This is a genomic window from Haladaptatus sp. W1, from assembly GCF_001723155.1.
Lineage (GTDB): Archaea > Halobacteriota > Halobacteria > Halobacteriales > Haladaptataceae > Haladaptatus > Haladaptatus paucihalophilus.
On sequence record NZ_MEIH01000387.1, the window covers coordinates 1 to 44,160 of the forward strand.

A 44,160-nucleotide genomic window follows, 5' to 3' on the forward strand; every position below is an offset into this window, starting at 1 on the left:
CCGGTTTCGGTCGAATCTGCCATGCTAACCGATACCAAATAGAGCGATAAAAGCGTTTGTATATGGAGCAAAGATTTCCGACGCTCCGAATCGATAGCAGTCATCGGGTTCGAAACTGTCAGACGACCGCGACCGATTCTCGAAATCCTTGATTTCGGCTTGAACGGCCGATGTCGGTGCCACAGTAGTTCATCATATTCGAGCTTGCGTTCAAAATACGTGCAAATTGACTGTGGACATTTAGGCCGTCCACGACTTGTGTTCCCCGTTATCTGAAACGGATAATGCTACCCGGTCGAAAATACGCGTTTCACGCCTTGTGTGGTTAATACCGAATCTAGCTACTGTTCTCGATAGGTGTAAGTGGAACGCCTCGATGAGTTCGGGCAGGTAGGGATACAGCGTCGGTTCGCCGTCGAGCGAAATGGCGACGTGGCGCGGTTCCATCGATTCCTCGAAAATTTCTCGCGGCACCTCGTCGTTGCCGCCGAATCCCGACAACAGTTTGCGCTGGAGACGGATGCTCGCGTCCACGACCGCTTCGGGGTCGTCCCACTCCACGTCGCCGAGTTCGTAGGAGTGACCGCGGTGGTCGCGCCAGCAGAAGACACAGCGCTCGTTGCACTTCACGACCGGCGTCATCTGGATACAGCGGTGGGACTCGATGCCGTAGAAGATGTTCTTGTAGCATTTTCCTTCCCCGCGAAGCGCGTTCGCCGTCCAGCCGCAGGTCTGGGCGGCGGTGTGGTTCTCGCTGTGGTAGTTCGGGGAGGAGACCTGCTTCGGTCCGTCATCGGAATCCGACGCGTCCCGATTGCTCGCCGAAGTCTCCTCGACCGTATCCGATTCGCTCATTGGCGGATGAATGTCGTCCATAGGTAAAACGTTCTTTCCTCTCGGTCGGTCTGCGGGCCGACGGCATACCGTTCGAATTTCGACCCGATATAGTTCTTTCTTTGACAGTTCGTTGCCGCTCGACTCGACACAATCCCTTTAGGCATCGCCGACGGCCCTTTTGCTATGAAACTCGACCCGGACCAACTCGAAGCGCGACTGATGACGCACGGCGTCTACGTCACCGAACTCGACGTGGACGAGGGGAGAATCGACATCGAATACGAATCCATCGCCGCCGGGAAAACGAACGCGGTTCCGCACCGGGAGGTCGGCCGCGTCATCAACGTCGTCCGGGACCTCGCCGAGACGCCGCGGGACGTTCACGGGTCCGTGACCGACCTCGACGACGAAGCGGTCGGTCGGTGGCGTGCCGAGGCCGAGTGGCTTCGAGCGTTGGAGGACGAGGAGCTATCGGAGGTCGATTTCTCCCAGCGAGTCATCGAGACGATAGACGAGTCGTAGGCAAGGCCCGATTCGTCACGGGGAACGCAGTTGGGACCGAAACGCCTCCGGGGCCGCCTCGGGGTGGATGGCCGACGAGAGGTCGGCTTCGTAGACCATCGGCCACGGGAGGCCGCGGGTGACTCGCAACGTGTCGCCGTCGATTCGAACGTCGCGGATGCGCCGCCACGGGACGAGGGACCCGCCGCTTTCTTTGTTCGGTCGGATGAGCAACCCGTCGTCCAGTGCGACGAGTCCGACCTCTTGGTTACCGGTCAACAGCGACCCGATGGTCGTCCCGATGAGCGTCCCGATGAGCGTCGTGGAGAGGAATTCAACCGTAATGAACTCGCCGAGTATCAGTCTGAGCACGGCAACTCCGATTGCGCTGGAAACCAGCGTGAGCGGCAGTTCGTAGAGTCGCGATTTGGTACCGATGACGTTCGCCCGGACCGACCGGGTTTGGTACAGTATCTCCGCGTGGCGACCCGAACCGAGGGAGGTTGCGACGAGCGCGACGACTGTAAACACGGATAAGCGGAGGATGATTCCGGCCGTGGGGTCGTAGTCCGTGAACACCTCGGCGAGGAAGACGCCCGCGAAGGGGAGGACGCCCGCGACGGCGAGCGACCGATGGAGGCGGGAGCAAACCGCGCGGTCGAGTTCGTCGCGGAACTGCTCGGCGGCGGTCCACCCGAGGAGGGTGACGAGGAGACCGATTTCGATTTCGTTCGCGGGCGCATCGGGCCACAGCCACGGGAGAGCGGCCGCGACGGCGGTTCCGACGAAGAGGCCGAGCGCGACACTAAACGGGTGAAACCAGGGAGGGCGGAGCTGCATACGGAATACGTAGCTTCCGGATCATATTAATCATTCTCCATTTTCGGGAAAAGATGAACGCTGGCGGCGAGGGGAGCATCGGAAATTTCCCGGCGTAACCGGTAGTGCTGGCCTTCGCCGACATGCTCCGCTGGGCGGCACGCAACCGCTAGCGCCGAACCACGAACTCCGGCGAGCAACGTTGATAGCCGAGCGAGGCGTTACTAGGGATGCGATTGGGGGAGTTCGCGTGGGGGCACTTGGATACGACAGATTGGGAGGAGTGGCGGGTATCGCGCTTCGGAGGGTACGCTCCGAGCTACGGCTGGCGTTCGTCGTCTTCGTGGGGGGATTTCTGGCGACGTTCTACGCGCTTCGCTACTGGATATGGCCCGCGTTGGCGCGGCGGCTGCTGGAGTCGAAAGCCGTCGTCGTCGCGGTGACGCCGTTCGATGTCGTCCTGCTACAGGCGAAGCTAGGACTCATCGCTGGCCTGCTGATGGCCGCGGTCTTCCTCCTCTATCGAACGCGGCGGACGGAGCGAGGTGGGGACCTCTCGATCCCGGGAACGAGACGGACGCGACTGCTGGTCACGGGTCTGGTAGTCGTCCTGTTCGGCGGCGGCGTGGCCTACGCGTACCTCGTCTTCCTCCCGTTGCTGTTCGATTTCCTCGTCGACAACGCGATTCGGTCCGGTTTCAAACCCACCTACTCCATCGTGGAGTGGACGCAGTTCGTGCTCCTACTGACTATCGTGTTGGGGTTCACCGCCGAACTGCCGTTGCTCATGGGCGGACTGGTGTACGCCGACGTCGTTCCCTACGACCTGTTCCGTGACCGATGGCGCTACGCCGTCTTCGGCATCGTCGTTATCAGTTCGATGGTGAACGGCTCACCGGATCCGTTTTCCATGTCGCTCGTGGCGATACCGATGACGACGCTCTACTTCGTGGGACTCGGCTGTGCGCGACTCGTGGACCGCGGGAGCGGCGGGAGTCGAACCGGCATCGGGGTAGACCGTCCGGGTGAAATCGACCTTTCGTCCCTCGACGCGTCCGCGATTCGCTCCGCGCCGCCCGAAACGTTCGATTCGCTCGCGAAACACGAGGCGCTCGAACTGGCGGATACGGCGCTCGATTCGGGCGACCACGAGCGAGCGGCGGCCATCCTCGACCGCTTCGACGCCGCGAACGAAAACGGGGACGACGAAGCGGAGGAACGAACCCCCGAAAGCGAAGTCGACGACGGGAACGGCCTGACGACTGCGGTGGAGGGAACCGCGGCCCGGATGGCGTCGGTGTTCACGGAAGAGGAGAAAACCGAGGACGACATCGGCGGCTACTACTACGACCTGCGGTTCGTCCTCGGAAGCCTTCGGAGCAAATCGTTCCGCCTCGCGGGGGTGTTCATGTCCGTCGTCGCGCTGACGTTCACGTTCCTCTACGGGGGCGGCATCGGCGCGATAAAGCGGGATTTCCTGACGAAGCTTCCCGAAGGCGTGAATCCCGAGGCGTTGAACATCGTCCTCCTGCATCCGGTCGAAGCCCTCGCGTTCGAGATGAAGGTGAGCCTCATCGCGGGTGCGGTGGCGGTGATGCCGCTGGTGCTGTACTACGCGTGGCCCGCCGTCGAAACTCGACTGGACGCGCATGCCGACCGAAACGTGTTCCTCGTTTGGGGCGGCGCGCTGGCGGTGGGGCTGTTCGGCGGGAGTTTCGTCGGCTACCGCTACGTCGCGCCGGAAGTCATGTCCTATCTCGTGGCCGACGCCCGCGCCGCGGACATGATAATCGCCTACCGCACGGGGGCGTTCTTCTGGTTGGTGTTCGCGCTGACCGTCGGGGTCGGACTGCTGGCCGAAATTCCGGTGACGATGCTGTTGTTCCATTACGGCGACGTCGTTTCCTACCGGACGATGCGGCGGCGTTGGCGTGAGGTTTCCATCGGCGTGCTGGTCGTCGCGGCGGTGCTTCCGGGTGGGCTGTTGTTGATGCTGTTCGTCGGAACCGCGGTGATGGTCGCCTACTGGTTCGGGTTGGCCGTGCTCTGGGTCGATTCGCTCGGCGAGCGGTTGCGTCGCGTGGCGACGTAGGGCGTCCGGACCGCGACCGGAGTTGTTCAGAAACCCCTTTACCGACCGCCCCGGAACGGACTGGTATGTTCCTGACGTTCAGGGAAGAAGTCGAGGACGCCCTTCTCGCGGCGCTTTCCGCCCTCGACCTTCCGACCGACGACCTCGGAATCGAGACGCCCCCGGAGGGCGTGGACGCCGTACTCGCTTCCAGCGCGGCGTTCCGACTCGCCGGGGAAGTCGGCGCACCGCCACCGAAAATCGCGGCCGACATCGCGGACGAAATCGACGCCGACGGCTACGACCACATCGCGGCCGCGGTGGGACAGGGGCCGTACGTCAACTTCCTCCCCAGCGACGCCTACTACGACGAGACTGTCGAAACGGCACAGGACGAGGAGTACGGCCGTCTCGAACCCACCGGCGAGAACGTCGTGGTCGAGCACACGAGCGCGAATCCGACCGGTCCGGTGCACGTCGGGCGTGCACGGAACCCGATTACGGGGGACGCCATCGCGCGCATTCTGGACTTCGCTGGCAACGACGTGGACCGTCACTACTACGTCAACGACGCGGGTCGCCAAATCGCGGTGTTCACCTGGGCCTACGAGACGTTCGACGAGGAGGACCTACCGAAACCCGAGCGCGAACGCGCCGACTACGACCTCGTGCGCTACTACCGCAAGGGGAACGCCTACCTCGAAGAGGCCGACCCGGAGGACGCGGACGAGGCCGAGACGAAAATCGCGGCAATCCTGCAAGGCCTCGAAGAGAACGACGAGGAGACCTACGAGCGCGTCAGCGAAGTCGTCGATACCGTCCTCTCCGGCATGCGCGTCACGCTGGACCGCCTCCCTGCCGAGTTCGACGAGTTCGTCAAAGAGACGCAGTTCATGTTCGACGGCAGCACCGACGACGTGGTGTCGCGCCTCAAAGAGGACGAACACGCCGTCTACGAGGAGGACGCGTGGCAACTCGACCTCTCGGAGTTCGGCTTCGAGAAGAACCTCGTCTTCCTCCGTTCGGACGGGACGAGCCTCTATACGACCCGCGACTTGGCCCACCACGAGTGGAAACTCGACAACTACGACCGCGCCGTGACGGTCATCGGCGAGGACCACAAGCTACAGGCCGACCAACTCGCTCAAGCCCTCGAAATCCTCGGGAACGACACGGACAAACTGACCTCGTTCCACTACTCGTGGGTCAACCTCCCCGAAGGTGGCATGAGCACGCGTGAAGGGACGGGCATCGACATGGACGACCTGCTCGACGAGGCCGAGAAACGCGCCCGCGAGGAAGTCGAGAGTCGGATGGACGACCGCATCCGCGACGACGACCTCACCGAGGCGGACGTAGACCGCATCGCGCGACAGGTCGGCATCGGCGCGGTCCGCTACGACATCATCTCGAAACAGCCGACGAAGACGATCACGTTCGAGTGGGAGCGCGCGCTGGATTTCGAGGCCCAGAGCGCCCCCTACGTCCAGTACGTCCACGCGCGCTGTTGTGGCATCATCGACGAGGCGGGCGAGGTGCTCCGCACCTCGGATACAGCGAGCGGTGATGAACCGCGAGCAGGAGGCGAAATTCCGGCGGAAATTGACCCGTCCGTCCTCGATTCCAAATCCGAGCGGGACCTCATCGAGGTCATCGCTCGCTTCCCGAACGTTATCGAGGAGGCCGCGGAAGACCTCGAACCGCACGCGGTCGCCACCTACACCCGCGAGTTCGCGGAGACGTTCAACGCGTTCTACCGCGAGTGTCCGGTCCTGACCGCCGAGGACGAGGAGGTCCGCGACGCGCGGCTCGCGTTGGTCGCCGCCGCGAAGCACACCATCTCGAACGCGTTGGGCGTCATCGGCATCGAAGCGCCGGAGTCGATGTAGGCGACGACGGCTGTGGTGCTCTCACCGTGGTGAAAAGGAGGACCACACTTCGAGACTGCCCGACTCGGTGATTCGAATCTCGTAGCGAACGCGCTTTTCGCTACCCTTCGGTTTCGCCGACACCACGTTCCACGTCCCTTCCTGTACCAATTTCGTACGCAGTTCGTACACCGCTGGCTCGCTTGTCAAGTCGTCCGCGACGAGGCCGAGCGTGCCGCTCGCCGGATGACGCTCCGATTTCATCGCTGTAACGTGGACCGTCTTCCTCGCAATCGTCTTCTCGTTTCGGATGACTTCCGCCTCGATGGTATGCGCTTCATCGTCGAGGTTGCGGACGGAAACGGATTCCAGAACGACCGCCGGTTTCGGGTCGCGCAGCAGAGAACATCCCGAGAGTGCACCGCGATGCCACCGAGAGCGCCCAGTAGAAACCGCCGACGGTTCGTGGGGGAACCTCGCATATGCAATTTTCAAATATGAATCACGTCTTCAAATGAGTATCGAGTGAGGGCGAATGGAACAGGAAAAGGAGAGCGTCCGTCGGCGACCGACATCGTGGGGCGTCACGGAGTCAGGTAGCTGGTTCGAACCGCCGGAGCGGCAGCTAACAACGAATCGACGCGAATGAACCCCGCCGCCCCGGAGAGGCTTCCGCCGATGTACAGTATTCCGGCGTACGCCAATCCGAGCGCGATGAGCAGGAACAGGGCGATCCACCAGAACGGAACTGAATTACCATCCGCCATTTCGTACTAGGAACCACTGCTAGCTACTTGATTATACGGAATCAAGGAGAATACCTGACCCTTTAGGGTCAGGATGAATCCGACAATATTCTACACCATCCAGCATTCGATGGCACGGTTGGATATTCCACGCTCTAATCCAAGCTTTTACAATAGAACGCTACATAACCGGTTATGGAAGCGTTTCACGGATGCACATCCACCGCACTTACCGAGCAAAAATCCGTAACCACTCACAAGTGGGCCGGATGCTCGACCTGCATGGATGGAGTGCGTCGAAACTGTGGAACGTTGCGAACTACCACTCCCGCCAAGTGTGGGATGACACGGGCGAGATTCCCGACGATTCGGAATTGAAAAGCGAGTTGAAAGGCCATCCAAAATACAAGGAACTGCATTCTCAGTCCAGTCAGCGCGTTCTGGAGGAACTCGCTGAAGCCTTCAACTCATGGTACGGTAAACGCAAGAACGACTCTCGTGCGAACCCGCCCGGCTACCGCAAGAAAAACTACTACGACGACGATGGAAACCGCGTCCACGAAGAACATCCACGCTCTACAGTGACGTGGAAACAAAAAGGCATCCGTCACGACACCAAACACAACCGCGTCAGGCTCTCAAAAGGTGCGGATCACAAAGACCACCCGAGAGACTGGGACTACATCCTCGTTGAATACGAGACTCGTCCCGAAATCACGGTTGAAAATCTGCAACAGGTTCGAGCCGTCTACAGCAAGTCGAAACAGCGGTGGGAACTTCACCTTGTGTGCAAGCACGAAATCGAGACTCCCGACACTCCCGGCAACGAGACTGCTGGTATCGACCTCGGTATCTGTAACTTTGCGGCGGTCGCATACAGTACCGAGGAAGCCGACTTGTACCCCGGCAATCGCTTGAAACAGGATGGATACTACTTCCCGAAAGAGATTGCCAAGTGCGACGACTCAGGCGGGTCTGAGGCCACTCGTCTGCATCACAAGTGGTCGGAGCGCCGCACCCACTTCTTCCACTCTTTAGCGAAGCATATCGTAGAAAAATGTGTAGAACGCGGTGTGGGCCGTATCAACATCGGGAAACTCGCTGGTGTCCGTGAGGACGAGAACGGCGACTCAAAGAATTGGGGCCGTCACGGGAACCTTGACTTGCACGGGTGGGCATTCGACCGCTTTACCAATATCCTCGAATACAAGGCGAAATTCGAGGGTCTCGAAGTCGTAGAGGTTTCAGAACGGAACACGAGCAAGACGTGTTGCGTGTGTGGTACAGAAGACGACAGTCAGCGTTTCGAACGCGGATTGTACGTGTGCGAGTCGTGTGATGCGGCGTTCAACGCTGATGTGAATGGGGCGGAGAACATCCGCCTCGACAGCAACCAAAGTAACTCTGAGTCCGCGTCCAAGTTGGACAATGATAGGAGTACCGGCTGGTTGGCACAGCCCGGAGTCTACCTTCACGACTTGTCCCACGGATTCTCACCGAGGGAACAAGTGGTAGACTGCAAACCCTAATATCCCAACGCTGAGCAAATCGGAGATTTGCGAGGTACGCGAATCTTCGATTCGCTTGACTCGGGATTCCCACGTCTTCAGGCGCGGGAGGATGTCAATGGCCGCGTTACGAAGGAATTCGAGACGATAGGGACAGCACGCGCGGGACGAGGGGATAACCGGGATTCGAAAGGCGACTACCGGAACAGGGAACCGATTCGACCGAACAGGCCGTTCGTTTCCTCGTTGGCGTCCTCGTCCTCGTTACCCTCGTCCTCGTCGGCGTTGTCTTTCAAGTCCGGGCGAACAGGCCCGTCCTGAAACGGGACGGCCTCCACCTCGTCATCGTCGTTCGGTTCGGCTTCGACGATTTCGTCCGGTAGGTCGGGCGACGATTGCGCGGCGTCCTCGCTCGTCGTTTCGGCTCGCGTCTCATCGTGGTCGGAAAGAACGGTATCGAATTCGTTCGAACCGTCCCGGTCCGTTGCGGTGGAATCCGCCGTGGTGGAATCGTCCGTAGTAGTGTCCGCGGCAACAGGGTCCGCCGGGGTCGCGTCGTCCGCCGCGGGACCGTTCTCCCCGTTCGCGGGTTCGAGCGGTGCCGGTTCCGAGGACGGTTCGGAGTCGTCCGCGTCGTCGCCGGTTTTGATGACCCGTCGGTCGATGAGGTCGTGAACAGGGTCGGGTTCGGGAGCGGACGTTTCGGGACTCGATTCCGTGGGTTCGGGTCCGGAATCGGACGCCGTGGATTCGGAGACGGACTCGGACGCTGCGGGTTCCGGTCGAGAATCGGAACGGGAGTCAGAGTCGGCGGCGGATCCGGAATCCGAGGATGACGATTCGCGTTTGTCGGTCGAAACGTCCATCCCCAACTCGGCGGCCTTCAGGTCGGGTTCGACCGGTGGCTCGAAGTCGGTGTCGGGGTCGTCGTTCGAGACGGGAGCAACGGGAGAGGAGGATGTAGCGTGCGAAGCAGGCATCGCGTCCGAGTCGGATTCGGCAGTAGGGTCGGATTCCGCGCTCGGCGGGTCCGGTTTGGCCGGATCCGATTTCGACGAGTCCGCGTTCCACGGGGTCGCTTCGTCGGCCTCCTCCGACGACGTTTCCGGGCCGGGATTCGACGCCGCGGCCGACGACTCTTCATCGGGGGCGGTTCCGAGTTCGAATTCGGCGTCGGCGAGCGATGGGACGGCGGCCTCGGCGGTGCTGGGTTCGCCGGACAGTTCCGGGGTTTCGATCTCTCCGGTGAGGATATTCGCGAGTTCGCGGTAGGCCGTCGCGGCGGGACTGTTCGGCGAGAAGGCGGCCAGCGGCCGACCGGCGTCGATTCCCATCGGAACGGTTTCGTCGTCCGGGACGACGGTGAGGACCTCGGCGTCAAGCGTTCCCTCCACGTTGTCCGCGTTCAGGATGTCGTTTCCGCGCTGGGTGAGCACGGCGCCGCCGACCGTTCCCTCGACGCGGGCGGTTAGTTCCGCGGTTTTGGCGGTGTCGCGCACCGCGGCCACGTCGGGCGTGGTGACGAGCAGCACCTCGTCCGCGAGCGAGAGCGGGAGGATGGTGTCGTAGCTGATACCGGCACCGGTGTCGAGCAAGACGTACTCGTAGTCTTCCGTGAGGTCGGCGACGACCCGCTGCAACTGTGCCGTCTGTGATTGTGCGAACGTGTAGATGTCGGTGCTGCTCGGAAGGACGTCGATGTCACCCGGCGCGTGGTACACCGCGTCCTCGACGTCCGCGTCGCCGGAGAGAACTTCGTGGAGCGTCGCACCGTCCACCTCGAAGTCGAGGTAGCCGCCGACGTTCGCCATCCCGAGGTCCGTGTCCACGACGATCACCTCGTGGTCCGCCGCCGCAAGCATCGCCCCGAGGTTGATTGCGGTCGTCGTCTTCCCCACACCTCCCTTCCCGCTTGCAACCGCGAATACTGTCCCAGTCATGGTTGTTGTGTCAAACCGAACAACAGCACGTATATAAAGTTAGTCCGTTCAGCAGGGAAATCGCGGGTCACAACTGATAGTACGAATCGGTCCTAAGGGCGCATCATGAACGAACCGGGTATCGCCGTTCTGATGGACCAAACCACCATCAGGCGTCGCGTTGACTCCGGTGTAGTGCCGGACTGGGGCGTCGAACACTACGAGAGCTTTCGGAACGGCCTGCTCGGAGAGCGAAACGACACCCCGTTCCCGTGTTACTTCGGCATCGAAACAGAACAGCAAGGTGACTCGTTGTACACCTTCTGTCCGTCGATGACCGACAAGGACGCGCTGCTCTCGCTCGGTGAAACCATCGTGGAGTACCACGAAGTCTACGAGGACCACAGCGAACGCGCGCCGCTGACCGTGTTCTTCAAGCCGTCGGCGGAGACGGCCACAGAAGTGGAGTATCACGAGGCGATGTGGCACATTTTGCAGTTCCTCCACGTCCACGACCCAGAACCGTGGCCCGAAGGGATTCCGACCGACCCGGACGACAACGAGTGGGAGTTCTGTTTCAACGGCGAACCGATGTTTCCGACGTGTCGCGCGCCGTTTTACGAGGACAGGAAGAGCCGCTACTGTCCCGTCGGCCTCGAAATCACGTTCCAGCCGCGTGCCCTGTTCGAGGGCGTGACGGCGGACACGGAGCGCGGCCAGCGTGCCCGCGAAATCATTCAGGGGCGACTGGAGGAGTACGACGGCGCGTGCCCGCACGCACAACTCGGCGACTGGGGCGTCGAAGGCGACCGCGAGTGGCCCCAGTACCTGTTTTCCGAGGACGAGGAGCAGGCACCGAACGAGTGCCCGATTCGAACCACCCGCGAACACCCGAAGAGCACGATTCTCATCGACGCATGACGTCCGACTTCGACCTCCCGACCGACGCCGTACTGCTGGCAATCGACTTCCAGCAGGGGTTTTCCGACCCCGCGTGGGGCGAGCGCAACAACCCCGACGCCGAGGAACGGGCGGAAGAACTCCTCCACGCGTGGCGTGAGGCGGACCGCCCCGTCGTTCACGTTCGACATAATTCGACGGAGAAGAACTCGCCGCTCCGCGGCGATTCCGGCGGCTTCGCGTTCATCCCGGAGCTGGAACCGACCGACGACGAAACGGTCTTCGAAAAGCGCGTCAACAGTGGCTTCATCGGGACGGAACTGGAGGCGTGGCTCCGCGACGGCGGGTACGAAACGGTCGTCGTCGTCGGATTGACCACGGACCACTGCGTTTCGACCACGACGCGGATGGCGGAGAATCTCGGCTTCCGGCCGTACCTCGTCTCGGACGCGACGGCGACCTTCGACCGAGTAGCGCCCGACGGAACGGCAATATCAGCCGAGACGAACCACCGCGTCGCGCTCGCACACCTCGACGGCGAGTTCGCGGCGGTCGTCGAAACCGACGACCTGCTTTCGGCGATGGCGTGAAGCTTCGGGACGGCGAAATATCGCGCTAACACGCCGCAAGCGAGGTCAAAGGTTACTTACCAGTTGGAGCGGCTAGAAGGGAGTAATGAGCCAGCAGGACGGAGAACAGTCCGACAGGAAAAAGTACGAGTTCCAGAAGGTCATCGAGGACTTAAAGCAGTACGAAGGCTCGGGGACCCAACTCGTCACCATCTACATCCCGGAGGACAAGCAGATAAGCGACGTGGTTGCGCACGTCACCCAAGAGCACAGCGAAGCGAGCAACATCAAGTCGAAGCAGACGCGGACCAACGTCCAGGACGCGCTCACGTCCATCAAGGACCGACTGCGCTACTACGACACCTTCCCGCCGGAGCGGGGAATCGTCATCTTCAGCGGAGCCATCGACACCGGCGGCGGCCAGACCGACATGGTGACGAAGGTGCTCGAAAGCCCGCCGGACCCGGTGGAGTCGTTCCGCTACCACTGTGACTCCCAGTTCCTCACGGAACCGCTGGAGGAGATGCTCGGCGACAAGGGGCTGTACGGTCTCATCGTCCTCGACCGACGCGAGGCGACCGTCGGGTGGCTGAAGGGCAAGCGGATCGAGCCGGTCAAATCCGCCTCGTCGCTCGTCCCCGGCAAACAGCGCAAAGGTGGTCAGTCCGCCCAGCGTTTCCACCGACTGCGCCTCGAAGCCATCGACAACTTCTATCAGGAGGTCGCGGGGATGGCCGACGACCTGTTCGTCCCCAAACGCCACGAGATAGATGGCGTCCTCGTCGGCGGTCCGTCGCCGACGAAAGACGAGTTCCTTGACGGAGACTACCTCCACCACGAACTCGACGGGAAGGTACTCGGGAAGTTCGACATCGCTTACACCGACGAGTCCGGCCTGTACGACCTCGTGAACGCGGCGGAGGACACGCTCGCCGACGCGGAGGTCATGAAGGACAAGCGGGAGATGAACGAGTTCTTCCGCGAACTCCACGAGGGCGACCTTGCGACCTACGGGTTCGAACCCACGCGCCGGAACCTCGTCATGGGGTCCGTGGACCGCCTGCTCCTCTCCGAGGACCTCCGCAAGGACGTCGCCGTCTTCGAGTGCGGCGACAAGGAGGAGTACGAGTTCATCGACCGCCGAAAGGGCGACCCGGGACACACCTGCGAGGACGGAACCGAGGCCGAGATGGCCGAGCGCGAGGACGCCATCGAGTTCCTCATGAACATCGCCGAACAGCGCGGCACCGAGACCAAGTTCATCAGCACCGACTTCGAGAAGGGTGAACAACTGATGAACGCGTTCGGCGGCGTCGCTGGCATTCTCCGCTACTCGACCGGCGTGTAAACCGGTCGGTCCGTTTCTGCTGACTTTTGACTTAGTCGTCCCGTTTCGGCATCGTCGAGTAGTGAGGATTGAACGCTATGTCGGGTCTGTCGTCCGGCATCGTGGAGTACGAGAACGTGACCTTCATGTCCGGGCGACCTCCCGGCCCGCCGCCGGTACTGTCGTCTCCCCGCTCGCCACCGGACCCCAACTCGCTTTGGGCAATTTGGTCCTTCAATCGGTCGCGGGCGTCGTCGATTTGCTCTCGGAACTGCTCGGCGTTCTCCTCCAGTTCGGACTGGAGTTTTCCCTCCGTCGCCTTCGAGGCCATTTCGGCCGTGTCGCCGGTCATATCGCCCAGGTTCGAATCGCCCTCGTCGGAGTCGTCCGAGTCGTCGCCTGAAAGGGAACCAATCGCGTCCGACAATTCCGTTCCCTCCTTCCATAGGTCCTGCATCTCCTCGGAACTCCAGAACTCACGGAAGTTGATGGCCTTCACGAGTCCCTTCGTGTCGAGCGCGTCCCGCGGGTTCCCGCTCTCGACTGCGTCCGGGACGTTTTCGAGTTCGACCGCGTTCGGCAACTGCCCGATGTCGACGGTCTTCAGGAACGCGTCGGCGTCGAAGCCGTCGAACACGTCCGCCGCTTCGTCGAGGAGGGTCCAGAGGGAGTCGGCTTCCTCCGACACTTCCTCGAACGTGTCGGCCGATTCGAAGGCATCTTCGAGTCGCGCCAGCGCCCGCTGTATCCGCGTCATAAGTTTCGTTCGGGAGTTCTCGTCGAACTCCTCGATGGACTGTCCCAACTGATTTGAAAGGTCGTCGAAGTCGGTTGACATGGTGTCTCACCTGTTGGACGGCAAGCCGTCTCGGAAGGACGGTTGTTCCGGGAGTACGGGTTCCGACACGCACAGGAATAAACGCAGTCGCTAGTAGCGAACGGTCGGGGCGGGTAAGGTTCCATTACTTCCGTACCGATTCTCACTCTGCGGTCGCACGGCGCGACCGAAGTTCGAGATACGAGACGGCCGATTCATCCAATCTCCGGAAGTCGTCCGTATCGGCGTCGGTAAACGAGGAGATACGTGAAGGGAAGCAGAATCAGGAAGTAGACAGATGTGTAGAGGACTTGGGTGAACGGGTCGGGCGGGCCGAGTACAAACCCGAGAACCATCGCGCCGACGTAGCTGATAGTGACGATTCCCGCGAGACCCTGCCATCGCGTCGGCGGATATCGTCGCTCGTTCGCCCGTCGAACGACGAGGAGGTAGTAGAGGGCGGCAGGCCAGAATATCGGTCCCAAAACTGCCCAATAGGAAGGGGACGAACTGCCGCGGGCGGTTGCATCACATCGCATCCAGTACGAAAACGATACGATTCCAACGACGAACACCAGCAGAAAGGGGATGAAAATGAGATCGACTATCTCGAAGAGTAGCATGACCATCGGTTCACATTGGAATACAAATATTTTCTGCCGTCGTTCACGATAGCTGTCAAGTCAAGAACGACGTTCGCGGATCAATCCTCGCCGGACGGGACGTACAGGTCGGACTGCACAACCGAACCCACTTTATTGCCGGAAGGACTCACATCGCACATGAGCAGGTTCGCCGAAGTAGACGACCAGTACGAACCGCACTCGGTGGAAGACCGGGTGTTCGAATACTGGGACGACGTGAACGCCTACGAGAAGACGAAGCAGGCGCGAGAGGGCGAAGAGCGGTTCTTCTTCGTGGACGGGCCGCCGTACACCTCCGGGGCGGCGCACATGGGAACCACGTGGAACAAGTCGCTGAAGGACACCTACATCCGCTACAAACGGATGCAGGGCTACGACGTGACCGACCGGCCGGGATACGACATGCACGGCCTGCCCATCGAGACGAAAGTCGAGGAGCGACTGGGCTTCGAGAACAAGAAGGACATCGAGGAGTTCGGGATGGAGAACTTCATCGAGGAGTGCAAGGAGTTCGCCAACGACCAACTCGACGCGATGGACGAGGACTTCAAGTCCTTCGGCGTCTGGATGGACTGGGACAACCCGTACAAGACGCTCAGCCCCGAGTACATGGAGGCGGCGTGGTGGGGCTTCCAGCGCGCCCACGAACGCGGACTCGTGGAGCAGGGCATGCGCTCCATCAGCCAGTGTCCGCGCTGTGAGACGGCCATCGCCAACAACGAAGTCGAGTACGAGGACGTGGACGACCCGTCGATATACGTGAAGTTCCCGTTAAAGGACGAAGAGGGGAGCCTCGTCGCGTGGACGACGACGCCGTGGACCGTCCCGGCGAACACGTTCATCGCAGTGGACGCTGACGGGACCTACGCCGAAGTTCGAGCGACCAAAGACGGCGAGACAGAGACGCTGTACGTCGGCGCGCCGAAAGTCGAGGAAGTCCTGAAGGAAGGTCGCTACGACGACTACGAGGTCGTCGCGGAACTGACCGGCGAGGAGATGCTCGGCTGGGAGTACGAACACCCGCTCGACGACGAGGTGCCGAACCACCCGAGCGGCGACGGGACGCTACAGGTCTACGAGGCCGACTACGTGGACGTCGAGGGAGACGGTACCGGACTCGTCCACTCCGCGCCCGGACACGGTGAGGAGGACTTCAACCGGGGTCGAGAACTCGGTCTCGACATCTTCTGCCCCGTCGGCGGCGACGGCACGTACGGCCCGGAAGCGGGCAAGTACGAGGGGCAGTTCGTCAAGGACGCGGACGAGGATATCATGGCCGACCTCGAAGCGAGCGGCCACCTGCTCGCGTCCGGCACCGTCCACCACAGCTACGGCCACTGTTGGCGGTGTGACACCGGCATCCTCCAAATAGTCACCGACCAGTGGTTCATCACGGTGACGGACATCAAGGAGGAACTGCTCGACAACATCGACGACAGCGAGTGGCATCCGCAGGAGGCCCGCGACGAGCGCTTCCGCAACTTCGTGGAGAACTCGCCGGACTGGAACGTCTCGCGTCAGCGCTACTGGGGAGTTCCGATACCCATCTGGACACCCGAAAATTGGGATGGGAGCATGGACGACGTGGTCGTCGTCGGCACGCGCGAGGAACTCGCCGAGGCGGTCGATCAGGACGTTGACCCCGAAGACGTGGACCTGCACCGCCCGACGGTGGACGACCTGACCATCACGAAGGACGGGACGACGTACACCCGCGTTCCGGACGTGTTCGACGTGTGGCTCGATTCCTCCGTGGCGTCGTGGGGCACGCTCGACTACCCGAGCAACCCGGACGACTTCGAGGAACTGTGGCCCGCCGACCTCATCATGGAGGCCCACGACCAGACGCGCGGGTGGTTCTGGTCGCAACTCGGTATGGGCACTGCCGCACTGGACGAAGTGCCGTACGACGAAGTGCTGATGCACGGCTGGGCGCTCGCCGAGGATGGCCGCAAGATGTCGAAATCCATCGGGAACATCGTCTCGCCCGAAGAGGCCATCGAGCGCCACGGCGCGGACCCGATGCGCCTGTTCCTGCTCTCGCAGAACCCGCAGGGTGAGGACATGCGCTTCTCGTGGGACGAGATGCAGAACATGCAACGGAGCCTGAACATCCTCTGGAACGTGTTCCGGTTCCCGCTGCCGTACATGCGCCTCGATGGATTCGACCCGGATGAGGTGGACGTGCAGGATGCCGAGACAGAACTCGTTGACGAGTGGTTGCTGTCGCGGTTGCAGACCGTGACGGCCGAGATGACCGAGGACTGGGACGACTTCCGTCAGGACAAGGCGCTCCGCACGCTGCTCGACTTCGTGGTCGAGGACGTCTCCCGGTTCTACATCCAAGTCGTCCGCGAGCGCATGTGGGACGAGGCCGACAGCGCGAGCAAGCAGGCCGCCTACGCGACGTTTTACCACGTCCTGAAGGAACTGGTCGCCCTGCTCGCGCCGTTCGCGCCGTTCGTGAGCGAGGACATCTACCAGAACCTCACGGGCGACGAGGGCGAGGAGAGTGTCCACATGCTCGACTGGCCCGAAGCCGACGAGTTCTGGCAGGACGAGCAGTTGGAGGAGGACGTGGCCGTCCTCCGCGCCGTCGAGGAAGCGGGTGCGAACGCCCGCCAGCAGGCCGAGCGAAAGCTCCGCTGGCCCGTCTCACGAATCGTCGTGGACGCGCGCGACGATTCGGTTGTCCACGCCGTCGAACACCACGGAAACCTGCTGGCCGACCGCCTGAACGCCCGGGAGGTCGAGTTGGTCTCGCCCGACGAGGGCTGGGGCGAACTCGCCTACAGCGCCGAGGCGGACATGAGCGTCCTCGGTCCCGCATTCGGCGGCGACGCGGGGCAGGTCATGAACGCGCTCAACGAGGCGCGCGTCACGGAACAGGACCTGTCCGCGCTCGAAGACGCGGTTTCGGATGCGCTCGGCGAGGACGTGGAACTCGACGACGAGATGGTCGAGTTCGTCACGAAGACGCCCGACGACGTGTCCGGCGCGACGTTCGACGTCGAAGGGACGGACCTCGGCGTCGTCTACGTCGATACCGCCCTCACCGAGGACATCGAGAGCGAGGGCTACGCCCGCGAAGTCATCCGCCGCGTACAAGAGATGCGAAAGGAAGAGGACCTCGACATCGAGGAGACCATCGACCTCGAACTCGACGTGCGTGACGAGCGCGTCGCCGAGTTGGTCGAGCGCCACATGGACCTCGTGAAAGAGGAGGTCCGCGCGGAGAGCGTCGGCGAGGTCGAGGACGGCTACCGCAAGACGTGGGACGTGGAAGGCGTGGAGATGGAAATCGCCATCTCGCCGTTGGCGGAAGCGGAAGTCTAAGCCGCTGACCGCGAGCGGTGTGAACGGCGACGGAACGGAGCCGTGAACCCAGCGAGCGGGCGCAAGTGCGACCATCCGGGAGTACGATGCGCTTTTGGTCCAGCTTTTACCAGCGAGCGAACGACGGTGAGCGAGTGCAGTAAAAGCTGGATTGCAATCTCGCCGTTGGCGGAAGCGTAGAACACCGAACCGCGAACGGTGCGAGGCACGAACCGCCTCGAAATTCGAGCGACGAGGGGGCGGAACGGTCGGATTCGCACAGACGGCTCCTCGGTTCGATGCACCTCTCGCTCGAGATATTTCACGGTGAGAAGTGACCAAAGCTATTACCGAGAAGTGAGTAGCAACGTTCGTCAGACGGAGCTATAGAACGGAACACGGTTCTCACAATCATGATACTGGAAGCGTTTTCGGATTCGAAGGGAATCGAAATCACGGATCCGGTCGAAAAGACACGATTCCCGGTCCGTACGCCGACGCGGGTGTCACCGGCGGACGTGGCGGTCGACGACCTCGACTTCCCCGTCGAAACGGCGGTCGAAATTCGGACATCGGCCATCGAAATACCGTTGAGTCGCGGCATCTTCGTTCGGGATTTCGACGGACGGCTCCGTTTCGAGAGCGGCGAAAATAGCGACGAAGCGAGGTTGCCGAGCGACGACTACGTAGTCGAGATCAGCAACGCGCCGATGAAAGTGTACTTTTCAGTTTCCGGGCCGGTATCGTTCGAGCGAAACCATTCGGAGGCGACGTTCTCGTTCGAGCGTGAGCGTCGTATCGTTATCGGCGCTCGCTCACAGTTGCAGAAGCCACCAGGAACCATCACGGTGACCGACGATGCCGACGACATCATGCGAGCGATGTCGGTGTTCGGGTCGGCGTTGAAAACCACGAGTCCGGAACGGTCGTATCCGACGCTCCGCGGACATCCGCCGCTCATCGAACGCGGCGAGGAGTTCCACGTGTCGTCCTCGATACCGTCATCGGCGACGGAGACGACGCTCGTGCTTCCGCCGGAGCGGGAGTATCTCTATCCGGCGACCTCGCTCGCCTACTATCTCAATTCGTCGGTCGTTCCCGGAAAACAGCCGCGCCTCGTTGCCGATGGCTTCGAGTACGAGTTGGACGGTGACGATGGCTACGAGGCGACGGTCGAACGCGTCCTTCGGCAGGTGTTCTTTCTCGATTGTCTCACGCGGACGAACGGGTTCTATTCGGTTCAGCTCCACGAGCGGGAGGTGGTCGAACCGCGACTCGATATCGATTTGGATGCGCTCTTCGACGCACCGGTAGCAGAGCGCCTCCCGGCGTATCTCGGTGTGCCGTTCGAGACGCTCGAACCCGCGATTTCGCCGTGGCATCTCGCCGTCGATATGGTGCCGTCCGAGCACAACGTCGAGTATCTCCCGTTTTTGGCCAACAAGCTCGCATTCGTTCGGACGGCACGGTTGCCATCCGAAGCGACGGAGAAATCGCCGGAGCTAATGCACGAATTTTATCGGGGCGGAGTCACGGATTCACCCATCAGTACGGACATCGAATCGAAGACGCGACCGGAGATATTCGAGTTGAAGGGCGAACCGGACACGATAGAGCGTGCATGGGTCGGTCCGGGGTACCCGCTTCGGTGGAGCAAGTTGACGTACGATGGGCTGTACGCGGAAGCGACCCGAAATAAGACGGCTGAGAACGCATCTACCCCAACTATCGATGTCACTATCGTCTGCAACGACACCGCGATGCGGGACGAAAGCGATGTCGTTCGCTACTACGACCTCCGCGAACTGCCACGGTTCGACATCTCCGTTCATCACCGAACGACGAAAGCCGAGCTGGAAAAACACCTCACCGAGCAGTCCGACTTTTTCCACTACATCGGCCATATTTCGGATGACGGAATACAGTGTGAGGACGGCTATCTCGATGTGAGGGGTCTCTCCGAGGTAAACGCGACGACGTTTCTGCTCAACGCGTGCAATTCTTACAGACAGGGAACTGCACTCATCGAGCGTGGCTCGACGGCGGGTATCGCCACCCTCTCCAAGGTCAGCAACACGACCGCGACGGACATCGATCGGTCACTCGTTCAGTTGCTGAGCATCGGGTTTCAGCTCCAGACCGCACTAACGGTACTAAATCGGGTGAAACTGACAGAATAAATATATATATATATATATATAGCTCTCGGGGACAGCAGTAAAACACTGTGTCAAAGTGAGAGTATTGTAACTCCCGTTATCCGGGTCAAAGGTATCGATTCGGAGATATTTAAAATCGAAGTGGATATATATCCGACGAGAGACACCCATCGAGGTACGATTTTGGAGACCGCGGCAGAAAATGCATCCCGGTATCATCTTTTGGCCGGCAAAGTGGGAACATTCGAGTTCACTCCGGACCGATTGGAAGAATATTTCGCAATGGAGCGGTCACCGTTCGAAATCGACGGCGAACTGTACTGGAGCGACGAACTGTCGGCGGAAGAGATTACGGAGTTACTGTAGTCACATCGTCGCGGCGCGTCGGCTCCGTCGGTGGCGAAAGCTGGACCGCGATTACCGTCGGCGAAAGCGGGGAAACCGACCGCGGAAGTCGAAGGTAACCGGAAAGATAGAGGTGCCAAAAAGGTCGAACGTAGTTACGCCGACGAATCGTTCAGGAAATCCTCGACGCCGGTGCGCATGAAACTCAAATCGGCACCGAGGAGGAAGAACCGAAAGCCGCGCTCGGTTCGCTCGGATTTGATTTCCGGTGTCCGTCCCGCGATTCCCGGATACACGTCGTTGGCTTTCGCCGCCTCGAACACTCGCTCGACTGCCGTCGTCACGTCGGGATGGTCCTTCTCGCCCGGATGGCCGTACGCCGCGGACAAGTCGTTCTCGCCGATGAACGCGACGTCGATGCCATCGACTGCGAGTATCTCCTCGACTCGCTCGACGGCCGACGGCGATTCGATTTGGACGGTGAGGAGCGTTTCCTCGTTCGCCGTGGTCACGTAGTCGTCGAACTCCTCGCCGTACGTGTTGGCCCGCGTAGTGCCAGCGACGCCGCGCTCCCCGACCGGTGGGAAGTGGGTCGCTCGGACGACTGAGTCCGCGTCTTCGGGCGTCTCCACGCCGGGGACGATGACGCCTTTCGCGCCGGAGTCGAGGGCGTGTTTCGCGCCGCCCGAAACGGCCGTTTCGACGGACGGAAGCCGCACGAGGGGCGTGGCGTGTGGTTCGACCGCTCGAACGAGCGCTTCCACGCGTTCGGGCGAGTGGGGTGCGTGTTCGGTGTCGATAGCGACCCAATCGACCGACGTTCGGGAGAGTACCTCCGCCGCTCGCGTGCTCCCCGACAGAAGCCACGCACCGGCGACCGCATCGCCGCAGTCGAGTTTTCGCATCGAACGGTTCGCGATTGACATACGCGTCCCTTCGGCGGACACATAATAAAAGGGAGGACGTGATTGGAGGACGTAATTAGAGAGTGTGTTCGGAGCGAGCGGATTTACAACGCGTCGGCAACCGTCGGCCCGACGGACACCTGACTGACCGCCCGCTCGATAGTGTCGGTGCCGAACACCGCTTCGACGCCCGCCTGTGCGAGTTTCGTTCGTGCGTTCCGCGCGAGCATCGGGTGGACGCAGGTGACGAAGACGCGGCCCACGTCGCGCTCCTGGAGGAGGGAAACGGCCTCGCTCATGGTCGAACCGGTGGCGATGATGTCGTCTGTGACGATCACATCGCGGCCGGTGACGTCGGTATCGCTGGGTGTGATTTCGACCTCGGAGCCGGAGATGCGTTTCTTCTCGAAGTAGTCGATAACGCCGTCGCCGTACGTGTCACGGACCGTCTCGGCGATGTCGAGCGCGCCGTCGTCCGGGGAGAGGAAAACGGGGTCGGTCAAGTCGTCCGGGAGGGGTTCCGCGAGACGACCCGCGGCGTCGATGGATTCGGCGGGAACGTCGAAGAAGTCACAGATGGCCTCCTCGTGCGGGTTGACCGTGAGCACGCGGTCGGTTCCGGTGCTGATGGCGCGAGCGACCGCTCGGGCGGAGATGGGGTGGCCGCGGTCGAACGCCCTGTCCTGCCGTGCGTAGCCCATGTAGGGGAGGACGGTGACGACTTCTTCGGCACCCCACTCGCGGGCGGCGTCCTGCAGTTGGAGCAGTTCGAGGTGGGCGTCGCTAGAGACGGTCGAGGCGACGACGACGGCACGACCACCCTCGAATTCGGGAGCGGTTGCGAGCAGTTCGCCGTCCGGGAACGATTCGTACTCCACGAACCCGAGTGGTTCGTTCGATTCGTCGGCGAGAGTGGCCGCCAGAGATTGCGAGGCGGACCCACTGAGTATCATACGCGGACACTGGATATGCCGGGTTAAACCGGTTTTCACTCGTCGGCACGTGTGCCCAGTCAAGCCCTCACAGTCGCCCGTCAACCACGCCTATTTCGAACGTCGCTCGCCGATGATTGGGGCGCGGCGGGAAGGAAACGGAAGCGTCGGTCGGGAGTCGTCGAGAACGGTTCACGATTCTAAATATACACCCGAATACACTATATTCTAATATACTATTTTATTTATACAATAAAATAGTAGTGTCACACAATGGTTTCGGTAACCCGGTTGAGCATCGAGACATCGCTTCCGGTAGACGAAAACGAGTTGACCCCCGCGGAAAAGGGGGTCCTGAATCTTCTCGCGGAAGGTCGGTGCACGCCAGCGTACGTCGGTAGCGAACTGGCTATCGGAGCGGACACGGCGCGGTCGGTTCTCGACGGGTTCCGCGATGTCGATATCGTCGGGAAGCCGTACCGTGGTCTCTACGAGCTACAGGTGGGGGAAGAAACGGACCACGAAAAGTATCGAAATACGGAGACGGTTCTCTTCGACGTCCCGTTCGACGACGACCAGTTCAGGCCGACCGAGCGGGGAATTTTGAATCTGCTCGCCGAAGGCAGAGCGATACCCGCATACCTCGCGCAAGAACTCGACGTGACGCAAGAATGGGTGAAAAATAGGCTCCACGAACTCACCCGTCTCGGCCTCGTTCGACGGCGGTATCGGGGGCTGTACGAACTCGACGTGGACTAGCGGACGGAAAGCCCAGTCACGCCCGTCAATCCGAGATGGCGACTCCGCCAGCCGTCTCCGACGGTCGCCAGAACGGTCCCGGATTCGGTCGCGGCGTACACGCCGTCGCCGAACGCGATGTCCGCGATAGGGTCATCGACCGGAAGCGAAACGTCCGTCCACTCGTCGCCCGCTCGGGAAACCACTTGGTCGGGGGTTGCGGCGTACGCATCCCCGTCCGTCGCGCTCACGACGCGGAAATCGCCCGCCAAGACGTCCATCCAGCCGTTGCCGAGTCGATAGAGACCGTCGGCGGTCGCGGCGAGCGGGACACCCGCCGCGGAGACGTCCCGAACGTCGGTCAACCCGGCGTGCTGCACACCTTCAGACGAAACGCGGTAGACGCCCTCGGCGGTGGCGACCAGATTGCCGTCGATGGCTCGCACGGCATCGAGCGTCGCCAATTCGTGCCACTCACCGTCGTAACGCGCGAGTCGTCCGTCCTCCCCCGCCGCGAGGAGGTCGTCGCCATCGAATCCGACGGCGACGGCGGGGCCGAATTCGAGCGGCGAAAACGCCGCGTTGAGCACGTCCTCGTCGGTCGCAACGGCGAGGGGTCCGTCGGTCGCGGCGATGTCGCGGGCGGCACAGCGGTGGGCCAGCGAGAACTCGCCGATGATGTCACCGGAGACTTCGACGCGAGCGACGCCCAGTTCGGTGGCGACGAAGACCGTCGTCGTTCCCTCCCGGTCGCTGTAGACTCGCTTCTCGTCGATGGTGGTCATGCACGAGTGAAGGACGCAACTCGGGGAAAACGTTCGGATTCCCGTCTACCGAAGTCCGGTCGAAAACCGCCGTCGTTCACGAGAAGTCGCCGAGTCCCGTCTGTGTATCCTCTTCGGCGGCGACTTCCGCGACGATTTCGGGGGAATCGTTTTCCGGGCTGTTCACTTTCGTCGAAACCGGATAGGCTCGCATTTCGCTCGCGGGGAACGGGTCGAGCACGGCCCGTCGTTCGTCCGCGTCGCCCGTGAGCCACGTCGTCTCCTCGTCGGGGTCGAGGATGACGGGCATCCGGTGGTGAATCTCGCCGACGACGTCGTTGGGTTCGGTGGTGACCACGGTGAACGAGATTTTCCGCTCCCCGTTTTGCCACGGCTCCCACAGGCCAGCCATGGCGAACGGCTCGCCATCCGTTCTGGTCATCCGGTAGGGCTGTTTGCCCGTCGGGGTCTTCTTCCAGTCGTAGAAGCCGTCCGCGAGGACGAGACACCGGCGGTCGCGGTAGGCGTCCCGAAAGCTCGGCTTGTCGGCCAGCGTCTCGGCGCGGGCGTTGATGTGCCCACCGCCGAACTCGTCGGCCCAGTGGGGGACGAGTCCCCACGTCGGGAAGCGAATCTCCTCGGGCGCGTCGTTGCGAACGACCGGATGTTCCTGACCGGGCGCGACGTTGTACCGCGGACGAAGCGGACGGACCGGTTCGGCGTCGAACCGGTCGGTGAGTTCGTCCTGCGGTGCGAAGAGCGAGAGGCGGCCACACATACTCGATACTCCGCGACGAAGGGGAATAAACGCGAGGGCGAACGGGTTCGACGGGTCGAAATCGGAGGTATCGACTGGGAAGTCGGTGGTACCGACTGGGAAAATCGGAGGTACCAGCGGATCGCGACCTGTTTACGACGGCTGTTCGTGCGGGGCGAGTTCGTCTTCCGTGCGCCCGCTGCTGTTGATGATGTTGAACGCCGTCATCAGGTCGGTGCGGGAGATGATGCCCGTGACGTTCCCGTCGGCATCGATGACCGGGAGACGGCCGATGTTGTGTTGTTGAATCGTTTCGAGCGCGTCCATCGCGTCGCCGTCGGCGGGAATCGTCTTGACGTCGGTGGACATCACTTCCCGGACGGTGTAGGCGTCGCGTTCAACCTGCCTGACGCTCCGGGCGTCGTCCAGCGTTATCATGCCGACGAGTTCGCCGTCGTCGATTACGGGATAGCCGGTGTGGCGCTGTCGGAACATGGTTTCGAGGAGGTCGGCGATGGACATGTCCGACGAGACGGTGTGTAAGTCCTCGGCACCGGTCATCACGTCCCGGACGCGGACGTTTCGGAAGGTCGCCGAGAGGACCGACTGTTGGGCCTCGCTGCTCGCGCCGATGTAGATGAAGAAGGCGATACCGATGAGCAACAAGTTGCCGCCGAGGAGGCCGAACAGCCCCAGGAGGATGGCGAACACTTTACCGACCTCGGCGGCGGTCTGGGTGGCTTGCGCGAACGGGCGCGTCCGGGCGAGGAGCGCTCGGAGGACGCGCCCCCCGTCCATCGGGAAGCCGGGGAGGAGGTTGAACGCGGCGAGGACGAGGTTCATCAGGGCGAGGTAGCCGAAGACGAACCGAACGGCCTGCAGGTTCGTCGGGACGACGAAGAGCACGGCGAACGAGAGAATGCCGAGGACGATACTGACGACGGGACCCGCGACGGCGATGAGGAGTTCCTCGGACCACTCCTCCGGCTGGTCGGTGAGGCGAGCGATACCGCCGAATATCCACAGCGTGATGGAGTCGATGGGGAAGCCGAAGTGCATCGAAACGACGGAGTGACCGAGTTCGTGGAGGACGACACCGACGAACAATCCGATGGCAGCGGCGGCACCGAGATAGAGCGGCATCATCCCCGACGAGAGGGGACCGGCGTCTAACCCGAGACCCCAGAGGTCGTTCATTATCTGGACCCATTGTTCGACCTGCGTTCCGATGAGCCACGCAAACACGGGCAGAATGAACAGGAAAGTGAGGTCGAGTTTTATCGGGATGCCGAGCACGCTCCCGATTTTGAAGCTTCGCATGGTTAGCTGTAGCATCGGAGTCGCCTTAAACCCCGTCGCGGTGAGCGGCGTCCCGAAGTATTCAAGGGGGCGCTCTGGGGAGAAAATAGCGTGAGCGGTCCCGAATATTTCAGACGGACGGCGGTGACGCGCCTGGCGGTGGAGGCCGAGGACCACGAGCGGCTGCTGTCCATGGTACGCGAGTGGAAACGCGGGTGCCAAATCGCGGTCAACGCCGCGTGGGGGGTCTGTCACACCCGAAACGAGGTGCAAAAGCTGGCGTACGAGAAATTGCGCGAGCGTACCAGCCTCGGGAGCCAGCACGCCGTTCTCGCCACGCACCGCGCCGCCGAAGCGATAAAGCGTGCCCTCGAACGGGACGACGATGCGGCAAAACCGGAGTTCACCAGTCCGACCGTGGTCTACGACAGTCGCACGCTAACGCTGTTCGACCATCGGAACATCAGCCTGACGACGACCGGCGACCGGGTTCGCTGTCGTCTCGTGTTTCCCGACCACGGCTACCAATCGCGGTATCTGGACGACGACCGCTGGGAGCCAGCGAAGAGCACGCTGCACTACCGTGACGGCGAGTTTCACTTCCATCTCGGATTTCGACGCCCGCGCCCGGACGTGGACCTTCCGACCGAAGACGCCACCGTCCTCGGCGTCTCGCTCGGCGTCCAAAACCTCGCCGTGACGAGCACGGCCCGCTTTTTCTCCGGCGCGGAACTCACCCACCGACACGCCGAGTTCGCCGACCTCCGCAAGGACCTCCGCGAGACGAACACCCGGAGCGCACGACGAACGCTGCGGCAAGCCGGGGAACGAATCGAGAATTTCACCCGCAATATCCTCCACGAAGTCGCCGGTGGAATCGTCTCGGAAGCGGAGCGACACGGCTGTTCCGTCATCGCGTTCGGCGAACTCGAAGGCGTACAGGAGATGCTCACGGAAGCGACCCCGTTCCACGGGCAAGCGTTCAAGCGATTGTTCGCGTTCGTCGCGTATCGGGCGGCCGAGCGGGATATCACGGTGGTACAGGTGAACCCCGAGTACACGAGCCAGCGCTGTACGTCGTGTGGGTTCACGCATCCGCAGAATCGGGACGTGGAGAACAACCGGTTCGAATGTCTGAAATGCGGCAGCGAGGCCAACGACGATTACAACGCGGCAAAGAACGTCGGGTTCCGCTGTATCCGGCGCGGACCGCTATCGTCGCGGGGGTCGGTGCGAAATACTGCGCGCTCGGTTCCGGGCGGGTGACGCCGGACGGGGAGTTCGTCCCGAACGAAGAACTCGAAGCGGTGGGAAAACCTTAGCACGTCGCCTTCGAATGGGGACGTATGTCCGAACCAATCGTACGAAACGCGGACGACATCGAATACGAGGCCGTCGGAGCGGCCGACGGCATGGCGAAAGGGGTTCTCATCGGCGAAGAACAGGACGCGCCGAACTTCGCCATCCGTCGATTCACGCTCGACCGCGGCGCGACGGTGCCCGAACACACGAACGAAGTCGAACACGAGCAGTTCGTGCTCGAAGGCGAGTACGTCGTCGGCATCGGCGACGAGGAGTACGAAGTCAGCGCTGGCGATTCACTGTTGATTCCGGCGGGAACGGTTCACTGGTATCGAAACGAGAGCGACGAACCGGGAGCGTTCATCTGTGCGGTGCCGAACGGAGACGACGAGATTCAGCTCGTCTAACGACACTCGGAGAGCGAGACAACGGAGTCGATGGACGAGGAAACCCACGCCGCGTCTTCGCGGGTATCGGTGATTCGAACGAGCGGTCGGTCTCGGTCGGACCCGTCCTCGATTTCGAGGATAACGTTGTCGTCGAAGCGCCGTGGAAGGTCTTCTTCTTGCGTGCCTTTCATTATGCCACCATGAGCGCTACCGTGCGCTGTCCACCGCTAGCGGTCGAACCGGCTTTGTTATGTGCCGGTTGCGGAGCGGTAGTGGCGGAATAACGACCGCTCGAAGGATTTAGGCCCATATTTCCGTTTTTCAACGTCGGCTTTCCACGGATGGTGACATCACCCACCACGGTCGAAAAGCGGCGATTCGCCGCCGTCTCGTTCGAATCGCTGAAATAGCTCCGGTGTGTAGCACGTCCCGTGTCGAAGCAGGCCCAGCAGGTGGAGACGCTCTTCTGCCACGAAACGGACAGGGGCTATCAGGTGGCCGCCCAGCGGGGCGGTGAGCGGCAGTTCCGTGCCATCCTCGAACTGAAGGAGACGGACGCCGGACCGCGACCCGGACGGTTTCTGCTGAAGGACGGGTCGAGCGAGAAACCGCGCAGTCCCGACGAGTTCGTCGAACTCGCACGGAACGCGAAGCGGATTCGAATCTCGCAGCAGACCTCGCCCGAAGCGCGCGAAGAGCTGAAGGAGATGCTCGACGGCTACCAACTCGACGCGAAAACGGTTCGGACGTGTCGGTTGTGCGCCAACAAGGGACGGTATTCGCCCATCAACGGCGATACGGCCATCGATACGGGCGACGAGTACATCTGTCCCGACTGTGCGACGCGGGAACTGGAGCGCGAACTCTCGTTCAGGGGCAACCTGACGAGCGCCGCCCAGGACCGACTCGAAGACCTCCTGCTGGAAGTTCAGGACTTGAAGCGAATCACGAACCTGCTCAAGGGGCGACTCGACCCCGACCTGACGAAGTTTGACGAAATCAGCGCGAACGTCAAGGACGTCGAGATGGAACAAGTGGATTCCCTGAGCCTGCACCCCGGAATCCAGAATCTGCTTGAATCGCGGTTCGATACCCTGCTCCCCGTCCAGAGCCTCGCGGTGCAAAACGGTCTCCTCAACGGCGACGACCAACTCGTCGTCAGCGCGACGGCGACCGGGAAGACGCTCGTCGGCGAGATGACGGGGCTGGACCGCATGCTGAACGGGAAGGGAAAGATGCTCTTTCTCGTTCCCCTCGTGGCGCTGGCGAACCAGAAGCACGAGGATTTCGAAGAAGAGTACGGCGACCTCGCGAACGTCACCATTCGCGTCGGTGCGAGTCGGGTCCGCGACGACGGCAATCACTTCGACCCGAACGCGGACATCATCGTCGGGACCTACGAGGGTATCGACCACGCGCTCAGGACAGGGCGCGATTTGGGCGATATCGGAACGGTCGTCATCGACGAGGTGCACACCCTGCAAGAACAGGAGCGCGGCCACCGCCTCGACGGCCTCATCTCGCGGCTGAAATACTACTGCGAGGAGCGGGCCAAACAGCGGAACGAGTACGGCGGCGCACAGTGGGTGTATCTCTCCGCGACCGTCGGGAATCCGAAGGATTTGGCGCAGTCGCTGGAGGCGAATCTCGTGGAGTTCGAGGAACGCCCGGTTGCGCTGGAACGCCACGTCACGTTCGCCGAGGGGCACGAAAAGCCCGTGACGGAGAACAAACTCGTCAAACGCGAGTTCGACCGCGAGTCCTCGAAGGGGTATCGCGGCCAGACCATCATCTTCACCAACTCGCGGCGGCGCTGTCACGAAATTTCCAGAAAACTGGAGTACAACTCCGCGCCGTACCACGCCGGGTTGGACTACGGACGGCGAAAGAAGGTCGAACGCATGTTCGCCGAGCAGGACCTCGCGGCGGTCGTGACGACCGCCGCACTCGCCGCCGGAGTTGACTTCCCGGCCTCGCAGGTCATCTTCGACTCGCTGGCGATGGGCATCGAGTGGCTGACCGTACAGGAGTTCCACCAGATGCTCGGTCGCGCGGGTCGGCCCGACTACCACGACCGCGGGAAGGTGTACGTCCTCGTCGAACCCGACGGCAGCTATCACAACAGCATGGAGATGTCGGAGGACGAGGTGGCGTTCAAACTCCTCAAAGGCGAGATGGAGGACGTTCGAACCCTCTACGACGAGAGCGCCGCCATCGAGGAGACGCTGGCGAACATCACGGTCGGCGGCAAGGCCGCGAAGCGCCTGAACGACCGGATGATAGGCGACGTGCCGACGAAACACGCGCTCGGCAAACTGCTCGAATACGAGTTCATCCACGGCTTCTCGCCGACGCACCTCGGGCGCGTCGTCACGAGTCACTTCCTCTCGCCGGACGAGGCGTTCCGGATTCTGGACGGTATCCAGAAAGACAAGGACCCGTTCGAAATCGTCGCGGACCTCGAACTGTTCGGCGAGGACGAGTGACACGGGTACCGACCAAACGAAACGTTTTACACGGGGAGTGCGCTACTGAAGTGTACGGGATCGTGGGGTAGCTTGGTATCCTTTCGGCCTTGGGTGCCGATAACCTCGGTTCAAATCCGAGCGATCCCATTTTCGAGTATCAATCCACGAGCGGCGCGTAGCGACGCGAGCGAACACGATATTCGAAAATGATTCTCCGAGGATTTGCATCAGACGAGACGCAAGCGCCTCGATGCGAACGGCGAAGACGTGAGCACCGCGAGCGACGCGTCAGCGGCATACAGCGCGTGCAAACAAAAATCGAAGGAGAGAACTTACGCCGCTTCGCCGCCTTCTGCGGTTCCGTCATCCGACGAACTGTCGTCGGTATCTCCCTTCATCATCGACTTCACTTTCTTTCTCAGCACGACGTAGCCGCCGACGGCACCGATGCCGAACGCAACGGCACCGGCTTTGCCGAAGCGCCGGTAGCCGACCTTCGCGGCCTTTTTGCCGACCGTGAGTGGTCCGAGTGGTCCGAACATGCCTGTGGGTATTGCGTTCACGGGGATGTCTGGGATGTGGTTGCAGGTGCAAGTCGTTTATTCTACCGTGTGGGTGGAAATCGAAAGCAGCGGGGAATCGCGTTCGGTGGCGCGAGGGTCTGGGCGCTTTGCGAAAGTTCTTACCTGATCGGGAACCAATGACCCATGAATGGCTCGCGCGGAAAACACGGAACTGATAGACAGGTTCGAGCAGTTCTATCGGAACTATTACCGAAACGAAATCGGGGAGCTCGCCCAAAGCTACCCGAACGAAAAGCGGTCGCTGTACATCAACTGGAACGACCTGTATCAGTACGACGCGGACATCGCGGACGATTATCTCGCGCAACCACAGCAGTTACAGGAGTACGCTGAGGAGGCGCTCCGCCTATACGACCTCCCCGTGGACGTGAGCCTTGGGCAGGCTCACGTCCGTCTACAGAACCTGCCGGAGCACACGGATATCCGCGCGATCCGTGCCCGGCACGTCAACACGATGGTGAGCGTGCAGGGGATCATCCGCAAGGCGACCGGCGTGCGACCGAAGATTCAGGAGGCGGCGTTCGAATGTCAGCGCTGTGGAACCTTGACCTACATTCCGCAGTCGGGCGGGGATTTTCAGGAACCCCATGAGTGTCAGGGCTGTGAGCGACAGGGACCGTTCCGCATCAATTTCGACCAGTCGGAGTTCATCGACTCACAGAAACTCCGCGTACAGGAGAGTCCCGAGGGACTCCGCGGCGGCGAGACGCCACAGAGTATCGACGTGCACATCGAGGACGACATCACCGGCCACGTCTCGCCCGGCGACCACGTGACCGTGACGGGCGTCCTCCACCTCGAACAGCAAGGGAGCGGCCAGGAGAAATCCGCCGTCTTCGACGTGTACATGGAGGGCGTGTCCGTGGAAATCGAGGACGAGGAGTTCGAGGACATGGACATCACGGACGAGGATAAAGAGCAAATTATCGAACTCTCGAACGAGGGGAACATCTACGAACAGATGGTCGATTCCATCGCCCCGGCCATCTACGGCTACGACCAGGAGAAACTGGCGATGATTCTGCAGTTGTTCTCCGGCGTGACGAAACATCTCCCGGACGGGTCGCGGATTCGCGGCGACCTGCACATGCTCCTGATCGGGGATCCGGGTACGGGTAAGTCCCAGATGTTATCATATATACAACATATTGCGCCGCGGTCCGTCTACACCTCCGGGAAAGGGTCCTCCTCCGCAGGGCTGACGGCTGCGGCGGTGCGCGACGACTTCGGCGACGGGCAGCAGTGGACGCTCGAAGCGGGTGCGTTGGTGCTCGCGGACAAGGGTATCGCGGCGGTGGACGAACTGGACAAGATGAGTCCGGAGGACCGGTCCGCCATGCACGAGGGGCTGGAACAGCAGAAAATCAGCGTGAGCAAAGCGGGGATCAACGCGACGTTAAAGTCCCGCTGTTCGCTGCTCGGCGCGGCGAACCCGAAGTACGGGCGATTCGACCAGTACGAGTCCATCGGCGAGCAGATCAACCTCGAACCCGCGCTCATCTCCCGATTCGACCTCATTTTCACCGTGACGGACAAACCGGACCCGGATCACGACTCGCAACTGGCAGAACACATCCTCCAGACCAACTTCGCGGGCGAGTTGAACACGCAGCGGACGGAAATCAACGCGCCGAACATCACGGAAGAACAAGTCAACAGCCAAACGGAGGAGGTGGCACCGGCGATAGACGCCGAACTCCTCCGGAAGTACATCGCCTACGCGAAATCGAACGTCTATCCGACGATGACCGAGGAAGCCCGCGAGGCGATTCGTGATTTCTACGTCGATTTGCGCTCGAAGGGGACGGACGAGGACGCCCCGATTCCGGTCACGGCCCGGAAGCTGGAGGCGCTCGTTCGTCTCGCCGAAGCGAGCGCTCGCGTTCGACTGTCGGATACGGTCGAACGGAAGGATGCGGACCGCGTTATCGAAATCGTTCGGTCGTGTCTACAGGACATCGGCGTGGACCCGGAGACCGGACAGTTCGACGCCGACGTGGTGGAAACGGGGACCTCGAAGTCCCAACGAGACCGCATCAAGAACATCAAACAACTCATCGCAGACATCGAGGAGGAGTACGACGACGGTGCGCCCGTAGAAGTCGTCCTCGACCGAGCGGACGAGATCGGCACGGACCCCTCGAAAGCCGAACACGAAATCGACAAGCTGAAACAGAAAGGCGAGGTGTACGAGCCGTCGACAAACCATCTTCGAACCACCTGAGATGGACCGAATTTCCGCACTCAGAAACATCGAGGACGCCCTCTCGGACTTCGAGTCGGGAGCGGACGAGCTACGAGAGACACAGCGTCGAGTGTTGACGGTGTTACAGACGTACGCCACCGAGTTCGAAACCGAGCGTGACTTGTTCGCCTATCGAGCATATGGAGATGAGCGGGCGGAAGGTATCGTCGTCGTCGCGGAGTCGGCGGAGGCCGCGCGTGGACGGGTCATCGAATTGCTCGGCGATGAAGCGGTAGAATTTCACGTCAAAAACGTCAGTAAATAACAGAATTCTGGAGATGGAAAACTAGATAAACATGCCCGGAATAGAGTAGAAATATAACGACAGCGTGCGTAGGTGTATCAAATGCGACAGACCCGACAAAACCTCCGGGATTTATCAAGCCCATAATAATGCAGGTGGCTGAATGATACACGAGGGATGGTACGGGATGGACGACACAGCGAGCACGTGCGACACCGCCGAGGGACGACCGAGATGAGCGGTCCTTCGGCGGCTCTCGACGGCGAATCTAGCGTTCTCGTTCTCTCGCCTTCTATGAGTTCGGAAACCGACGAGGCGTGCGTCGGTATGTTGACGGATTCACCACCAACGGAGGAAAACGTACTATGGGTGACGTTTACGCGCTCGCCGGACGCGTGTATTCAAGATTGGCTCGCACATGCGAACGGTCGGCCAGCGAACTTGCGGTTCATCAGTGTCGGTGAGACGGTTCGGTCGGTGGCGACATCGGCACCGATGCAGGAGACATCGACGGATGCCGTCGTCGATACGCTCTCGAATCCCGGCGATTTGACGGGGCTCGGAATCAAAATCAGCGAAGTGTTACAACAGTGGCACGGAAACGGCAACCGAACCGTCGCGTGTTTCCACTCGTTGACCGCGCTACTCCAATACTCGGACGTCCAGACCGTCTACAAGTTTCTGCACGTCCTCACCGGACGCTTTACCACCGCCGACGTGACCGCACACTTCCATCTCGACCCCGAAGCACACGACTCACAAACTATCAACACCCTCAAAACGCTGTTCGACGCTGTTGCCGAGTTCGACGGGAACGAGTGGAACGTGAAAACGCGGTAATTAATTTTAAAATACATCGGTTTCGAACGAACGTCTATGCTGTTGATAATCACCTACTCCAGCGGTGCCCGACAGACGCTTCGGAACATCTGCACGACACACGAGGAGTGTGTCGTTCGACGGTTCGGACGGGCCGCCTTGCTGCAGCAGACGGAACTGGGTGCGTTTCTCGCGCTTCGTCTCTACGAGAAACACGGAGCAGACGTGCAACTCGAACGCACCGAACCACTGAACGAGTTCCGTGACGTACCGGATGCGGTTCGGGAGGCCGCAAAAGCGTACGAGAACCGTGAACGGCCGAGCACGCCCTACGACAAGTTCGCCGTGGGGACGGACCACCCGGCACTGGATTCGATGCGAAACGCGGATTTATGAAGGTAAAAAAGCAAGAAAATATGTTTCGGGGGCGCGCAATCGACCTGCGTGAGGAGTCAGTTGCGGCGGCAGATATCGTCGCAGCGATTCGGTCGGACGCCGAATCGAGCGCGCTCGATATCGAGTGTGCCGACCCGCACCCGGTTCACGAGTACGTGGGATATATCGAGTCGGGGATGTCCGTTCGTGTCCGCTCGGCAGTGGCCGCCGCCGCGCGGTCGCTCGGGATGGACGCACCGCAGGACGAGGAACTAGCGAAACTAGAGGAATCGTTGCGGTCGCTCGACGTGGAAGCGGTTTCGGTTCGTTCGGAGCGGCGGCGCGTGGCCGAGGTGAGCGGGTCGGAAACGGAACTTCGGGAGAAAGTCGCGGCACTCCGTGGCAGGGTGCAGGCAATCCGGGACTCGGGAGGGAACGTAGAAGATGCCGAGTCGAAACTACGGAGCGCAACGCGGGAGTTGGCCGAGAGGGAGACGGAACGAATCGCCGCGGAGCAAGCGTTGGAAGCAGCGCGAAAACGCCAACGGTCGGCGAGGAATGACCGAGAGCGACGGTTACGACTGCGTGACCGGAAGGAGAACCTCGAACGAACCGCGCGCGACTATTTAGCTCGACAGGTGCACGCGAGGTTCGTCGCGGCGGTCGAAGCGGTGCCGGGTCGCGGACGAGTCCCGGAACCGGGGACGTTCGAAGGCGATTCGACAACCGTGGCGCTCGCAATCGCTCGTTTGGCGCGGGTTCGAGCACCGGTCGTGCTGGCGTGTGAGCGATTCGAGACGCCGGGTGCCGCCGTCGATTGCTTGAACGCACCCGTGCTACAGGTTTAAGACGGAAGACGAGCCCAACCCGGGGCATGGTGACACTGCACTGGACGACGGACGAACGGACGGGGGCGGTCGAGACCGTCACGTTGGTCGCGCTGGTGGTCGAAAATTCTGCGGCGATGCCCGTCAGGATTCGGGTCGGGAACCGACTCGACGGCGAACTCCGAGCACCGCGGCGGCACGGACTCGCGGAAGCGGGGTGGGACGAAGGGGGATTCGAGGGCGTCGTCAGCGCGGGTGAACGACGCTCGCTCGGCTATGCGGTTGCGGCCGACGAAACCCATTCGCCGCCCGCCGAAATCGTCTGGACCGAACGAGCACCGGAGACGGAAGAATCGTCGATCGGCGGTGCGACTCGGCACGATTCTCCCGCCGGATTCGACATCGAACCGACGACCGCGGGTGTCGTTCGAGCGTTGGGAGAGGCCCGGCCACCGGTGGACGCGGTTCCGACACCCGACCGGGTGGAGATACCCGATGCGGTGAAATCGTGGCTGTCGGCCGTCGAGACGCGAATAGAGCGGTACGAGACAGGGGACAAAAAGACGAGAGGCGGAGAGATGGGAGAGATGAGAGAGATGGGAGAGATGAGAGAGATGGGAGAAGGGGGAGGAAAAAAGATGGGAGAAAGAGAGTGCGAAGAGATGGGTAGCGGTAGGCCGGAAAAACGGACGGTCGCCGAGCAAGCGGAAGAACAGGAGTTGCGACGGAGAATCGCGGCGGACGAACGGACGCTCGAAGCGGTTGCAAACCGGGTGCAACGAGTACGAGAGCGGGTCGAATCGACGGGGAAATCGAACGCGGTCGGGAGAACGAGATGATCGTGGCCGTTACGGGTGGGAAAGGTGGCGTCGGAAAATCGACCGTTGCGCTCAATCTCGGGGGGAACTCGGCGGCGTCGTCGTGGACGCGGACCTCGCAATGGCGGACCTGCCGAGGTCGCACGGACCCGATTTACACGACGTACTCGCCGGACGAGCGGAAGCGCTCGAAGCCGTTTCGAGCGTCGGAGACGTGCTGGTGCTGCCGTGCGGCCGCACGTTGGCCGGTGCGCGGGCGTGTGACGTGACCGAGTTCGTCGATGCGATAGAGCGGGTTGCGTCGGAGTACGACTACGTGGTCATCGACTGCCCGGCGGGGATGGCGGCCGATGCGGGATTGCCACTGGTTGCGGCAGACAGCTACGTCCTCGTGACGATTCCGCGGCCGTTCGCGCTTGCGGACGCGGTGCGGACGAAGGCGCTCGCGCGGCAACTCGATGCGGGATTGTGTCGAGTGGTACTGAATCGGGTCCGCGAGGACCCGCCGGTCGAAACCGTGGAGCGGACCCTCGGGGCACCGGTGACGACGCTACCGGAATCGACAACGATTGCGGACGCACAGCGGAACGGGTGTCCAGTCGCGACGCTGGCACCGGAGAGCGAGGCGGGAGAACAGTTTTCGGAACTCGGGCGGGCGGTTTACTCCTGCAGGTCGTGATACGTCGAGCGGAGTGTCACAGGGGTGACGTCGGCGACTTCGGCGGCGGCGCGTTGGGTGACGCGTTCGTCGCAGTCGCGGGCCGCCGCGTAGAGACACGCGGCGGCAACGCCGCTGGGGTTGCGGCCGCTGACGAGATTTTTCTCCTCCGCCCGTTCGACGAACCGTTTGGCACGTCGTTCGGTCGTCATCGAGAGGTTGAGTCGGCTGGCGAACCGGGGAAGGTACTCGCGCGGGTCGATGGGACCGATGGGAAGGCCGAGTTCGCGGTTCACTGCGTCGTAGGCGGCTGTCAGTTCGGTGCGTTCAGCACGAGCGCGTTCGACGATTTCGTCGAGCGTTCGGGAGACGGCCGACGCCCGGCAAGTGGCGTACACCGCCGCCGCGGCGAATCCTTCTATCGACCGTCCGCGAAGGAGGTCCTCCGACTGTGCGGATTCGAACAGCACGCACGCCCGGTCGCGGACGTTTTCGGGCAGTTGAAGCGCGCCGACGAGACGGCGAATCTCGGTGAAGCCGTACACGCGATTTCGTTCCGCCTTGGACGAGAGTCTGGCGCGGTTGTGTTGGCGGCGCATCCGCATCACGCGGCGTCGTTTCCGGCCCGTGAGTCGAACGGTGCTGTTCTTGTAGCCGATTTCGGTCGTCAACCCGCGGTCGTGGCGCGAACGCGTCAGTGGTGCACCAGTTCGCTTACGGTTGGTGTCGTCGTCGCTGAACGACCGCCACTCCGGGCCGCGGTCCAAGCCATCTTCCGCGACGACCAACCCGCACTCGGTACAGACTGCTTCGGTGCCGCGTGTGCGGACACGACCGCGGCATTCGGGACACGTTTCGGTTGAGGTTTGTATCGCACTCATCACAATTGAAACTTCGTCCGAGATGGTATTTAAACGAGCGCCGAAATCGGAAAACAAGCCGGTGTTACGAATGACGAGCGTACCGGTAACCGGTACGTTATAGCCGTCGTCCAATTACCAACTTTGATACCTGTCTAGAAGATTAAAGACAGTGGAAAGAGAAGTTGAATACATGGCGCTGTCGGATATCGCGGCCGGATTGGAGGTGACGGCCGAACAGCAAGAGTACGGTGTCGCAACCGTGGACGACACCGGACGGGACCTCCGCGAACGGCTCGCACCGTTCGGCGACGCGTTACCCTGCGAAACGGACGCCGCGGTAACGATAGTCGAGACGCACGCGTCCGGGACTTCGGTCGGCGAAAGCGCCCGCTGTGCAGGCGTCGCACCGATGACGGCCGCGAAGACGCTCCACCTGCTGGGTGTGCGCGGTATCTCGCCGCTTTCGTCCATCGGTCACGAACTTATCGAGGACTGGCTCTCCGCGAACTGCTCGCGGTCCGAAGCGCTCGCGCTGTCCGGCGCGAACGAAACCGAGTTCGCGCTGGCGACGTTCATCGAAACGCACGAGCCGCTGGACGGTGCGACCGAAGTGCTCGAAAGCGCGTTGGCGATGAACGGGGACGCTGCCGTCGAAAAGCGAGACGCGCTGGCGGAGACGATGAGCGACGTGGGCGACCTATTGTAGCGAATTTCGAAACGCAGGGAAAATCAGCTTCGAAGCGACTCCGGCAGATAGTCGTCGGGAAGGTACTCCTCCGGGTCGATATCCAAGAACCGCTCCTCCGGAAACTCGACGTCGAGCGAAACGTCGAACACCGTTTCGACGGCAGTCTCGTCGCTCGTCGGAATCGGTACCGTGTCCTCCAGCGGATGCTCACCGTCCGCGCGATTGGCGAGAACGGTGTCCGCGTCCGTTCCGAGGTCGGCGAGGCGGCCGCGCATTCCCTGTACGGCGTCGGCTCCGAGACGGGAGACCGGTGCGACCAACGTCACCGTGTCCGCGGCGTGGACGGCAGCGACGGCCTGATTCGCGGCGACGGGCGGCGTGTCGATGAGAACGTGGTCGAACTCGTCCGCGGTTCGTTCCACGAGCCGCTCGAAGACTTCTGCGGCAGTTGCGGTTTTCGCCCGTGCGAGGCGCTCGAAGGGAGCGTACGCGGGACAAAGCGAAAGCCGTCCGGGGGTTGCGACCGGATGTTCGAGGAGCGCGTCAGCGAGATCGTCCTCGTCGGTGAGCAGTGCGGTGATGTCGGTGTCGATGCGGCCCGGAACGTGGCGCGCCAACCCCTGTGTAGCGAAAGCGGCGTCCAGAATCGCCACGTCGCGCCCGACGTGAGAGAGCACGGCGGCGGTTTCGAGACAGAGGCGCGTCGTTCCGGCCCCGCCGGTCGCACCGACGAGTGCAGCAGTTCGTTTCACGTGTTCGAATATAAATAGATTCGTTCTGGTATAAAAATATACAGTTATCGACCGTCGCGGATGTCGTCCGCAATCGCGTCCAGTTCCTCGTCCGAGAGGTCGGGACGGTCCCCCGCGATGGCGTGAATCGGATGGCCGCCGTCGCCGTCGAAACGGGGGATGATGTGGCCGTGAACGTGCGGGACTTCCTGTCCGGCAGCCTCGCCGTTGTTGAACGCGACGTTGCTCGCGTCGGCATCCACCGCGGTTTCGACGGCGGGCGTGAGGTCGTGCAGGACCGAGAACAGGTCCGCCGCGGCGTCGTCCGGGAGGTCGTCCAGCGTTTCGTGGTGGTCCTTCGAGATGACGAGCGTGTGACCCGGCGCGAGCGGGTTCACGTCGAGGAAGGCGAGGACGCTTTCGTCCTCGTAGACCGTTTTGCTCGGGATGTCTCCGGCGACGATTTGACAGAAGATGCAGTCGTTCGGCATGTCAGTGTAATCGTGCGACTCCCAGATGAAAGTTGAGGGTTCCGCGGTAGTTCGGGGAGGGGACTTTCGAAATCAATCGCGCAGTTGGAGCAGTTGCCGTCGCCGCGATTCGATGTCGAAATTCGGGTCGAGGTTCGGGTCGGCGGCCAATCGGTCGAGAACGAGCAGGGGGTCGACTCCGGCCGCTTCGACGCGGTCGAACAGCGCATCGACGTGTTGCCGATAGAGCGCGAGCGACGAGAGGAGCACGGTGGCGAGAACCATCCCGGCGGCGGCGGCCGGTTCGTCCGGGAGGTCGTCGCTTATCATGGCGAAGTTCGACGGTTCGACGTCCGGATTCTCCACCGGTTCGAAGGCGAGACACCGCGTGCAGAGGAGAATCGACGACGGTCGGTCCGGGACGTCCGCACGGAGTTCGGACGGAACGGCGAACGTCCGTCGTTCGCCGCCGCATTCGGGACATTTCATACGGAAGTAGAGCGGCGCAAGCCTCAAAAAGATGGTATAGTTTCGTCAGCAGCGGGCGGGAACTCAGGTCGATGGCGGCGTTTCCGTGCGGTCGTCCGTCTCGTCGGTGACGTTGATGGGAATCCCTTCCTGGTCGCTCTCACCGAACCCGGCGCTGAGGATTCGGGTCAAAGCGTCTTCGACGCTCTCGTCGGTTTCGGTTATGTCGTCCGATTCGACTTCGATGACGAATCCGGTGGTGATGTTCGGCGCGGTCGGCAAAAAGAGAAGTTCGCGGCCGTCCTCGGCCTGCTTGCCGGTTTTGAAGGCGGTCATCCGAAGCCCGTTCCACGTCTCGATTTTGACGGGTTTCTGGAGTTGATTGGTGTCGGAGAGGGCGGTTTCCGCGGCCATCTTCGACGCGTTGTACACGATTCGAAGGCCGGGCACTCGATTCATGGTCCCGTCGATGGCGTTCTCGACGACGCTGCCGAGCGTCGTCCGCATGAGATATCCGATGCTGAAGACAAGCGCGGTGAATACCGCGAGGACGATACCGACGCGGATGAGGGCGGGGGGGATTTTGATCAGTCCGCCGAAGAGGACGTATTTCGGCAGGTCCTCCAAGAACGGCAGCCCGGCGATTTTGAGGAACAACCACGCGATGATGTACGCAGTAACCAACAGGGGGGCTAAAACGATGAGGCCGCTTCCGGCATCGCGTTTCCACGAAGACATTTAGGTGTAGCGTCTGGTTGCAGGAATATAAACTAGTTGCAATATTTTGCTACCTACCGAGGACGGCGCGGGCCGCGAAGAGGAGATTCTCCTTGCGCTCCATCACGCGACGATAGAAGTACGACATCCACTTGTCGCCGTAGGGGACGTACTGCCAGACTTCGTACTCCTCCGCCAGTTCCTCCTGTGCGTCCTCGCGGACGCCCATCAGCATCTGGATTTCGAAGTCGGTTCCGTACTCGTCGTGGAGTTCCGTCGCGTACTCTATCATCGCCGGGTCGTGGCTGCCGACCGCGATACCGTCGTCGAACTCCTGAAACATAAATTCGAGATACTCCCGGTAGGCCGCGTTGACGCGCTCTTTTTCCTTGTACGCGATTTCCGGGGGTTCGTCGTAGGCACCTTTGACCAGTCTGACCTTGCCAGGGAGGTCGGCGAGTCGTTCGAGGTCGTCCTTCGTGCGCTTGAGGTTCGCTTGGACGCAGACGCCGACGCCGCCGTCGTGTTCGAGGGTGAGTTGTTCGAACAGGTCGAGGGTCGCGTCGGTCGTCGTGTGGTCCTCCATGTCGATCCAGACGAAGGTGTCGTCGGCCGTGTCCGCGATTCGCTCCATGTTATCGCGGTAGACGTGCGTACCGACGTCCAAGCCGACCTGCGAGGGTTTGACCGAGACGCACGCCGAGAGGTCGGTGCGCTCGATGTCTTCGAGCAACCGAAGGTACACCTCGGCGTCCTCGTCTGCCGGTCCTCGCTCGTGATAATGCTCGCCGAGAAGGTTGAGGATGACGTTGACGTTGCGTTGGTTCAAATCCCGCGTGTACTCGAGCGCTTCCGCCGGGGTTTCACCCGCGACGAACCGACTGGCAATCGGTGGTATCATGCATCTTCTTTCACACTCCCGCGTCTTATCATTGTATATTGCACCCGTGACAGTCATCGGCATATATTCCGGCCCAGACCGCTGGGTCTTAAGACCCGGAGGGTATCTATCCCCATATGAATCTTCTCGGTGCGGACGTGTTCGAAACCGTGGCCGTCGCGGTGTGGGCGATGTTGCCCGCGTACGTCCCGAACAATTTCGCGGTGCTCGCGGGGGCGGCACGCCGATAGACGGCGGACGGACGTGGAACGGCAAGCGCATTCTCGGTGATGGGAAGACGTGGCGCGGGACGGCGGCCGGAATTCTGGCCGGAGCGATACTGGCCCTGCTACTGAACGCGATTCGTCCGACGGCGGCGGGCGCGTTGGGCGTCGCGCTTCCCGACCCGTTTCCCGCCATCGTGGTTTTCACCCTGCCGGCGGGTGCGATGCTCGGCGACATGACCGCCTCGTTCCTGAAGCGGCGCACCGGCCGGGAGCGCGGCGCGGCGTTTCCCGGCATCGACCAACTCGATTTCGTCGTGATGTCGCTCCTGCTCACCCTGCTCGCCGCTCCGGGGTGGACGGTCGAGACGTTCGAACTGCCGGTCGTCGTCGTCGTACTCGTGGTGACGCCCCTCCTGCACATCGTGACGAACGTCATCGCGTACGTCCTCGGACTCAAGAACGAACCGTGGTAGAACGCCGCGGTACCGGCGACAAAGAACTACTTTTAACCCGCCTCGCCACCCCGACTCGCACATGGCGAATCAGGAACTCATCGAGGCCTTGCGCGCGGCGGATGCCGTCCAGTACGGCGAATTCGAACTCTCCCACGGCGGGACGAGCGACTACTACGTGGACAAATACCTCTTCGAGACGGACCCGCACTGTCTGTCGCTCATCGCGGAAGCGTTCGCGGAGCGACTGGACGGGACGAAGCTAGCGGGCGTGGCCCTCGGTGCGGTTCCCCTCGTCGCGGTGACGAGCGTCGAGACCGAGACGCCCTACGTCATCGCGCGGAAGCAACAGAAGGAGTACGGGACGGCGAACCTCATCGAGGGGCGACTCGACGACGGCGAGGAGGTCATCGTCCTCGAAGACATCGTGACGACCGGACAGAGCGCGGTCGATGCGGTGGAAGCCCTCCGCGACGCGGGTGCGGACGTGAACAAAATCCTCGTCGTCGTGGACCGGGAGGAGGGCGGCCGCGAGAATCTGGCCGACGCCGACGTCGAGATGGAGGCGCTGCTTTCGGCCTCCGACCTCCTCGCCGAGAACGACGCCGACGAGTGATGGCTCGGGGCGGACGGTCCGCCGCGTTCGGGATGCCATTTGAACTGCTTTCGTGTTGTGCCAGCCGGTTTTTTACGGTTATCGCCGATGAAATACCATGTCGCTCCGAAGCCACGCAAGCATCTCGCTCATCGTCTCTGGTATCGTTTCGTTTCTCATCGGCGTCGCCCCCGGAAGTTCGACGCTCTGGGGGGCGGGCCTCGTGGGCGCGGGGTTAGCCATCGGGGTGCTTCGAATTCTGCTGTAAAAGGACGCGACCGGGACGTTACGTCGTTCGGAAGGCGCGGTCGCCAGCGTCGCCCAGACCGGGGACGATGAAGCCGTCGTCGTTCAGGTGGTCGTCGATGCTGACCGTCAGCAGGTCGGCCTCGGGGAACTGGTCGTGGACGTGAAGCAGGCCGTCGGGTGCGCTGACGGCCGAGAGGACGAAGAAGTTCTCAGGGTTCGGTTGCTCGTTGAGCACCTCGTCGAGGACGGCGCACATGGTACTACCCGTAGCGAGCATCGGGTCGGCGACGATGACGGTATCCTCCTCCGTGATTTCGGGGAGCTTGACGTAATCGATGGTGATGGGGAACTCGCCGTCGTCGTTCATTCCGGCTTCCTCGTCGCGTCCGGCGCTGATGACGCCCTGTTTGGCGCGGGGGAACGCCTTCAGCAGGCCCTCCACGAACGGCGTCGCGGCGCGGAGCACGTTGATGATAACCACGTCGTCCAACCCTTTGACGCGCTCGCCCGTCGTCTCGGTCAGCGGCGTATCGATGGAGACGTACTCGGTGTCCATCGCGCCGTCGATGATTTCGTAACCACAGATGCGGCCGAGTTTTACGAGTCCCTTGCGGAAACCGACTTGTTCGGTCTCCTCGTCCCGAATCTTCGAGAGGGTGTCCTTCGCCATCGCGTGCGTGATGAGGTGGGCGTCACCTCGTTTTTCGATAGTCATATGCGATTCGTGCGCGGGAAGGGGCTATAAGCTAACGATACGAGCGAAGCCGCGGGACGCGGTGACAGGCCTCGCTGGGGCACCGAAACGCGACTATTCGCCGACTATCAACAGTTCGCCCTCGTCCTCGGGGAACGGGTTGTCGAACGTGTCCCAGTCCTCGTCCATCTCCGCGTCGGTCAGCACGCAGTCGTCGAGTGCGGCGGTGATGGCCGCCTCATCCACGTCGCTTCCGATGAAGACGAGTTGGGTCCGGCGGTCGCCCCACTCCTCGTCCCAGTAGGTCGCAGAGCGGTTGCTCCGGTAGAGGTCCTGGTCGATTTCGGGAAGGCTGGCGATCCACGGCCCCGCGACTTCCACGCGGGCGGCGGCCCCGGCCTGTCCGTACTCCAGTTTCACATCGTCCCGTCCGGCGACCCAGAACGTTCCCTTGGCGCGGACGATGCCGTTCGGGAGCGACTCGAAGAAGTCGTGAAACCGAGCGGGGTGAAGCGGTCGGGGGCTTCGGTACGAGACCGACGAGATACCGTAGGCCTCCTGCGGATGACGGTGGTTGGAATGGTCGTGAGCGTCGTGGGCGTGAGTCTCGTGTTCGTCGTGTTCGTCGTGACCGTGCGCTTCGTCGTGGTCGGCGTG

The 44,160-nt window shown here is 61.8% G+C and carries 43 protein-coding genes, 1 tRNA gene and 4 pseudogenes; 26 read left to right on the top strand and 22 right to left on the bottom strand.

Features of this window, described 5'->3' with window-relative positions:
• Positions 1 to 273 precede the first annotated feature (273 nt).
• Positions 274 to 855, bottom strand: a pseudogene (locus tag BG842_RS24135) (4-demethylwyosine synthase TYW1); the annotation flags it as partial.
• Between the two features lie 165 nt (positions 856 to 1,020).
• Between BG842_RS24135 and BG842_RS24140 the strand changes: the two are divergent.
• Positions 1,021 to 1,359, top strand: coding sequence for a hypothetical protein (locus tag BG842_RS24140; RefSeq protein ID WP_007976072.1), 339 nt, complete (start codon positions 1,021 to 1,023; stop codon positions 1,357 to 1,359).
• Positions 1,360 to 1,374: 15 nt separating this feature from the next.
• On the opposite strand, the gene BG842_RS24145 is transcribed toward BG842_RS24140, so the two are convergent.
• Complete coding sequence (locus tag BG842_RS24145) at positions 1,375 to 2,178, bottom strand: hypothetical protein (protein WP_069452799.1); 804 nt, start codon at positions 2,176 to 2,178, stop codon at positions 1,375 to 1,377.
• A gap of 229 nt (positions 2,179 to 2,407) precedes the next feature.
• Here BG842_RS24145 and BG842_RS24150 point away from each other — a divergent pair, with 229 nt between their 5' ends.
• Together BG842_RS24150 and argS are read left to right on the top strand one after the other, a co-directional pair.
• Entirely contained in the window at positions 2,408 to 4,249 is a 1,842-nt protein-coding gene (locus BG842_RS24150; protein WP_254663454.1) for a twin-arginine translocase subunit TatC, read from the top strand.
• A 65-nt stretch (positions 4,250 to 4,314) separates the two neighbouring features.
• The gene (argS, locus tag BG842_RS24155) at positions 4,315 to 6,117 is read left to right on the top strand and encodes an arginine--tRNA ligase (RefSeq protein WP_069452801.1); all 1,803 of its coding nucleotides are present in this window, start codon (positions 4,315 to 4,317) and stop codon (positions 6,115 to 6,117) included.
• 21 nt (positions 6,118 to 6,138) lie between these two features.
• Here argS and BG842_RS24160 read toward each other — a convergent pair whose 3' ends face one another.
• Both BG842_RS24160 and BG842_RS24165 read right to left on the bottom strand, forming a co-directional pair.
• The gene (locus BG842_RS24160) at positions 6,139 to 6,591 is read right to left on the bottom strand and encodes a hypothetical protein (protein ID WP_069452802.1); all 453 of its coding nucleotides are present in this window, start codon (positions 6,589 to 6,591) and stop codon (positions 6,139 to 6,141) included.
• 89 nt (positions 6,592 to 6,680) lie between these two features.
• Positions 6,681 to 6,863: a hypothetical protein gene (locus BG842_RS24165; protein ID WP_069452803.1), complete on the bottom strand. Its 183-nt coding sequence runs from the start codon at positions 6,861 to 6,863 to the stop codon at positions 6,681 to 6,683.
• A gap of 191 nt (positions 6,864 to 7,054) precedes the next feature.
• On the opposite strand from BG842_RS24165, the gene BG842_RS24170 reads away from it, so the two are divergent.
• Complete coding sequence (locus BG842_RS24170; protein WP_069452804.1) at positions 7,055 to 8,371, top strand: RNA-guided endonuclease TnpB family protein; 1,317 nt, start codon at positions 7,055 to 7,057, stop codon at positions 8,369 to 8,371.
• A gap of 176 nt (positions 8,372 to 8,547) precedes the next feature.
• Here the strand turns inward: BG842_RS24170 and minD are convergent, their stop codons facing one another.
• Positions 8,548 to 10,290 carry a cell division ATPase MinD gene (gene minD, locus BG842_RS24175; RefSeq protein WP_083252737.1) on the bottom strand — a complete coding sequence of 581 codons (1,743 nt, stop codon included), beginning with the start codon at positions 10,288 to 10,290 and terminating at the stop codon, positions 8,548 to 8,550.
• A 105-nt stretch (positions 10,291 to 10,395) separates the two neighbouring features.
• Between minD and BG842_RS24180 the strand changes: the two genes are divergently transcribed.
• The 3 genes from BG842_RS24180 (at position 10,396) to prf1 (ending at position 13,086) form a co-directional block, all read left to right on the top strand.
• Entirely contained in the window at positions 10,396 to 11,190 is a 795-nt protein-coding gene (locus tag BG842_RS24180; RefSeq protein ID WP_069452806.1) for a YqcI/YcgG family protein, read from the top strand.
• A complete protein-coding gene (locus tag BG842_RS24185) occupies positions 11,187 to 11,759 on the top strand; it encodes a cysteine hydrolase family protein (protein ID WP_069452807.1) in 573 nt (190 codons plus the stop codon). Before BG842_RS24180 ends, BG842_RS24185 begins: the two co-directional genes overlap by 4 nt.
• Before the next feature lie 85 nt (positions 11,760 to 11,844).
• Positions 11,845 to 13,086: a peptide chain release factor aRF-1 gene (prf1, locus tag BG842_RS24190; protein WP_069452808.1), complete on the top strand. Its 1,242-nt coding sequence runs from the start codon at positions 11,845 to 11,847 to the stop codon at positions 13,084 to 13,086.
• Between the two features lie 31 nt (positions 13,087 to 13,117).
• On the opposite strand, the gene BG842_RS24195 is transcribed toward prf1, so the two are convergent.
• Positions 13,118 to 13,903 (bottom strand): hypothetical protein, encoded by a 786-nt coding sequence (locus BG842_RS24195; RefSeq protein ID WP_069452809.1) that lies wholly within the window; start codon positions 13,901 to 13,903, stop codon positions 13,118 to 13,120.
• A gap of 194 nt (positions 13,904 to 14,097) precedes the next feature.
• The gene (locus tag BG842_RS24200) at positions 14,098 to 14,505 is read right to left on the bottom strand and encodes a hypothetical protein (protein WP_069452832.1); all 408 of its coding nucleotides are present in this window, start codon (positions 14,503 to 14,505) and stop codon (positions 14,098 to 14,100) included.
• A gap of 159 nt (positions 14,506 to 14,664) precedes the next feature.
• Here BG842_RS24200 and ileS point away from each other — a divergent pair, with 159 nt between their 5' ends.
• The 3 genes from ileS to BG842_RS32635 all read left to right on the top strand — a co-directional run bounded on the left by ileS (position 14,665) and on the right by BG842_RS32635 (position 20,366).
• A complete protein-coding gene (ileS, locus tag BG842_RS24205; protein WP_069452810.1) occupies positions 14,665 to 17,862 on the top strand; it encodes an isoleucine--tRNA ligase in 3,198 nt (1,065 codons plus the stop codon).
• 392 nt (positions 17,863 to 18,254) lie between these two features.
• The gene (locus tag BG842_RS24210) at positions 18,255 to 20,021 is read left to right on the top strand and encodes a hypothetical protein (protein WP_254663455.1); all 1,767 of its coding nucleotides are present in this window, start codon (positions 18,255 to 18,257) and stop codon (positions 20,019 to 20,021) included.
• 213 nt (positions 20,022 to 20,234) lie between these two features.
• Positions 20,235 to 20,366 carry a hypothetical protein gene (locus tag BG842_RS32635; RefSeq protein ID WP_256388572.1) on the top strand — a complete coding sequence of 44 codons (132 nt, stop codon included), beginning with the start codon at positions 20,235 to 20,237 and terminating at the stop codon, positions 20,364 to 20,366.
• A 134-nt stretch (positions 20,367 to 20,500) separates the two neighbouring features.
• Here the strand turns inward: BG842_RS32635 and BG842_RS24215 are convergent, their stop codons facing one another.
• Positions 20,501 to 21,271 carry an HpcH/HpaI aldolase/citrate lyase family protein gene (locus tag BG842_RS24215; RefSeq protein ID WP_069452811.1) on the bottom strand — a complete coding sequence of 257 codons (771 nt, stop codon included), beginning with the start codon at positions 21,269 to 21,271 and terminating at the stop codon, positions 20,501 to 20,503.
• An 83-nt stretch (positions 21,272 to 21,354) separates the two neighbouring features.
• Positions 21,355 to 22,203 (bottom strand): ribose-phosphate diphosphokinase, encoded by an 849-nt coding sequence (locus tag BG842_RS24220; protein WP_069452812.1) that lies wholly within the window; start codon positions 22,201 to 22,203, stop codon positions 21,355 to 21,357.
• Positions 22,204 to 22,455: 252 nt separating this feature from the next.
• On the opposite strand from BG842_RS24220, the gene BG842_RS24225 reads away from it, so the two are divergent.
• Complete coding sequence (locus tag BG842_RS24225; RefSeq protein ID WP_069452813.1) at positions 22,456 to 22,941, top strand: hypothetical protein; 486 nt, start codon at positions 22,456 to 22,458, stop codon at positions 22,939 to 22,941.
• On the opposite strand, the gene BG842_RS24230 is transcribed toward BG842_RS24225, so the two are convergent.
• The 3 genes from BG842_RS24230 to BG842_RS24240 all read right to left on the bottom strand — a co-directional run bounded on the left by BG842_RS24230 (position 22,938) and on the right by BG842_RS24240 (position 25,761).
• Complete coding sequence (locus BG842_RS24230) at positions 22,938 to 23,705, bottom strand: hypothetical protein (RefSeq protein WP_069452814.1); 768 nt, start codon at positions 23,703 to 23,705, stop codon at positions 22,938 to 22,940. The genes BG842_RS24225 and BG842_RS24230 overlap by 4 nt on opposite strands.
• A gap of 76 nt (positions 23,706 to 23,781) precedes the next feature.
• Complete coding sequence (locus BG842_RS24235; RefSeq protein ID WP_069452815.1) at positions 23,782 to 24,462, bottom strand: SOS response-associated peptidase; 681 nt, start codon at positions 24,460 to 24,462, stop codon at positions 23,782 to 23,784.
• A 132-nt stretch (positions 24,463 to 24,594) separates the two neighbouring features.
• Positions 24,595 to 25,761: a CBS domain-containing protein gene (locus BG842_RS24240; protein WP_069452816.1), complete on the bottom strand. Its 1,167-nt coding sequence runs from the start codon at positions 25,759 to 25,761 to the stop codon at positions 24,595 to 24,597.
• Between the two features lie 90 nt (positions 25,762 to 25,851).
• Here BG842_RS24240 and BG842_RS24245 point away from each other — a divergent pair.
• Both BG842_RS24245 and BG842_RS24250 read left to right on the top strand, forming a co-directional pair.
• Positions 25,852 to 27,062: pseudogene (locus tag BG842_RS24245) on the top strand (RNA-guided endonuclease InsQ/TnpB family protein).
• A gap of 24 nt (positions 27,063 to 27,086) precedes the next feature.
• Positions 27,087 to 27,449, top strand: coding sequence for a cupin domain-containing protein (locus BG842_RS24250; protein WP_069452817.1), 363 nt, complete (start codon positions 27,087 to 27,089; stop codon positions 27,447 to 27,449).
• Here the strand turns inward: BG842_RS24250 and BG842_RS30350 are convergent.
• Entirely contained in the window at positions 27,446 to 27,622 is a 177-nt protein-coding gene (locus tag BG842_RS30350) for a hypothetical protein (RefSeq protein WP_007976037.1), read from the bottom strand. The two genes, BG842_RS24250 and BG842_RS30350, sit on opposite strands and share 4 nt — an antisense overlap.
• A gap of 240 nt (positions 27,623 to 27,862) precedes the next feature.
• Here BG842_RS30350 and BG842_RS24255 point away from each other — a divergent pair, with 240 nt between their 5' ends.
• Together BG842_RS24255 and BG842_RS24260 are read left to right on the top strand one after the other, a co-directional pair.
• Positions 27,863 to 29,917 carry a DEAD/DEAH box helicase gene (locus BG842_RS24255; protein WP_069452818.1) on the top strand — a complete coding sequence of 685 codons (2,055 nt, stop codon included), beginning with the start codon at positions 27,863 to 27,865 and terminating at the stop codon, positions 29,915 to 29,917.
• A 56-nt stretch (positions 29,918 to 29,973) separates the two neighbouring features.
• Positions 29,974 to 30,046: transfer RNA gene (locus BG842_RS24260), tRNA-Pro, on the top strand.
• A 185-nt stretch (positions 30,047 to 30,231) separates the two neighbouring features.
• On the opposite strand, the gene BG842_RS24265 is transcribed toward BG842_RS24260, so the two are convergent.
• Positions 30,232 to 30,441, bottom strand: coding sequence for a hypothetical protein (locus tag BG842_RS24265; protein WP_069452819.1), 210 nt, complete (start codon positions 30,439 to 30,441; stop codon positions 30,232 to 30,234).
• A 169-nt stretch (positions 30,442 to 30,610) separates the two neighbouring features.
• On the opposite strand from BG842_RS24265, the gene BG842_RS24270 reads away from it, so the two are divergent.
• The 7 genes and pseudogenes from BG842_RS24270 to BG842_RS24300 all read left to right on the top strand — a co-directional run bounded on the left by BG842_RS24270 (position 30,611) and on the right by BG842_RS24300 (position 36,490).
• Positions 30,611 to 32,707, top strand: coding sequence for a minichromosome maintenance protein MCM (locus tag BG842_RS24270; RefSeq protein ID WP_007976031.1), 2,097 nt, complete (start codon positions 30,611 to 30,613; stop codon positions 32,705 to 32,707).
• Position 32,708: 1 nt separating this feature from the next.
• The gene (locus BG842_RS24275) at positions 32,709 to 32,993 is read left to right on the top strand and encodes a hypothetical protein (RefSeq protein ID WP_069452820.1); all 285 of its coding nucleotides are present in this window, start codon (positions 32,709 to 32,711) and stop codon (positions 32,991 to 32,993) included.
• A gap of 213 nt (positions 32,994 to 33,206) precedes the next feature.
• The gene (locus BG842_RS24280; protein WP_069452833.1) at positions 33,207 to 33,812 is read left to right on the top strand and encodes a hypothetical protein; all 606 of its coding nucleotides are present in this window, start codon (positions 33,207 to 33,209) and stop codon (positions 33,810 to 33,812) included.
• 36 nt (positions 33,813 to 33,848) lie between these two features.
• Positions 33,849 to 34,187, top strand: a complete 339-nt coding sequence (locus BG842_RS24285; protein WP_069452821.1) for a hypothetical protein — start codon at positions 33,849 to 33,851, stop codon at positions 34,185 to 34,187.
• A gap of 20 nt (positions 34,188 to 34,207) precedes the next feature.
• Entirely contained in the window at positions 34,208 to 35,014 is an 807-nt protein-coding gene (locus BG842_RS24290) for a hypothetical protein (protein ID WP_254663457.1), read from the top strand.
• Positions 35,015 to 35,040: 26 nt separating this feature from the next.
• A complete protein-coding gene (locus BG842_RS24295) occupies positions 35,041 to 35,832 on the top strand; it encodes a hypothetical protein (RefSeq protein ID WP_069452823.1) in 792 nt (263 codons plus the stop codon).
• A pseudogene (locus BG842_RS24300) lies at positions 35,829 to 36,490 on the top strand (MinD/ParA family protein). The gene BG842_RS24295 and the pseudogene BG842_RS24300 overlap by 4 nt, the downstream one beginning before the upstream one ends.
• Here the strand turns inward: BG842_RS24300 and BG842_RS24305 are convergent.
• A complete protein-coding gene (locus BG842_RS24305; protein WP_394327501.1) occupies positions 36,472 to 37,341 on the bottom strand; it encodes a transcription initiation factor IIB family protein in 870 nt (289 codons plus the stop codon). The pseudogene BG842_RS24300 and the gene BG842_RS24305 overlap by 19 nt on opposite strands.
• A gap of 181 nt (positions 37,342 to 37,522) precedes the next feature.
• On the opposite strand from BG842_RS24305, the gene BG842_RS24310 reads away from it, so the two are divergent.
• Positions 37,523 to 38,038, top strand: coding sequence for a hypothetical protein (locus BG842_RS24310; RefSeq protein WP_069452825.1), 516 nt, complete (start codon positions 37,523 to 37,525; stop codon positions 38,036 to 38,038).
• A 23-nt stretch (positions 38,039 to 38,061) separates the two neighbouring features.
• Here BG842_RS24310 and BG842_RS24315 read toward each other — a convergent pair whose 3' ends face one another.
• From BG842_RS24315 to BG842_RS24335, 5 genes are all read right to left on the bottom strand, one after another.
• Positions 38,062 to 38,772, bottom strand: a complete 711-nt coding sequence (locus tag BG842_RS24315; RefSeq protein ID WP_069452826.1) for a ParA family protein — start codon at positions 38,770 to 38,772, stop codon at positions 38,062 to 38,064.
• Between the two features lie 44 nt (positions 38,773 to 38,816).
• Positions 38,817 to 39,242, bottom strand: coding sequence for an HIT family protein (locus BG842_RS24320; protein WP_069452827.1), 426 nt, complete (start codon positions 39,240 to 39,242; stop codon positions 38,817 to 38,819).
• A gap of 72 nt (positions 39,243 to 39,314) precedes the next feature.
• Positions 39,315 to 39,710: a DUF6276 family protein gene (locus tag BG842_RS24325; protein WP_069452828.1), complete on the bottom strand. Its 396-nt coding sequence runs from the start codon at positions 39,708 to 39,710 to the stop codon at positions 39,315 to 39,317.
• Between the two features lie 63 nt (positions 39,711 to 39,773).
• Positions 39,774 to 40,427 (bottom strand): DUF502 domain-containing protein, encoded by a 654-nt coding sequence (locus BG842_RS24330; protein ID WP_069452829.1) that lies wholly within the window; start codon positions 40,425 to 40,427, stop codon positions 39,774 to 39,776.
• A 49-nt stretch (positions 40,428 to 40,476) separates the two neighbouring features.
• Positions 40,477 to 41,307, bottom strand: coding sequence for a proline dehydrogenase family protein (locus tag BG842_RS24335; RefSeq protein WP_069452830.1), 831 nt, complete (start codon positions 41,305 to 41,307; stop codon positions 40,477 to 40,479).
• 116 nt (positions 41,308 to 41,423) lie between these two features.
• Between BG842_RS24335 and BG842_RS24340 the strand changes: the two are divergent.
• The 3 genes and pseudogenes from BG842_RS24340 to BG842_RS30355 all read left to right on the top strand — a co-directional run bounded on the left by BG842_RS24340 (position 41,424) and on the right by BG842_RS30355 (position 42,828).
• Positions 41,424 to 41,986: pseudogene (locus BG842_RS24340) on the top strand (CDP-2,3-bis-(O-geranylgeranyl)-sn-glycerol synthase).
• Between the two features lie 61 nt (positions 41,987 to 42,047).
• Complete coding sequence (gene pyrE, locus BG842_RS24345; protein ID WP_069452831.1) at positions 42,048 to 42,581, top strand: orotate phosphoribosyltransferase; 534 nt, start codon at positions 42,048 to 42,050, stop codon at positions 42,579 to 42,581.
• A 97-nt stretch (positions 42,582 to 42,678) separates the two neighbouring features.
• Positions 42,679 to 42,828, top strand: a complete 150-nt coding sequence (locus BG842_RS30355; RefSeq protein ID WP_175424275.1) for a hypothetical protein — start codon at positions 42,679 to 42,681, stop codon at positions 42,826 to 42,828.
• An 18-nt stretch (positions 42,829 to 42,846) separates the two neighbouring features.
• Here BG842_RS30355 and upp read toward each other — a convergent pair whose 3' ends face one another.
• Both upp and BG842_RS24355 read right to left on the bottom strand, forming a co-directional pair.
• The gene (gene upp, locus BG842_RS24350; protein ID WP_007976002.1) at positions 42,847 to 43,524 is read right to left on the bottom strand and encodes a uracil phosphoribosyltransferase; all 678 of its coding nucleotides are present in this window, start codon (positions 43,522 to 43,524) and stop codon (positions 42,847 to 42,849) included.
• 93 nt (positions 43,525 to 43,617) lie between these two features.
• Positions 43,618 to 44,160, bottom strand: a 543-nt coding sequence (locus BG842_RS24355; RefSeq protein WP_175424276.1) for a GTP-binding protein, incomplete at its 5' end; no start/stop codon positions are given.

What these genes read in the sequence shown, in the direction of transcription:
- minD (WP_083252737.1), bottom strand. Translation starts at nt 10,290, where the DNA reads ATGACTGGGACAGTATTCGCGGTTGCAAGCGGGAAGGGAGGTGTGGGG.
- BG842_RS24290 (WP_254663457.1), top strand. Translation starts at nt 34,208, where the DNA reads ATGTTTCGGGGGCGCGCAATCGACCTGCGTGAGGAGTCAGTTGCGGCG.
- upp (WP_007976002.1), bottom strand. Translation starts at nt 43,524, where the DNA reads ATGACTATCGAAAAACGAGGTGACGCCCACCTCATCACGCACGCGATG.
- BG842_RS24165 (WP_069452803.1), bottom strand. Translation starts at nt 6,863, where the DNA reads ATGGCGGATGGTAATTCAGTTCCGTTCTGGTGGATCGCCCTGTTCCTG.
- prf1 (WP_069452808.1), top strand. Translation starts at nt 11,845, where the DNA reads ATGAGCCAGCAGGACGGAGAACAGTCCGACAGGAAAAAGTACGAGTTC.
- BG842_RS24145 (WP_069452799.1), bottom strand. Translation starts at nt 2,178, where the DNA reads ATGCAGCTCCGCCCTCCCTGGTTTCACCCGTTTAGTGTCGCGCTCGGC.
- BG842_RS30350 (WP_007976037.1), bottom strand. Translation starts at nt 27,622, where the DNA reads ATGAAAGGCACGCAAGAAGAAGACCTTCCACGGCGCTTCGACGACAAC.
- BG842_RS24250 (WP_069452817.1), top strand. Translation starts at nt 27,087, where the DNA reads ATGTCCGAACCAATCGTACGAAACGCGGACGACATCGAATACGAGGCC.
- BG842_RS24230 (WP_069452814.1), bottom strand. Translation starts at nt 23,705, where the DNA reads ATGACCACCATCGACGAGAAGCGAGTCTACAGCGACCGGGAGGGAACG.
- BG842_RS24310 (WP_069452825.1), top strand. Translation starts at nt 37,523, where the DNA reads ATGGCGCTGTCGGATATCGCGGCCGGATTGGAGGTGACGGCCGAACAG.
- BG842_RS24195 (WP_069452809.1), bottom strand. Translation starts at nt 13,903, where the DNA reads ATGTCAACCGACTTCGACGACCTTTCAAATCAGTTGGGACAGTCCATC.
- BG842_RS24285 (WP_069452821.1), top strand. Translation starts at nt 33,849, where the DNA reads ATGCTGTTGATAATCACCTACTCCAGCGGTGCCCGACAGACGCTTCGG.
- pyrE (WP_069452831.1), top strand. Translation starts at nt 42,048, where the DNA reads ATGGCGAATCAGGAACTCATCGAGGCCTTGCGCGCGGCGGATGCCGTC.
- BG842_RS24215 (WP_069452811.1), bottom strand. Translation starts at nt 21,271, where the DNA reads ATGTCAATCGCGAACCGTTCGATGCGAAAACTCGACTGCGGCGATGCG.
- argS (WP_069452801.1), top strand. Translation starts at nt 4,315, where the DNA reads ATGTTCCTGACGTTCAGGGAAGAAGTCGAGGACGCCCTTCTCGCGGCG.
- BG842_RS24270 (WP_007976031.1), top strand. Translation starts at nt 30,611, where the DNA reads ATGGCTCGCGCGGAAAACACGGAACTGATAGACAGGTTCGAGCAGTTC.
- BG842_RS24320 (WP_069452827.1), bottom strand. Translation starts at nt 39,242, where the DNA reads ATGCCGAACGACTGCATCTTCTGTCAAATCGTCGCCGGAGACATCCCG.
- BG842_RS24275 (WP_069452820.1), top strand. Translation starts at nt 32,709, where the DNA reads ATGGACCGAATTTCCGCACTCAGAAACATCGAGGACGCCCTCTCGGAC.
- BG842_RS24330 (WP_069452829.1), bottom strand. Translation starts at nt 40,427, where the DNA reads ATGTCTTCGTGGAAACGCGATGCCGGAAGCGGCCTCATCGTTTTAGCC.
- BG842_RS24240 (WP_069452816.1), bottom strand. Translation starts at nt 25,761, where the DNA reads ATGCGAAGCTTCAAAATCGGGAGCGTGCTCGGCATCCCGATAAAACTC.
- BG842_RS24210 (WP_254663455.1), top strand. Translation starts at nt 18,255, where the DNA reads ATGATACTGGAAGCGTTTTCGGATTCGAAGGGAATCGAAATCACGGAT.
- BG842_RS30355 (WP_175424275.1), top strand. Translation starts at nt 42,679, where the DNA reads ATGTCGCTCCGAAGCCACGCAAGCATCTCGCTCATCGTCTCTGGTATC.
- ileS (WP_069452810.1), top strand. Translation starts at nt 14,665, where the DNA reads ATGAGCAGGTTCGCCGAAGTAGACGACCAGTACGAACCGCACTCGGTG.
- BG842_RS24220 (WP_069452812.1), bottom strand. Translation starts at nt 22,203, where the DNA reads ATGATACTCAGTGGGTCCGCCTCGCAATCTCTGGCGGCCACTCTCGCC.
- BG842_RS24200 (WP_069452832.1), bottom strand. Translation starts at nt 14,505, where the DNA reads ATGCTACTCTTCGAGATAGTCGATCTCATTTTCATCCCCTTTCTGCTG.
- BG842_RS24180 (WP_069452806.1), top strand. Translation starts at nt 10,396, where the DNA reads ATGAACGAACCGGGTATCGCCGTTCTGATGGACCAAACCACCATCAGG.
- BG842_RS24225 (WP_069452813.1), top strand. Translation starts at nt 22,456, where the DNA reads ATGGTTTCGGTAACCCGGTTGAGCATCGAGACATCGCTTCCGGTAGAC.
- BG842_RS24335 (WP_069452830.1), bottom strand. Translation starts at nt 41,307, where the DNA reads ATGATACCACCGATTGCCAGTCGGTTCGTCGCGGGTGAAACCCCGGCG.
- BG842_RS24325 (WP_069452828.1), bottom strand. Translation starts at nt 39,710, where the DNA reads ATGAAATGTCCCGAATGCGGCGGCGAACGACGGACGTTCGCCGTTCCG.
- BG842_RS24295 (WP_069452823.1), top strand. Translation starts at nt 35,041, where the DNA reads ATGGTGACACTGCACTGGACGACGGACGAACGGACGGGGGCGGTCGAG.
- BG842_RS24185 (WP_069452807.1), top strand. Translation starts at nt 11,187, where the DNA reads ATGACGTCCGACTTCGACCTCCCGACCGACGCCGTACTGCTGGCAATC.
- BG842_RS24235 (WP_069452815.1), bottom strand. Translation starts at nt 24,462, where the DNA reads ATGTGTGGCCGCCTCTCGCTCTTCGCACCGCAGGACGAACTCACCGAC.
- BG842_RS24170 (WP_069452804.1), top strand. Translation starts at nt 7,055, where the DNA reads ATGCACATCCACCGCACTTACCGAGCAAAAATCCGTAACCACTCACAA.
- BG842_RS24265 (WP_069452819.1), bottom strand. Translation starts at nt 30,441, where the DNA reads ATGTTCGGACCACTCGGACCACTCACGGTCGGCAAAAAGGCCGCGAAG.
- BG842_RS24280 (WP_069452833.1), top strand. Translation starts at nt 33,207, where the DNA reads ATGAGCGGTCCTTCGGCGGCTCTCGACGGCGAATCTAGCGTTCTCGTT.
- BG842_RS24140 (WP_007976072.1), top strand. Translation starts at nt 1,021, where the DNA reads ATGAAACTCGACCCGGACCAACTCGAAGCGCGACTGATGACGCACGGC.